55 protein-coding genes and 3 tRNA genes (1 of these 58 running past the window's edge) are annotated in these 56354 nt (G+C 69.2%); 14 read left to right on the forward strand and 44 right to left on the reverse strand.

Translation table 11 applies throughout. The annotated features are described in order from the left end of the window. A partial coding sequence (locus AB0305_RS05375) for an Asd/ArgC dimerization domain-containing protein (RefSeq protein WP_366172016.1) occupies positions 1-150 on the forward strand: 150 nt, incomplete at its 5' end. A 9-nt stretch (positions 151-159) separates the two neighbouring features. Here AB0305_RS05375 and AB0305_RS05380 read toward each other — a convergent pair. Beyond that, entirely contained in the window at positions 160-1272 is a 1113-nt protein-coding gene (locus AB0305_RS05380) for a winged helix DNA-binding domain-containing protein (RefSeq protein ID WP_364133444.1), read from the reverse strand. A 99-nt stretch (positions 1273-1371) separates the two neighbouring features. Here AB0305_RS05380 and AB0305_RS05385 point away from each other — a divergent pair, with 99 nt between their 5' ends. Next, positions 1372-1854 carry a hypothetical protein gene (locus AB0305_RS05385; RefSeq protein WP_364133447.1) on the forward strand — a complete coding sequence of 161 codons (483 nt, stop codon included), beginning with the start codon at positions 1372-1374 and terminating at the stop codon, positions 1852-1854. Positions 1855-1890: 36 nt separating this feature from the next. After that, positions 1891-2379, forward strand: a complete 489-nt coding sequence (locus tag AB0305_RS05390) for a hypothetical protein (RefSeq protein WP_364133450.1) — start codon at positions 1891-1893, stop codon at positions 2377-2379. On the opposite strand, the gene AB0305_RS05395 is transcribed toward AB0305_RS05390, so the two are convergent. The 9 genes from AB0305_RS05395 to AB0305_RS05435 all read right to left on the reverse strand — a co-directional run bounded on the left by AB0305_RS05395 (position 2376) and on the right by AB0305_RS05435 (position 10722). Then, a complete protein-coding gene (locus tag AB0305_RS05395; protein WP_364133453.1) occupies positions 2376-3443 on the reverse strand; it encodes a UDP-N-acetylmuramate dehydrogenase in 1068 nt (355 codons plus the stop codon). The genes AB0305_RS05390 and AB0305_RS05395 overlap by 4 nt on opposite strands. Before the next feature lie 113 nt (positions 3444-3556). Continuing rightward, positions 3557-4834, reverse strand: coding sequence for an MFS transporter (locus AB0305_RS05400; RefSeq protein ID WP_364133455.1), 1278 nt, complete (start codon positions 4832-4834; stop codon positions 3557-3559). 15 nt (positions 4835-4849) lie between these two features. Next, positions 4850-5287 (reverse strand): MaoC family dehydratase, encoded by a 438-nt coding sequence (locus AB0305_RS05405; RefSeq protein ID WP_364133458.1) that lies wholly within the window; start codon positions 5285-5287, stop codon positions 4850-4852. 2 nt (positions 5288-5289) lie between these two features. Continuing rightward, the gene (locus tag AB0305_RS05410; protein WP_364133461.1) at positions 5290-5769 is read right to left on the reverse strand and encodes a MaoC family dehydratase N-terminal domain-containing protein; all 480 of its coding nucleotides are present in this window, start codon (positions 5767-5769) and stop codon (positions 5290-5292) included. A gap of 19 nt (positions 5770-5788) precedes the next feature. Beyond that, on the reverse strand, positions 5789-6013 hold the full coding sequence (locus AB0305_RS05415; RefSeq protein WP_290255982.1) for a DUF3188 domain-containing protein: 225 nt from the start codon (positions 6011-6013) through the stop codon (positions 5789-5791). A gap of 69 nt (positions 6014-6082) precedes the next feature. Continuing rightward, positions 6083-6937: a DUF2797 domain-containing protein gene (locus AB0305_RS05420; protein WP_364134643.1), complete on the reverse strand. Its 855-nt coding sequence runs from the start codon at positions 6935-6937 to the stop codon at positions 6083-6085. A 92-nt stretch (positions 6938-7029) separates the two neighbouring features. Continuing rightward, positions 7030-7893 (reverse strand): CoA ester lyase, encoded by an 864-nt coding sequence (locus tag AB0305_RS05425; RefSeq protein WP_290255983.1) that lies wholly within the window; start codon positions 7891-7893, stop codon positions 7030-7032. A 145-nt stretch (positions 7894-8038) separates the two neighbouring features. Next, positions 8039-8986 carry an aldo/keto reductase gene (locus tag AB0305_RS05430; RefSeq protein ID WP_364134646.1) on the reverse strand — a complete coding sequence of 316 codons (948 nt, stop codon included), beginning with the start codon at positions 8984-8986 and terminating at the stop codon, positions 8039-8041. Between the two features lie 29 nt (positions 8987-9015). Continuing rightward, positions 9016-10722 (reverse strand): glycoside hydrolase family 13 protein, encoded by a 1707-nt coding sequence (locus tag AB0305_RS05435; protein ID WP_290255985.1) that lies wholly within the window; start codon positions 10720-10722, stop codon positions 9016-9018. Positions 10723-10805: 83 nt separating this feature from the next. Here AB0305_RS05435 and AB0305_RS05440 point away from each other — a divergent pair, with 83 nt between their 5' ends. Then, complete coding sequence (locus AB0305_RS05440; RefSeq protein ID WP_364133465.1) at positions 10806-12029, forward strand: ROK family protein; 1224 nt, start codon at positions 10806-10808, stop codon at positions 12027-12029. 9 nt (positions 12030-12038) lie between these two features. Here the strand turns inward: AB0305_RS05440 and AB0305_RS05445 are convergent, their stop codons facing one another. From AB0305_RS05445 to AB0305_RS05475, 7 genes are all read right to left on the reverse strand, one after another. Beyond that, positions 12039-13610, reverse strand: coding sequence for a Na+/H+ antiporter (locus tag AB0305_RS05445; protein ID WP_364133468.1), 1572 nt, complete (start codon positions 13608-13610; stop codon positions 12039-12041). 126 nt (positions 13611-13736) lie between these two features. Continuing rightward, the gene (locus AB0305_RS05450; protein ID WP_364133470.1) at positions 13737-14396 is read right to left on the reverse strand and encodes an NAD(P)H-binding protein; all 660 of its coding nucleotides are present in this window, start codon (positions 14394-14396) and stop codon (positions 13737-13739) included. A gap of 61 nt (positions 14397-14457) precedes the next feature. Continuing rightward, the gene (locus AB0305_RS05455) at positions 14458-16650 is read right to left on the reverse strand and encodes an acyltransferase family protein (RefSeq protein ID WP_364133473.1); all 2193 of its coding nucleotides are present in this window, start codon (positions 16648-16650) and stop codon (positions 14458-14460) included. A gap of 248 nt (positions 16651-16898) precedes the next feature. Continuing rightward, positions 16899-16975, reverse strand: a tRNA-Met gene (locus AB0305_RS05460). A 61-nt stretch (positions 16976-17036) separates the two neighbouring features. After that, a tRNA-Thr gene (locus AB0305_RS05465) sits at positions 17037-17108 on the reverse strand. A gap of 256 nt (positions 17109-17364) precedes the next feature. After that, positions 17365-19377 (reverse strand): DEAD/DEAH box helicase, encoded by a 2013-nt coding sequence (locus AB0305_RS05470; RefSeq protein WP_364133476.1) that lies wholly within the window; start codon positions 19375-19377, stop codon positions 17365-17367. Between the two features lie 438 nt (positions 19378-19815). Further along, on the reverse strand, positions 19816-20469 hold the full coding sequence (locus AB0305_RS05475) for an MOSC domain-containing protein (protein ID WP_364133479.1): 654 nt from the start codon (positions 20467-20469) through the stop codon (positions 19816-19818). Between the two features lie 179 nt (positions 20470-20648). Between AB0305_RS05475 and AB0305_RS05480 the strand changes: the two genes are divergently transcribed. The 4 genes from AB0305_RS05480 to AB0305_RS05495 are packed head-to-tail and all read left to right on the forward strand — an operon-like array spanning position 20649 to position 25245. Beyond that, on the forward strand, positions 20649-21311 hold the full coding sequence (locus tag AB0305_RS05480) for a Tat pathway signal protein (RefSeq protein ID WP_364133482.1): 663 nt from the start codon (positions 20649-20651) through the stop codon (positions 21309-21311). 2 nt (positions 21312-21313) lie between these two features. After that, positions 21314-22528 carry a glutathionylspermidine synthase family protein gene (locus AB0305_RS05485; protein ID WP_364133485.1) on the forward strand — a complete coding sequence of 405 codons (1215 nt, stop codon included), beginning with the start codon at positions 21314-21316 and terminating at the stop codon, positions 22526-22528. Next, the gene (locus AB0305_RS05490; protein ID WP_364133488.1) at positions 22525-24045 is read left to right on the forward strand and encodes an APC family permease; all 1521 of its coding nucleotides are present in this window, start codon (positions 22525-22527) and stop codon (positions 24043-24045) included. The genes AB0305_RS05485 and AB0305_RS05490 overlap by 4 nt, the downstream gene beginning before the upstream one ends. A 9-nt stretch (positions 24046-24054) precedes the next feature. Continuing rightward, a complete protein-coding gene (locus AB0305_RS05495; protein WP_364133490.1) occupies positions 24055-25245 on the forward strand; it encodes an acyl-CoA dehydrogenase family protein in 1191 nt (396 codons plus the stop codon). 26 nt (positions 25246-25271) lie between these two features. Here AB0305_RS05495 and AB0305_RS05500 read toward each other — a convergent pair whose 3' ends face one another. The 7 genes from AB0305_RS05500 to AB0305_RS05530 form a co-directional block, all read right to left on the reverse strand. Next, a complete protein-coding gene (locus tag AB0305_RS05500; protein WP_364133493.1) occupies positions 25272-26057 on the reverse strand; it encodes an SDR family oxidoreductase in 786 nt (261 codons plus the stop codon). Between the two features lie 5 nt (positions 26058-26062). Beyond that, on the reverse strand, positions 26063-27460 hold the full coding sequence (locus tag AB0305_RS05505; protein WP_364133496.1) for a glycosyltransferase 87 family protein: 1398 nt from the start codon (positions 27458-27460) through the stop codon (positions 26063-26065). Between the two features lie 92 nt (positions 27461-27552). Further along, on the reverse strand, positions 27553-28890 hold the full coding sequence (locus AB0305_RS05510; protein ID WP_364133499.1) for an MFS transporter: 1338 nt from the start codon (positions 28888-28890) through the stop codon (positions 27553-27555). Beyond that, positions 28887-29399: a helix-turn-helix domain-containing protein gene (locus tag AB0305_RS05515; RefSeq protein WP_364133501.1), complete on the reverse strand. Its 513-nt coding sequence runs from the start codon at positions 29397-29399 to the stop codon at positions 28887-28889. The genes AB0305_RS05510 and AB0305_RS05515 overlap by 4 nt, the downstream gene beginning before the upstream one ends. Positions 29400-29447: 48 nt before the next feature. Continuing rightward, positions 29448-30725: a glycosyltransferase 87 family protein gene (locus AB0305_RS05520; RefSeq protein ID WP_364133504.1), complete on the reverse strand. Its 1278-nt coding sequence runs from the start codon at positions 30723-30725 to the stop codon at positions 29448-29450. 5 nt (positions 30726-30730) lie between these two features. Then, a complete protein-coding gene (locus AB0305_RS05525) occupies positions 30731-31909 on the reverse strand; it encodes a cystathionine gamma-synthase (RefSeq protein ID WP_290256001.1) in 1179 nt (392 codons plus the stop codon). Between the two features lie 17 nt (positions 31910-31926). Further along, positions 31927-33312 (reverse strand): cystathionine beta-synthase, encoded by a 1386-nt coding sequence (locus tag AB0305_RS05530; RefSeq protein ID WP_364133507.1) that lies wholly within the window; start codon positions 33310-33312, stop codon positions 31927-31929. A 78-nt stretch (positions 33313-33390) separates the two neighbouring features. Between AB0305_RS05530 and AB0305_RS05535 the strand changes: the two genes are divergently transcribed. Then, on the forward strand, positions 33391-34578 hold the full coding sequence (locus tag AB0305_RS05535; RefSeq protein WP_364133510.1) for an SLC13 family permease: 1188 nt from the start codon (positions 33391-33393) through the stop codon (positions 34576-34578). A 25-nt stretch (positions 34579-34603) separates the two neighbouring features. On the opposite strand, the gene AB0305_RS05540 is transcribed toward AB0305_RS05535, so the two are convergent. After that, positions 34604-35005, reverse strand: a complete 402-nt coding sequence (locus AB0305_RS05540) for a VOC family protein (protein ID WP_364133513.1) — start codon at positions 35003-35005, stop codon at positions 34604-34606. Positions 35006-35139: 134 nt separating this feature from the next. On the opposite strand from AB0305_RS05540, the gene AB0305_RS05545 reads away from it, so the two are divergent. Beyond that, positions 35140-36120 carry a 3-methyladenine DNA glycosylase gene (locus tag AB0305_RS05545; RefSeq protein WP_364133516.1) on the forward strand — a complete coding sequence of 327 codons (981 nt, stop codon included), beginning with the start codon at positions 35140-35142 and terminating at the stop codon, positions 36118-36120. A 23-nt stretch (positions 36121-36143) separates the two neighbouring features. On the opposite strand, the gene AB0305_RS05550 is transcribed toward AB0305_RS05545, so the two are convergent. After that, positions 36144-37817, reverse strand: coding sequence for an AMP-binding protein (locus AB0305_RS05550; RefSeq protein WP_364133519.1), 1674 nt, complete (start codon positions 37815-37817; stop codon positions 36144-36146). Between the two features lie 112 nt (positions 37818-37929). On the opposite strand from AB0305_RS05550, the gene AB0305_RS05555 reads away from it, so the two are divergent. Further along, complete coding sequence (locus AB0305_RS05555; RefSeq protein ID WP_290256007.1) at positions 37930-38208, forward strand: antibiotic biosynthesis monooxygenase; 279 nt, start codon at positions 37930-37932, stop codon at positions 38206-38208. A gap of 120 nt (positions 38209-38328) precedes the next feature. On the opposite strand, the gene trxA is transcribed toward AB0305_RS05555, so the two are convergent. The 8 genes from trxA to AB0305_RS05595 all read right to left on the reverse strand — a co-directional run bounded on the left by trxA (position 38329) and on the right by AB0305_RS05595 (position 42684). Next, positions 38329-38733, reverse strand: coding sequence for a thioredoxin (trxA, locus tag AB0305_RS05560; RefSeq protein ID WP_290256008.1), 405 nt, complete (start codon positions 38731-38733; stop codon positions 38329-38331). A gap of 123 nt (positions 38734-38856) precedes the next feature. Next, entirely contained in the window at positions 38857-39402 is a 546-nt protein-coding gene (locus AB0305_RS05565) for an acyl-CoA thioesterase (protein ID WP_364133522.1), read from the reverse strand. A 96-nt stretch (positions 39403-39498) separates the two neighbouring features. Then, entirely contained in the window at positions 39499-40053 is a 555-nt protein-coding gene (locus AB0305_RS05570) for a GNAT family N-acetyltransferase (protein WP_364133525.1), read from the reverse strand. Between the two features lie 4 nt (positions 40054-40057). Then, a complete protein-coding gene (locus tag AB0305_RS05575) occupies positions 40058-41224 on the reverse strand; it encodes an EAL domain-containing protein (protein WP_364133528.1) in 1167 nt (388 codons plus the stop codon). Then, positions 41221-41397: a DUF1059 domain-containing protein gene (locus AB0305_RS05580; protein WP_290256012.1), complete on the reverse strand. Its 177-nt coding sequence runs from the start codon at positions 41395-41397 to the stop codon at positions 41221-41223. Before AB0305_RS05580 ends, AB0305_RS05575 begins: the two co-directional genes overlap by 4 nt. Positions 41398-41581: 184 nt before the next feature. Beyond that, entirely contained in the window at positions 41582-42004 is a 423-nt protein-coding gene (locus tag AB0305_RS05585) for an STAS/SEC14 domain-containing protein (protein WP_290256013.1), read from the reverse strand. Between the two features lie 135 nt (positions 42005-42139). After that, positions 42140-42221: transfer RNA gene (locus AB0305_RS05590), tRNA-Tyr, on the reverse strand. A gap of 208 nt (positions 42222-42429) precedes the next feature. Then, entirely contained in the window at positions 42430-42684 is a 255-nt protein-coding gene (locus AB0305_RS05595) for a hypothetical protein (RefSeq protein ID WP_364133533.1), read from the reverse strand. Positions 42685-42886: 202 nt separating this feature from the next. On the opposite strand from AB0305_RS05595, the gene AB0305_RS05600 reads away from it, so the two are divergent. Then, entirely contained in the window at positions 42887-43378 is a 492-nt protein-coding gene (locus AB0305_RS05600; RefSeq protein ID WP_290256015.1) for a YajQ family cyclic di-GMP-binding protein, read from the forward strand. Positions 43379-43464: 86 nt separating this feature from the next. Here the strand turns inward: AB0305_RS05600 and htpX are convergent, their stop codons facing one another. Further along, positions 43465-44334 (reverse strand): zinc metalloprotease HtpX, encoded by an 870-nt coding sequence (htpX, locus tag AB0305_RS05605; RefSeq protein ID WP_364133535.1) that lies wholly within the window; start codon positions 44332-44334, stop codon positions 43465-43467. 75 nt (positions 44335-44409) lie between these two features. Next, positions 44410-45681, reverse strand: coding sequence for an MFS transporter (locus AB0305_RS05610; RefSeq protein WP_364133538.1), 1272 nt, complete (start codon positions 45679-45681; stop codon positions 44410-44412). An 81-nt stretch (positions 45682-45762) separates the two neighbouring features. Here AB0305_RS05610 and AB0305_RS05615 point away from each other — a divergent pair, with 81 nt between their 5' ends. Together AB0305_RS05615 and AB0305_RS05620 are read left to right on the forward strand one after the other, a co-directional pair. Next, a complete protein-coding gene (locus AB0305_RS05615; protein ID WP_364133540.1) occupies positions 45763-46230 on the forward strand; it encodes a Fur family transcriptional regulator in 468 nt (155 codons plus the stop codon). 26 nt (positions 46231-46256) lie between these two features. After that, positions 46257-47753: a catalase gene (locus AB0305_RS05620; RefSeq protein WP_364133543.1), complete on the forward strand. Its 1497-nt coding sequence runs from the start codon at positions 46257-46259 to the stop codon at positions 47751-47753. Between the two features lie 122 nt (positions 47754-47875). On the opposite strand, the gene AB0305_RS05625 is transcribed toward AB0305_RS05620, so the two are convergent. From AB0305_RS05625 to AB0305_RS05660, 8 genes are all read right to left on the reverse strand, one after another. Then, positions 47876-48745: an ABC transporter ATP-binding protein gene (locus AB0305_RS05625; RefSeq protein WP_364133546.1), complete on the reverse strand. Its 870-nt coding sequence runs from the start codon at positions 48743-48745 to the stop codon at positions 47876-47878. After that, positions 48735-49508: an ABC transporter permease gene (locus tag AB0305_RS05630; protein WP_364133549.1), complete on the reverse strand. Its 774-nt coding sequence runs from the start codon at positions 49506-49508 to the stop codon at positions 48735-48737. Before AB0305_RS05630 ends, AB0305_RS05625 begins: the two co-directional genes overlap by 11 nt. Next, positions 49505-50350 carry an ABC transporter permease gene (locus tag AB0305_RS05635; RefSeq protein ID WP_364133552.1) on the reverse strand — a complete coding sequence of 282 codons (846 nt, stop codon included), beginning with the start codon at positions 50348-50350 and terminating at the stop codon, positions 49505-49507. Before AB0305_RS05635 ends, AB0305_RS05630 begins: the two co-directional genes overlap by 4 nt. Next, positions 50347-51330 carry an ABC transporter substrate-binding protein gene (locus tag AB0305_RS05640; protein ID WP_364133555.1) on the reverse strand — a complete coding sequence of 328 codons (984 nt, stop codon included), beginning with the start codon at positions 51328-51330 and terminating at the stop codon, positions 50347-50349. The genes AB0305_RS05635 and AB0305_RS05640 overlap by 4 nt, the downstream gene beginning before the upstream one ends. A 248-nt stretch (positions 51331-51578) precedes the next feature. Then, a complete protein-coding gene (locus AB0305_RS05645; protein ID WP_364133558.1) occupies positions 51579-53153 on the reverse strand; it encodes an amino acid permease in 1575 nt (524 codons plus the stop codon). 106 nt (positions 53154-53259) lie between these two features. Then, the gene (locus AB0305_RS05650; RefSeq protein ID WP_364133561.1) at positions 53260-53676 is read right to left on the reverse strand and encodes a DUF779 domain-containing protein; all 417 of its coding nucleotides are present in this window, start codon (positions 53674-53676) and stop codon (positions 53260-53262) included. Positions 53677-53766: 90 nt separating this feature from the next. Beyond that, positions 53767-55290 (reverse strand): aldehyde dehydrogenase family protein, encoded by a 1524-nt coding sequence (locus AB0305_RS05655; protein ID WP_290256025.1) that lies wholly within the window; start codon positions 55288-55290, stop codon positions 53767-53769. 167 nt (positions 55291-55457) lie between these two features. Further along, positions 55458-56354: the 3' portion of a GAF domain-containing protein gene (locus tag AB0305_RS05660; protein ID WP_364133563.1), read on the reverse strand. It continues 516 nt past the right edge of the window; the window shows 897 of its 1413 coding nt (coding positions 517-1413); its start codon lies beyond the right edge, outside the window; the stop codon is at positions 55458-55460.

The following is a 56354-nucleotide window of genomic DNA, read 5'->3' on the forward strand; positions in this document are numbered from 1 at the left end:
TCCGGCACGCTGAACATCCCGGTGGGACGGATCCGCAAGCTGGAGATGGGCCCCGAGTACATCAGCGCCTTTACCGTGGGTGACCAGCTTCTCTGGGGCGCGGCCGAACCGCTGCGCCGCATGCTCAAGATCGCCACCGGCACCCTCTGACGCCCGGGGCTAAGGCCCGAGGAACTGCCGGTACTCCGCGGCCCGCAGCTCGAACGATTGCCGGGCGGCGGGCCGCAGTCCGTCCCGGGTCTCGAAGGGTTCGGCGACGACGTCGACGCCTTGGTTCCGGCCGCGACTCGCCGTGGCGCTCCACGTCCCGACCACCTGCCCGCCGGCCACGATTGTCTTCTTGAAGACACCGTTGCCGCCCGGCACGATCTTGTCAGCATGGTCGGCCGGGAGGACGACGGACCGGTCCGTGTAGCCGAGGACGAACTCATCGAACCCCGGCAGGGCCAGCACGGAGCGGCCGCCGGGCACACCCTCGGCCAGCAGCGCCGCGGTTTCCGGGGCCAGCCAGTACCGGTTCCCCTCGAACTCCAGCTCCGCCAGTTGGTCCCTATTCTGCGCCAGCGCAACGCGGGCCTCGGTGAGCGGAATCCCGGACCACCAGGCGAAATCCCGTTCCGTGGCCGGGCCGTGGCTGCGCAGGTAGCGCAGCAGCCATTCGGCCGTCCCCTCCGCCCGGTCCAGGGTCCGCGACGCCGTGATCCAGTCATCGAAGGCGACCACCAGCTGCTGGTTGCCCGCCAGTGGCCCCAGGACCAGCAGGCGCAGCTGGCAGAGGGCCGCGAGCAGGTGGATGCCGCGCTGCCCGGCCGGGGATTGCCCCGCCTGATCAAACGCCTCGAACAGCTCAGCCCGGCTGATTGCGGCACCCCCGGCTACCCGTTGCAGCGCGGCGTCCGCGGCGGCGTCGATGTCCGCGCTGGTGATCTCCAGTTGCCGGTGCCGTGCGCCCAGGCTCCGGAGCAGCCGGCCGGAGGTGATCTGCAGGATCCAGCCCAGGTCCTCGGGAGCGAGCAGGTGAAGAGTGCCGCGCATCGGCCAGGACCGGACCACCTCGCCGCGGTCCAGGGCGCCGCGCACGTCGGCCAACGCAGCCCCGGGGACCCGTACGCCTACGGCCCAGAGCGCGGCCGGCAGGTCCTGGGCCTGCATCGCCGTCATGGTCCGCACCGCCTCCGGAACCGACGCGAAGCCCGCCCCGACCAGTCCCTGCGACACGAGCCTGAGCCGCCCCAGCAGAGGACGGGTCAGGCGCGGACCGGCGGGTTTCATGGCACCATCCTAGGGCCGCCCTCCGTCCGCCTGCGGGAACATGCGGAACCCCCGGAGCCCTCCCAGCGTCCGCCCAGCCGGAGTCCTTAAACTGGATCAATGACATTGGGAGACGTGTGGCCCCGGCTGCGGCCGCTGTGCCGGAGGCTGGCCCTGCTGGGCTGGGCCGCCAGCGCGGTGGGCATGGCCGCGGGACTCGCCGTCGCCATCGCCAGCGGCACCCGCCTCTCCCCCCTGATGACGACGTTCCAGACGGTCTCCGTGGCCGCCATGGCCGTCGCCGTCGTGAGCTTCGCGACCGCCGCCACCCTGCAGCCCCGGCGGACCCCCAGGGAGCAGGAGCGCCGGGACCTGGAGCTGGACCCGGGCGCCGCGTTCCCCGCCACGGTGCAGAGCCTGCTGCTGGGGTCCCTGGCCCTGCTGGCCGGAGCGGTGGCGTTCGCGTGCGCCGGGCTGATGCTGCGCAGCGGCCCGAGCGTGCAGTCCGTGGCCTTCTGCCAGGTGTTCCTCCTGGGTGCGGCCGCCTCCGGCTTCACGTTCATGCTCTTCACCAAGGTGGTCCCGCGGCGGGGACGCAACTAGCCCGCTGCTGACGCGGCCCCCCCGTAGGCTGGTCCGATGACTGTGGGGAGTTTATTCGGCGGGGTGGGACGCGCCGGCCTCTTGTGGCTGTCGCTGGCCACCCTTGCCGTCGCAGCAGGAACCGCCGCGACGGTGGGGGCCCTGGGCCAGGAGGCGGGCGGACGCGACCCGGAGCCCTATCTCATCTGGGGAATCTTGGGGTTGGCCGGCGGGTACGCCTCGCTCTCGGCCGGAGGCCGGGCGGTCGCTGCGGCGCCTGGGAAGATCAGGCTGCTGCGCGGCTGGCGTGAGCATCCCCGTTCGGTCCACGTGCTGGTGGTGCTGACCGCCCTGGGCACGGCGGCATCCATCGCTGCCATGGTGCTGGGCTTGAACCATGCTTTCGGCGGGATACGGGACAGCACACTTTCCGCGGCCGTCTATTACCCCACCATGGCGCTGGCGGGCTGGGCGCACGCGCTGGCGGCGTCGGCGCTGAAGACCCGCGCACGGCAGGAAGAACCCGCCCCGGATCCCGTGGGCTAGAGTTCGACGCCGATCAACAGCGGTTCGGGATGCAGCTCGATGCCGAACCGGTCGGCGACGCCACGGCGCACCTCGCGGGCGATGGCCAGCACATCATCGGTGCTGGCGCCGCCGCGGTTGGTGATGGCGAGGGTGTGCTTCGTGGACAGGGAGGCCCGGCCGCCGGACACGCTGTCCGGTTCAAGGCCAAAGCCCTTGCCGAAGCCGGCCCGGTCGATCAGCCAGGCCGCGGAAAGCTTGACCATGCCTTCGGCGCCCGCGGGGAACCGGGGCGCGTCGGCCGGCAGCCGGTCTGCGGTCTCGGCCGGCACGATCGGGTTGGTGAAGAATGACCCGGTGGAGTATGTATCGCGGTCCTCGGCGTCCCAGACCATGCCCTTGGAGGCCCGCAGCCGCAACACCTCGCGGCGGACATCGTTGGAGTAGGCCCGCTGGCCGACCTCGACTCCGAGGGCCCGGGCCAGCTCGGCGTAGCGAATGGGGGCGCTCATGCGTCCCAACGGAAGCTGGAATTCGACCGTGAGGACCACGTAGCGGGGCGAACCCTCGACGGTGGTCTGCTTCAGGATCGAGTCGCGGTAGCCGAACTTCAGTTCGGAATTGGTGAAGGTCTGCACGGCGTTCCGCTGCCGGTCCCAGGTGCGGACCGCGGCGATGGTCTGGGACACGTCAGCCCCGTAGGCGCCGACGTTCTGGACCGGGGTGCCGCCGGTGGCGCCGGGGATGCCGGAGAGCGCCTCAATGCCCGACCAGGCGTGCCTGACGGCGTGTTCCACCAGGGCGTCCCAGTTGTGACCGGCCTGGACCACGACGGCAACGCCGCCGCAGGAGTCCTCGGCGTTGACGGTGAACCCCTCCGAGGCGATCTTCACCACCGTGCCGGCGAACCCGCCGTCGGCTACCAGGAGGTTCGAGCCGCCGCCGAGGATCAGCACCTCCTCCCCCGCGGCGTCGGCGGTGCGGACGGCGTCGATGATCTCCGCCTCGGTCCGGGCCTCCACATAGCGGGCGGCGGGACCGCCGACGCCGGCGGTGGTCAGGGAGGAAAGCAGAGTCTGGGTCACCCCTCCAGCCTAGCCGCGTTCGGCGGCCCCTCCGAAAGCCGGGGTGCCCGCCCGGGGAGACAGGCCGGCACCCGCGTGTGAATGCGGCTGGCACCGGACCGGCGGGCCAGGAGTCAGGCGGCCTTCCGCGCCACCGGGGAGAGCAGGAAACTGACCACCAGCATCACCATCACGGCCAGCAGGGAGTGCAGGATTCCCACGTGCTCGGCCAGCAGTCCCAGCAGCGGCGGGCCGCAGAGGAACGCGCCGTAGCCGATGGTGGACACCACGGAAACCCGCGCCGCGGCGCGCACGGGATCGTCGGCCGCAGCGGACATCCCCACCGGGAAGCCCAGGGACGCGCCGAGTCCCCAGAACGCGAGGGCCACGTAGGCCAGCCACGGCACCGGGGCGAAGACGAACAGGGCGAGGCCGCCGACGGCCAGCGCGGCGCACCAGCGCATCACCGGGACCCGGCCGAAGCGGTCCAGCGCCACGGTTCCGGCGAACCGGCCCACGGTCATGAAGGTGACGAACAATCCGTACCCGGCGGCCCCGGCGGCCTGCGTCTGGCCGTGGCCGTCGGCCAGCGCCAGCGCCACCCAGTCCCCCGCAGCCCCCTCGGCGAGGGCCAGGCCGAGGACCAGCACACCCAGCAGCAGGGTCCTGCGGTCGCGCCAGGCCTGCGCGATCTGGCGTTTGTTGTCCAGAGGCGCGGCCGCGTCCTGGGTGGCCTGGCTGATCACGGGGATGGGCCCGGTGGACGGGTCCTCGAAGGGATCGGGGCCAGCGGGGGTGAAGGGTTCGTCGGCGGTCACAGGGGTGACGTCAGCGCGGAACCAGGTTGCGGCCGTAGCCACGGATCCGGCGACGAGGGCGCCGACGGCGGCCAGGTGCCAGGCGACCGGGATCCCGGCGCCGGCGGCCCACGCTCCGGCGCCGGCCCCCGCGACCGTTCCGAGGCTGAAGGCGCCGTGCAGGCGCGGCATGATGTGCCGGCGCACAGCCCGCTCGACGGCGGCCCCCTCGACGTTGGAGGCGGTGTTCCAGCTGGCGGTGCCCAGGCCCACCACCACCAGCCCGGCCGCGACCGCGAGCGGGCTGACCAGGATGGAGGTGCCGATGCCGGCGATCACCAGCCCGATGCCCACCATGATGCTGCCGATCCGGATGGTCTGCTTGGACCCGAAGTGCAGCACGATCAGCCCGGACGCGGACACGGAGACGAAGGACCCCAGCGTCATGCAGAGCAGCAGCAGGCCCACGGTGCCGGGAGTCAGGTCCAGCCCGTCACGGATGGCGGGGATGCGGGACACCCAGCTGGCGAAGGCGACGCCGCTGAAGGCGTACGCCGCGACCACCGCGTTGCGCCACCGGGTGATCTCGGTGGCCTGCGGGGTTCCGACCGTCACGGCAGCGCCATCGGGTCAGGCCACCTTGACGACGGCCTGGGCCTTCATCAGGACCTTCTGGCCGCCCGAGACGACGGTGAGGTCCACGCGTGCGGTGCCCGCCTCGGCGTCGAGCGCGCCGATGACGGCAGCGACCTCGATCACGGCGCCGGCGTCGGGCGTTCCGGTGGTGTCCGCGACGGGGACGGGCTTGCTGAAGCGGGTCTGGAAGTCCACGACGGCGGCGGGGTCGCCGGCCCAGTCGGTGACGAGCTGGACGGCCGCGCCCATGGTGAACATGCCGTGCGCGATCACGCCGGGCAGGCCGACACCGGTGGCGAAGGCCTCGTTCCAGTGGATGGGGTTAAAGTCTCCGGAGGCGCCGGCGTACTTGACCAGGTCCGTGCGGGTGACCTCGATGGTGCGGCTGCCCAGGTCCTGGCCGACCGTGAGTTCTGTGAAAGTGGGGGTCATGGTTACTGTCCCTCTCCGCGGACCAGGATGGACGAGGTGGTGGTGGCGACCGGGACGCGCTGCCCGGAATCCGCCCCGGCGTCGTCACCGGTGACGGCGAAGATTTCGGCGCGGGTGGTGATCATGGCCCCTCCGCCCATGGCGCGGACGCCGTCGACGTGCAGCTCGGCGACCAGCCGGTCCCCTGCCGTGATGGGGCGGTGGTGGACGAAGCGCTGGTCCGCGTGGACCACGCGGGAAAAGTCGATGCCGGAGGCAGGGTCCGCGATCAGCTGGGCGTCGGCGCGCTGGGCGACGATGATGGCGAAGGTGGGCGGTGCCACCAGGTCCGCGTGGCCCAGCGACCGGGCAGCCTCGACGTCGAAGTGGGCGGGGTGGGCGGCCTTAACGGCGCGCGCGAATTCGCGGATCTTTTCCCGGCCGACGTCGTACACCTCTGCGGCAGGGTAGCTGCGTCCCTGCAGGTCCGGATTAATAGTCATGAGTCCAGCCTAGCGGCCGCTACCGCTGGAGTTTTTTGCGGATCGCCTGGCCGCGGACCACCATGCCGGCGATGTGCAGGATGAGGCCGGCGCCGATCACGCCGAGGGCGGTGAAGGACAGCGCCTGGTTACCGGTGGAGTTGCCGATCAGGGTGAGGATGATGCCGGCGGCGATCAGTCCCATGGCTCCGAAGACGAGCACCTTGTAGCGGGTCGGCGCGGTGGCCCAGAATTCGTTCAGCACCCTGCCATTCTACGGGGCCGGACCGGGCGGCCCGCCCCGGTTTGGAGGCCCCGGTGTGGAGGCTCCGGCTCAGAAGAGCGACTCTTGGACCGCCGGCACGTCGGAGTGGTGCTCCCCGGTTTCCAGCAGGCGTCCCTTCAGGTCTCCGAGGTTGACGACGAACTCCGGCCCGTTGTCCATCAGGCCGGCGAGGGCGATCCCGCCGCTCAGGGACCGGATAGTGAAGCCGTGGGCGTCGGCGGCGAGGGGGTGCGGGTACGGGTGCCGGGGGCTGTGGCCGCAGGCCAGGTCCGCCAGCGCAGGCCGGGTCCAGGGTTCGTCCACCACTTCGTACCCGTCGCCGCCGGCCACACTCAGCAGCGCCCTGGCCCGTTGAGCTTCCTCGGCGTTGCGGGCATCGATCTCGGCCGCGGGGCGCGGGTCGGCCAGGCCGGCGGCTTTGGCGGCGGACCGGATCTGTTGGGGCAGGCCGGCGTCCCGGGTGACCAGGTCCTCGAGCAGCCGAACGATCCGGCCGTCGTCGGCCCGGGCAATGTACCGTGCCGCCACTGTGCCCTGTTCGGCGAGCCGGTGCCATTTCCGGAGCGCGGAGGCCGTGCCCACCTTGGTGGCGCCGTGGGCGAAGGAGGCGACGTAGAGCCAGTGCGGCTGCATCAGGTAGGCCCGCAGGCCGGGCGGGACGCGGCCGCCGCGGTGGAAGTCGTGGATCAGGCGGGAATCGTCCGCCGCGAAGCAGGGGCCGCACTGGTTTCCGCGCTCGGCGTGAGCGTTCCGTGGGCAGGGGATGTGGTCCCGCTCGGCCGGGCCGTGCACCCTGTGGTGGCCCAGGCAGTGTTTGCCGGGGACGGAGATCCGGAACCCGAGCCGGGTTCCGGCGTCGAGCTCCACGTCCCGGAAGCCGCCCGCGGCGTCCTGGACGCGCAGGGCGGCGCGGGGATTCTCCGGTTGATCCCAAAAGACCCCGTGAACCAGCTCGTTGGCATGGGTCACGGGGTCTCCTGACGGGTCGGGCGCGGCTACAGGGCCGGCTGCACCCCAAAGGCTACCGCGAGCTTCATGATCTTCTCGGCGCGGCCCAGGCGCGGCAGGTCGGAACCGTCGCGGATGACGCGGCCGTTGGCCTCGAAGTCGGCCATGAAGTCCGTGGCCCAGGCGACGTCCGACGGCGTCGGGCTGATGACCTCGTTGATGACATGGGTCTGGTCGATGGCCAGGCACAGCTTGCCGGTCATGCCCATCATCACGGTGATGCCGGTCTGCTCGCGCAGGATCGGGTGGTTGGTGCCCACCGTGGGGCCGTCGATGGGGCCGGGCAGGTTGCCGACGCGGCTGGCGACGACGAGCTTGGCGCGCGGGTAGGCCATGGCCTCCGGGGTGGCGGCCATGCCGGTGTCGCGGCGGAAGTCACCGGAGCCAAAAGCGAGGCGGAACGCGCCCTGGGCCTTGGCGATGTGGTTGGCTTCCTCGATGCCGACGGCGGACTCAACCAGCGGGATGACGGGGGTCTTGCCGTCCATGCGGTGGAAGCTCTCGGTGACCTGGTCCGCGGACTCGGTCTTGGCCAGCATCACGCCGAGCAGTCCGGGGGTGCCGCGGAGGCCGGCGAGGTCGTCGGCCCAGAACGGGCTGGTGGCGTCGTTGATCCGGACCCAGGCGTTGCCGCCCGCGGTCAGCCAGTCGACGACGTGCTGCCGGGCCTGGTCCTTCTGGGAGGGGTCCACCGCGTCTTCGATGTCCAGGATGATCGCGTCGGCGCGGGACTCCGAGGATTCGGTGAACAGCTCCGGCTTCATGGCGTTGACCAGCAGCCAGGAGCGGGCGATCTCGGCCGGGACATTGCGTTGGGGCCGGACAATCCCGGCGGTGGTCGTAGAGGTCATGCCTCTACGCTAGCCGCCCGGAACGTCCGGCCGCCAAGTACTACCCCGGTTCCGGGCGACCATTACGACCAAAATCACGTTCCCGCCGCCCACGGGCCGTCAGATGGGGCTTGTAAGAGCCTCGCCTGCCGGCCCGTGGGATGGGTTAGGGGATGTTGCTGCCGCGGGCGGTGATCCAGAGCCGGTACCACTCGGGCCGGGTCATGGCCGCGGCCACGTCCGCCGCACCGGCGCAGGCGCGGATCCGCTCCGGGTTGGCGCTGCCGATCACCGGAGAGATGCCGGCCGGATGCTTCATCAGCCAGCCGAGCACCACGGCTTCGCCGGTGGTGCCCTTCTCCGCCGCCATCGCGGCGACGAGTTCCGCCGTCGCGCTTGCGGCGGCATCCCCACCGCCGGCCGCCCCGGTATACCGGCCCTGGGCCAGCGCCCCGTAGGCCTGCAGCCCGATGCCACGGCGGACGCAGTGCTCCACGGTGCCGTGCGGAAAGCTGTAGTCCGTCCCGTCGGCGTGGTTCACCAGGACCGTGCTCTCCAGCCAGGCCCGGGCCCCGAGACTCATCTCCAACTGGTTGGCCACGACGGGTGCTTCCAGCCGGTCCTGCAGCAGCTCGATCTGCGCCGCGGACATGTTTGACACGCCGACCGAGCGGACCTTGCCCTCGGCCATGAGGCGGCCGACGGCGGAGGCCACCTCGGCCGGATCCAGCAGGGGATCCGGCCGGTGCAGCATCAGCACGTCCACGTAGTCCGTCTTGAGCCGGGCCAGGCTGCCGTTGACCCGTTCCCGGATCGCCTCGCCGCTTAGGTCGTAGTAGGCGTCGAGTCCGTTGTCACCCAGCCGGATCCCGCACTTGGTCTGCAGCCGGATCCGCTCGCGCAGGCCCGGCGTCCGTGCCAGCACCTCGCCGAACACCGCCTCGGCCTTGCCGCCGCGATAGATGTCGGCATGGTCGAACAGGGTGATGCCGGCCTCCAGGGCGGCATCAACCGCGGCCGCCGCCTGATCGACGTCGGCAGAGGTGTACGGCTCCGCCGACCAACTGCCGCCCAGACCCATGCAGCCATAAATCAGTTCCTGGACGGGGTTCAGTTCCTTGACGGGGGGCACTTCTTCGGCACTCACCGCAGCCAGACGGTGGTGTTGCCGGGCAGCCGGCCGCCGTCGAGGGGTCCGCTGCTGATCAGGACCTCACCGGCGGGCAGGTCGACGGCGTCGGAGCCGAAGTTCGTCACCGACTGCCAGCCGTCGTGCCGGCGGAAGTGCAGGACACCCGCGTCGCTGTTCTCCACCCATTCCAGTTCCTCGGAGGCCTGCAACTCACGGCGGAGCTTGAGGGCCTTGCGGTAGAACTCCAGGGTCGAGCCCTCTTGGCCGTCCTGGGCGGCGACGGCGTAGCGGCCGAACCATTCGGGCTGGGGCAGGTGGGCACGTCCGGCGCCGAAGCCGAAGGAGCTGCCCTCGGTTTCCCAGGGCAGCGGGACACGGCAGCCGTCGCGGCCGATCTCGACGCCCTTGTTGCGGAAGAACGTGGGGTCCTGACGCTCGGAGTCCGGGATTTCGCCGACTTCCTGGAGGCCCAGTTCCTCGCCCTGGTACAGGTAGGCAGAGCCGGGCAGCGCCAGCATCAGCAGAGTGGCGGCCCGGGCGCGGCGCAGGCCGAGTTCGATATCGAGTTCCTCGGCGGGGGCGCCGGCGAGGAGCCACCCCTTGCCGTCCTGGCCCTTGGCGTGCTTGCCGCCGCCCTGCGGGAGGCCGTAGCGGGTGGCGTGCCGGACGACGTCGTGGTTGGAGAACACCCACGTAGACGAGGCACCGGACTCGGTGGCCTCGGCGAGGTTACGGGTGATGATCTCGCGGAACTCGTCGGCGTCGAAGTCGGCCTGCAGCAGGTCGAAGTTGAACGCCTGGCCCAGGCCCTGCGGGCTAGCGTAACGGGCGCGGCGGCTCGCGTGGACCCAGGCTTCGGCGACGGCGGTGCGCGGCGGGTTGTATTCGTTGAAGACCTCGCGCCACTCGACGTAGATCTCGTGCACCTCGTCGCGGTCCCAGAACGGGTGCGAGCCGTCGATGAAGCCGTCGGTGCCGGTGTTGGCCTCGCTGAGTTCCAGCTTGGAGAGCAGCGGCTCGGTCAGGTCCTTGGTTAGGGCGTGGGCGACGTCGACGCGGAAGCCGTCCACGCCGCGGTCGGACCAGAAGCGCAGGGTCTTCAGGAAGTCATCCCGGATCTCGCGGTTGGACCAGTTCAGGTCCGGCTGTTCCTTGGCGAAGATGTGCATGTACCACTGGCCGGGCGTGCCGTCGGGCTCGGTGATGCGCTCCCAGGCGGGGCCGCCGAAGACGGATTCCCAGTCCGAGGGCGGGATCTCGCCGTTCTCGCCCTTGCCATCGCGGAAGATGTAACGCTCGCGGGCATCCGAGCCGCGCGGGGAGGCAAGGGCCTCCTTGAACCATTCGTGCCGGTTGGACGAGTGGTTCGGGACGATGTCGGCGATCAGCTTGATCCCGGCGGCGTGCAGCGCGGCGGACATCTCGTCGAAGTCGGCGAGGTTACCCAGCTTGGGATCGACGTCGCGGTAGTCGTCGACGTCGTAGCCGCCGTCGGCGAGGGCGGACGGGTAGAACGGGGAGAGCCAGACGGCGTCAATGCCGAGGGCCTTCAGGTACGGGACCTTGGCGGTGATGCCCTTGATGTCACCGATGCCGTCGCCATTGGAGTCGGAGAAGCTGCGCGGGTAGATCTGGTAGACGGACGCCTGGCGCCACCAGTTCGGGTCGGCGGCGGCGTCGGATCCGGACAGGGTGGCCAGCGTGGCGGTGTTCGACAAGTGAAGTCCTTTTGAGAGCCGGGTCTGATACTTTGGACAGCATAATTTAGATAGAAACTAAATCTATTACCGCTCAATTATGGGTGCCGCGTTACAGGGAGGTCAAGATTCCGCAGCCGCACGCCGCCGGTACGCCGCAGTCCCTCCGCCGGGTCAACGCCCAGGCGGTTCTCGCCGCCGTCCGGACCACGGAGGTGGCCACCGGCACCGGGCTGATGGCAGCCACCGGACTCACCCGTGCCACCGTGATCGCCGTGTGTGAGGACCTCGTCCGGAGCGGCTGGCTAAGGGAGCTGGACACCCCGGCCCGCGAAGGCGCCTCCCCCTCCGCCGCCGCCGGCAAACCGCGCAAGGGCCGGCCCGCGCGGCGCTTTGAACTGAATGCCCGCGCCGGCGTCGTCCTCGGCGTCGACATCGGCGCGGGGACCACGACGGCGGCCGTCGCGGACCTGCGCGGCACCGTCCTCGGCCGGGCCAGTGCGGCCTTCCGGGCCACGGACATCCCGGCGGCGGAGCGCGTCAGCGTGGTGGACCGGGCCTGCCTGGACGCACTCCGGGAGGCCGGCCAGACCCCGGAGAAGGTGCTGGCGGTGACGGCCGGCATCGCCGCCCCGGTCGACCGGGAGGGTGCCGTCCTCGCCGCCCAGCACTTCTGGACCCTGTTCGACGTCGGGCTCCGCTCCGCCCTCCACGAACGGCACGGCTGGCCGGTGCGGCTTGAGAACGACGCCAATCTCGCGGCCCTGGGCGAACGCTGGCGCGGAACCGGCGCCGGGGTGGCAGACCTGGTGGTGCTGCTGGCCAGTGAACGCCTCGGCGCGGGGGTGCTGGAATCGGGCCGGCTGCTGCATGGCCGGGCGGGCGGTGCCGGGGAGATGGGATTCCTGTCCCTCGTGGAGGGCGTGGGCTCCAGCGCGGGCATCGCGAGCCTGGCCAGGACGTGGCAGGCGGAGGCCGGGGGTCCCACCGGCGGCGGTCCGGCGGGGGCCCGGCGGGTCTTCGCCGACGCCGCGGCCGGGGACGCTGCCGCGCTGGAGATCCTCGACCGCCTCGCCGAGCGGATGGCCCGGGTGATCGCCGCGATCGCGAGCTTCATCAACCCCGAGCAGGTGGTGATCGGGGGCGCCGTCGCCGATTCCGCGGGCGCGCTGCTGCCCGGCATTAGTGCCGCCCTGCCGGCCCTGACCGCCACTCCCCCGCGAGTCACCGTGTCCACGCTGGGGGATACGATCGTGACCGTCGGAGCCGTCCGGCACGCCCTGGACTACGTCGAGGCGAACGCCCTGGACCTGCGGCTGGTGATGTAGCGGCTGCTGCTACTCCGGCATGGTCATGGTGCGCAGGTCCAGCTGCCTCAGCACCCGGTCCGCCACCTCGGGGTCCATATCCGGTTCGTTCCGGGCGGCCACGACTTCCTGGCGGGCTGCGTCCAGGGCGATGGTCTGAACCGCGATCGCCAGCTCCCGGCCACGCTTGCGCTTGTCCCCCAGGCTTTCGTTGCGCAGGCTGCCGTCGAGCAGCTCGGCGTGCAGGCGGGTCATCTTCTCCTTCACCAGCGCCACCTTCTCCGGCGGCAGCTCCTTCATCAGCTGATGGTCCTTCAGGGCGGCGACGGCGGCCTGCTGGGCCCGGGCGGCCAGAAGGCGGGCGGCATCCCGCTCCACGGACCCGTCCTCCGAGGCCTTCAGCACCCGCATCAGCCACGGCAGCGTCAGCCCGGGAAGCACCAGGGTGGCCAGCAGCACGGCGCAGGCAATGACCAGCAGCTCGCTGCGGGCCGGGAACGGTGTACCATCCTCCAGGGTAAGCGGCAGCGCGAGGGCCAGGGCCAGGGTGGCCAGCCCGCGCATGCCGCACCAGGTGAGGATCAGCACCTCCTTGGCGGAGGTCGGCCGCAGCGTGTTCTTGCCGCTGCGGGCCAGGCCAGACATCAGCGCCAGCCAGCCGAAGCGGACGGCGAAGACCAGGACGCAGATCACCGCTGCGGTGCCGGCCATGCCAAGGACCGCCGTGCCTTCGTCGTGGATGACCTGCCGGATCTCCAGGCCCACCAGCCCGAACGCCAGGCCCGTGACCAGCAGTTCCACGACGTCCCAGAAGGCGGTGCGGGTGATCCGCTCGGCGGCGTCCTGCGGCCGTGAGTGCCGCTGCACCTCGAGGGCGGTGACGACGACTGCGATGACGCCAGAGGCGTGGAGCTCCTCGGCGAGGATGTAGGCGGCGAACGGCACCACCAGGGTGACGGCGCTCCGGGCCACCATGGACTGCACCAGCCGGGTGACCAGGCCGGTGAGCCAGCCCATGGCAATCCCGACCCCCACGGCAAGGGCCGCGCCGAGCGCGAACTGGAGGACGACGTCGGGCCCCAGCTTGGTGCCCGAAACGGAGGCGGCGACGGCGGCCTGGAAGATGACGATGGCCGCCGCGTCGTTGAACAGGCCCTCGCTTTGCAGCACGGTGATCAGCCGGCGGGGCATGTGGACCCGGCCGGCGATGGAATCCACGGCGACGGGGTCCGGGGGTGCCACCATGGCCCCGAGGGCGATGGCGGCGGGGATGCCGATGCTCGGAATCATCAGCCAGGCGGCCCCCGCGACGACGGCGGTGGAGACCACCACCAGGGCGACGGCGAGCATGAGCAGGGTACGCCAGCGGACCCGGAAGACGGCCCAGGAGCTGCGCTGCGCGGTGGCGAAGAGCAGCGGCGGGAGGAAGACCGGCAGGATCAGCTCCGGGGTGATGTCCACCTCCGGGAAGCCGGGGATGAAGGTCAGTGCCACGGCCAGGATCAGCATCAGCACCGGGTAGGGCAGCCGGAGCCGGTCCCCCAGACCCACGGCCACGACGGTGGCCAGCAGTAGTCCAATAATGAGGGCCAAAAGATCCATGTGCTCACTTTCCCCGGGGTGATTGCTGCCGGCCCGTCGGCGCAATTGCCATTGCGGCGCGGCCGGGAGCCCCTACCACCCTACCGGGGGCGCGCCTGCGCCCCCGGGCCCGGGGATCGGTACGGCCTAGACCAGGGACTTGAGGGCGTCCGCCACGGGAGTCGAACCGTCACGGAATTCGATGGTGTGTCCCGCGGTCTTCGGCTCCGCCAGCACGGCGGCAGCGACCAGCGCGACGTTGGCGCGGGCGGTGCCGGTCCCGTCGGAGGTGTCGGCCGGGTTGGCTTCGATCAGGCCGTTGCCTTCGCCGTCGGTCAGCGAGCCCGGGCCCAGGATGGTCCAGTCCAGGCCGCTCTGGCGCAGGTGGGAGTCGGCAGCCGCCTTGGCCTCGGCGTAGGCGTGGAAGCTGTTGTCCTCGGGGACGCCATGGTCCGGCCCGGCGCCGAGGTAGGAGACCATGACGTAGCGGCGCACGCCGGCCTGGTCTGCGGCGTCCATGGAGCGGATGGCCGCGTCACGGTCGACGGCGTAGGTGCGTTCCGGGCTTCCGCCGCCGGCTCCGGCGGACCAGACGACGGCGTCGTGGCCGTCCAGCGCCGCGGCGATCTCCGCCGTCGTCGAGTTTTCCACGTCCAGCACCAGGGGGGTGGCGCCGGTGGCGGCGACGTCGTCCCGGTGTTCGGGGTTGCGGATGACCGAGGTCACCTGGGACCCGTCCTGGGTGAGGATGCCGGATAGTTTCAAGGCCACTTTGCCGTGGCCGCCGATGATCGCAATTTTCGTCATCGTTCCATTCTGTCCCACCCCGCCGACCATCGCACCCTTTGCGCTATCACGTCGGGGAGACCTAGCCGACCTGATCGGCAAATGCGGAAGCCAGTCCGGAGAGGACTTCTTTGTTGAGATGGTCCGGGTCGTAATAGATAGACACCCCTCCGATGGCCGAATAGCAGTTGCTGTCGTCGCAGAAGTAAGCGTTCAGATCTATGGGACGCACGTGGGGGCTCTGAATTCTGTCGACTGCTGCTCGGAGCGGGTCGGGTGGGAGCGCCCGATCCTTGGCCACTGCACAAGTCGCGGGGTCTGATGCGTGGATCGACACACAATCCGGGCTGCGCACTGCGCCATTCTGGGGAGGATCAAAGATTGGCAAAATTGTGGCCCCCGCGTCCAGCCATCGTTTCCAGTATTTGACTACCCCGTCTGCGTACTGAGCTGGCTGGCTCCTACCGGTGCCATCGTCAATCTGCTCTCCGGAAGCAAACATGCTGACGAAGACCTTGCTTGGCCGGTCCCGCTCCACCGCGGTGGCTACGGTCTGGCTCCATTTCTCGCAGCTGGCTTTCTTCGCCGGGTCGGCTGCTTGGCCTTGGTATCCGGCGTAAGGGGCGTCGACAAGTGGACAGCCACCGAAGTAGCTCCACTTCAGCTTCCAGTGACGTTTCTTAGCCAACTCGAAGACGGCTGTTTGCCATTGCTGCGCGTGGGAGTCTCCTACCAGCCAGACGGTCTCAGCCTTCGGGTCCCCGGCGGACAGATCGCAGGAGGCAGGGTGGCCCTGCAGTCCGTCTTTAAGGGTGTTGTCGTTTGTAGGGCACTCATCAGGGAATTGAGCGTAGGAATTCTGAGGACCCATGTTGGGCAACGTGACGGGAATCGTGAAGGGATTTCCGCAGTCCGCCTGTCGGTTCATCACCGAAGGGCCGTGACAGGGATTCGCGGCCAGCCTGTCCGCCAGCGCCTTGGCTTCGTTCGACTTCTCCACACTCAGAAGGCCCAGTCCAAAAGCTGCCAGAGCAACGGCGACCATTCCAGCCGTCAGGGACAAGAAGACGACTCGGACGCGCCCCCGGCTCGGCTGAGGTTCGATCCATCGGTCTTCCACCACGCGCTTGGTGGCCCAAGCCAGCACGAGCGCAATGAATAGCACACCGAGCTTCGCTCCAGTACCTGGTTCCGCGCCGAGGACAAAGGGCGCGACGACAATGAGCGGCCAATGCCACAAATACATTGAGTAAGAAATTGTCCCGAGAAACTGAACAGGAGAACTCGCCGTCACTCGTGCATGCCACATCCGTGCGCCGTCGGATCCAGCAAGAATCACTAATGCCGTTCCTAGTACGGGGAGGGCGACGGTCCATCCCGGGAACGGGGTGTTGCGGCCGAATGAAGCGGCACTGGCCAGAATGACGGCAAAACCCGCCAGTGCTGCGAGGTTGCGAACCCGCAGCGTAAGCGTCGGGATGGAACCAGCCAGAGCGACGGCCGCCCCGACTCCGAACTCCCACGCCCGGACATGAGTGACGAAGTACGCCTCGCTGGGTGCCACGGCCGTAACATAAACGCTGCAGATTAGCCCTCCCGCGGCAACGACGCCGACCGCCGCTTTCAGGACAGCTTCCGGGGACTTGGACGCCTTCCGGGCCGCCACATAGAGACCCATCAGACCGAGCGGCCACAGAAGGTAGAACTGTTCCTCCACAGAAAGCGACCAGAAGTGTTGCGCAACCGTGGCAGAGTCGTTCATTGCAGAGTAATTGACAGATTTGGCGGCCAAGAGCCAGTTCTCAACGTAGAACGTACTTCCCAGAACCTCCTGCACTGTTGCATTCCAGCGCGTGTAGGGAAGAAAAGCTCCCGCAAGCAGGACGGATGAAATCAACACAAGCAGGGCGGCCGGAATAAGGCGTCTGACCCGACGGGCGTAGAAGGCCGCGAGCCGGATCCTGCCACTTGCCCGCAGTTCTTTGGCCAGATGGGCCGTGATCAGGTAACCGGAAATAACGAAAAACACGTCGACGCCGACGTACCCACCCGGAACGCGCTGGGCCCAGTAGTGGTTGAGAACGACGAGGCCCACGGCCAGAGCGCGGAGCGCTTGGATGTCGGTCCTGAAACCCCGTCTCCGAGTGCTGACGACATCACGTCGAAGGAGCGGTGCGGGAGGGCCGCCTGGGCGGGAAACCGAAACTGACATAGTTCCTTTCGACGCAGCTTGAGGCCCACACCTCATCGCTCCGTGGTAGTAGCCGCGTCCCATGGGCGGACCCGACCATACAAACTGCTAGCTTGGGAAAAAATAATCTGGAGCGCGTGTAAGCGTCAGTCCGACAGCTCCAGTCACGCAACAACCGTCAACATTACGAGAAATTCAGTCGCACACCCACAAAGAGGGCACCGAGACCGCGAAGTTCCGGACTGTGTTGCCGGTGCGGGGGAGGCCCGTCACGAGGCTCGAGTCCCGACAAAAAAGGCCCCCAGAACTGTTGAGATTCCGGGGGCCTTATCTGGTAGCGGTGGGGAGGCTCGATCTCCCGACCTCACGATTATGAGTCGTGCGCTCTAACCAACTGAGCTACACCGCCACGAATGAGAAAAACCTGCGTCAAGCCGGTCAAAACCGCCTTGACGCAGGCCCTCATTCAGAGCCCCCCACCGGAATCGATCCGGTGACCTCGTTCTTACCAAGAACGCGCTCTACCACTGAGCTAGGGGGGCAACGAGTAAATACTCTACCGGAAGATTCCGCTCCCAACAAATCGGCGCAGCCGGCGGCCCGCTACCCCCAAAATCCGCGCCAGGAAGCGGATGCAGCGGCACCCGGGACCTCTGAAACAACGACGGCGGGACCCCTTCAGGCCCGGATGTGACGAAGGCTACGTTGCACCCGGACCGGGCCTCTGTGGGCGAACAAAAAAGGACGGACCGGCTCGCGATGAGCCGGCCCGTCCGGGTAGTGCTTAGCTACAGGTGGTTACCACTTGTTGCGGGGCTTGAAACCGCCCTCGGTCCGCGGCTTGCGGTCGCCGAAGCTGCGCTCGGAACGGTCGCTGTAGGAGCGGCCGCCGCGGTCCGCTGAGGACCGCTCGCCGCCGTCGTTCTTGCGGAACTCGCGCTTGAAGCCGCCGCTGCCCTTGAAGTTGCCGCTGCCGCCGGAGTAGCCGCCACGGCCGCCGTGGCCTGCGCCGCGGTCCCCGGAGGGCTTCCGGCCGTTGTCCAGCTCCAGGTGGATCAGCTCGCCGCCGATCCGGGTGCGGGACAGGGCCTTCAGCTGCTCGGGGCTGAGGTCCGCCGGGAGCTCCACGAGGGAGTGGTCCGAGCGGATGTCGATGCCGCCGATCTGGGCCGAGGAGATGCCGCCCTCGTTGGCGATGGCACCCACGATCGAGCCCGGCATGACGCGCTGGCGGCGTCCGACGGCGATCCGGTAGGTGGCGTTGCCCTCGGTGAGCGTGCGGGTCGGTCCGCGGGAGCCGAAGCCGTCCTTGGAGCGTTCGCGCTTCTGGTACTCGGGAGCCGCGGGCAGTTCCTTGACCAGCAGCGGCTGGCCGCCCTGGGCCATGACGGCCAGCGCCGCGGCGATCTCCGCGGCGGGTACGCCGTGCTCTTCCTCGTAGGAGGAGATCAGGTCACGGAACGCCGCGACGTCCTCGGACTCGAGGGTCTCGGTGATCTTGTCCGCGAACTTGCCCAGGCGCAGGGTGTTGACCGTCTCGGCGGTGGGCAGGTGCATCTGCTCCACCGGCTGGCGGGTAGCCTTCTCGATCGAGCGCAGCAGGTACTTCTCGCGCGGCGTCATAAACAGGATCGCCTCGCCGGAGCGGCCGGCGCGGCCGGTACGGCCAATCCGGTGCACGTAGGACTCGGTGTCGTGCGGGATGTCGTAGTTGATGACGTGGCTGATGCGCTCGACGTCGAGGCCGCGGGCGGCGACGTCAGTGGCGACCAGGATGTCGATCCGGCCTTCCTTGAGCGCGTCGACGGTGCGTTCGCGCTGCTGCTGCGGGATGTCGCCGTTGATGGCGGCAGCCTGGAAGCCGCGGGCGCGGAGCTTGTCGGCGAGGTCCTCGGTGGCCATCTTGGTGCGCACGAAGGCGATGACGCCGTCGAACTCTTCGACCTCGAGGATGCGGGTCATGGCATCGAGCTTGTGCGGGCCCATGACCTGCAGGTAGCGCTGGCGGGTGTTGGCGCCGGTGGTGGTCTTGGACTTGACCTGCACCTCGGCCGGGTTGTTCAGGTACTGCTTGGACATCCGGCGGATCTGGCCGGGCATCGTGGCGGAGAACAGGGCAACCTGGCGTCCCTCGGGGGTCTGCTGGAAGATCTGCTCCACGTCATCGGCGAAGCCCATGCGCAGCATCTCGTCGGCTTCGTCCAGCACCAGGTACTGGAGTTCGGACAGGTCCAGGGAACCCTTGGCGATGTGATCGATCACGCGGCCGGGGGTGCCGACAACAACCTGGGCGCCCCGCCGCAGGCCGGCCAGCTGCGGGCCGTAGGCGGAACCGCCGTAGACCGGCAGGACGGTGAAGTCGTCGATGTGCTTGGCGTAGGAGGTGAAGGCCTCGGCCACCTGGAGCGCGAGCTCACGGGTCGGGGCAAGCACCAGGGCCTGGGTCTTGCGGGACGGGCCGTTCAGGTCGTGCAGTTCGGCGAGCCGGGACAGGGCCGGCACCGCGAAGGCTGCGGTCTTGCCGGTACCGGTCTGGGCGAGGCCCACGACGTCACGGCCCTCGAGCAGCAGCGGGATGGTGGCCGCCTGGATCGGGGACGGCTTCTCGTAGCCGACGTCCTGCAGGGCGGCGAGGACGCGGCCATCGATGCCGAGGTCGACGAACTTGACGCCCTCTTCTTCCTGGCCGGCGTTCTCAGCGGGCTGCTCGGCCGGAGTCCCGGCGGCAGTGGCTTCGGTGGTCTCGACATCGTTCGTACCGGTCGCGGTGGCGGTTTCGGTGTCGACGGAGTGGTCCTGATTTTCGGGCATAGGTGATTCTTCCTCATCCATAGGGGCCAAGCGGCACAACCCGAGGTGAGCGGAGCCGCAGAACGCGTGACGCACTAACGCCGGGCATCCTTTGACCGGCCGGTCACAGAAGTCCGGCGCTTTCGCAATCCCTGGCAGGACTTCACGCTGCATCTCTTGGCTGCTATCCCAGCAGTCTGTACAGCGTTTTCTTTAGCCGGCTCTCCCTATGAAAATGCCCGCTCACAATGGCGGGCCCCAACACTTACCAGTCCTGCCTCAAAAATTGGGCAGGAATTAGGGATTTCCGGAGTGGGGGATGTTTCAAGTGTAGGCCATGGCCCCGCACGGGCGCCAACGGAGAACGACGACGACGGCGGTGAGCTTGCGCACACCGGCCGTCGGGGCCAGGGCCAAGGCGTATTTAGGCACGGCGCAGGCCTACGGCTACGGCCCGCTTCAGGCCATGCGGCCGGCTTGCAGCTTCTCGAACATCCGGTGGTACTCGGGCTGCAGCCGGATGGAGCCGTCCGCTTCGGCGTCCCGCAGGGCGTCCGCGTCCTCGGGGGTGGGGTCGGCAAACCACTTGCCGACTGTGACGCCGTGCGCCGGGACGTAGAGCCGGTGGATGTGGTCGCCGGCCTGGATGGTGCCGGGCTTGACCACGCGCAGGTAGGACCCCACCCGGCCGGCCTCGGTGAAGCGCTTGACCCAGTGGGGCTCCCCCACCCGGCGCTGGAACGTGCTGCACGGAACGCGGGGCGAGGTGACCTCCACCTCAAGGTCCAGCCCGATCCGCCAGCGTTCGCCGATCACCGCATCCGTAGCGGAGAGGCCCGCCACCCGAAGGTTCTCGCCGAAGTACCCCGGCGGGATGTCCCGGCCCAGTTCCTCCGCCCAGTAGTCGGCGTCGTCCTGCGAATAGGCGTAGAGCGCCTGGTCCTCGCCGCCGTGGTCCAGCCGGTCGGCCTGCACGTCGCCGCGCAGTCCCAGCCGGTGGACCTTGACCGGGCCCTGGACCGGGCGCTTGTCGATGGCGGTGACGCCCAGCCGTCCCTCATCGCCGAGCAACTGGTGCACCACGCAGACGGCAAGCACAGATGCGGTTTCCATGGCACCAGTGTAGGCCGGCGCGGGGACAGCGCGGCCGGGTTTTTGAGCGGTCGAATCCGCTGCGGACCGGCTGTTTGCCGGTTAGGCTGGCTTTCAGAATTCCGCGGTCCGCCGGAGTGCCGGGCCGTCCCGGCCGACGCAGGCCCGCCATTCGGAGAAGCAACCACGCAGGGGGAAGCATGGACACGCACGACGGCGGGCGCAGCGCCGCGGACCAGCCCGGGGAGCCGGCAGGCGACCGGGCCGCTGACAAGGCTGCCAATCAAGGCGACGCGACCACGCCCGGGAAGGGTCCCAAGCCGCCACCCTGGCAGGTCCCCCAGCCCGAACTCCGGTCCGAACTGCTGGATCAGGCCGGTACCAACCCCGCACCGGCTCAGGGGCAGGCGGAGGCCGGCCCCACCGCCGTGTTCGATCCGTTCGAGCGGGACCGCGAGCGCGCCGCAGCGGCGCGGAAGAAGCGCTCCCAGCGCCGCACCGTCGTCGTCGGCCTCGGTGTCACCGCGCTGCTGGCCGGCACCATCACCGCCATGGTCTCCAGCGGCGGCGACGACGCCGACTACGCCCAGGTCTGCTTCAACGACGAGACCGGCGAGCGCGTGGACGACTCCCAGTGCGGCAACAGCAGCACCGCCGGCCGCAGCTCGGGCATCTACGCCTGGTACTTCTACTCTCGCGGCGCCAGCGTCCCCGGCATCGGCCAGAACCGCTCCGCCTACCCCAGCTTCAGCAAAACCGTCCCCTCCGGCGCCAAGGCCTCCACCGGCTACAGCTCCAAGGGCGGAACGGTCAGCCGCGGCGGCTTCGGCGGCAGCGCCAAGGGCGGAAGCACGGGAGGCTAGGGATGAAACGGCTGCACTCCACACCCCGCCCGGACTGGAAGGCCCGGATCGAATCACAGGGCCTGGTGTTTTCCACCACCGAGCTTCCCGACGGGAAAACCCTCGAGTACTGGCACGAGGACGCCTACTACGAATTCACCATGGACGAGGTGGAGACGCTGGAGACCACTGCCGAGCAGATGCACCTCATGTGCCTGGAGGCGGCAAAGTTCCTGGCCACCGGGGCGATGGGCGGGATCGGCATCGGCCCGCAGGCACTCGAGCTGGCGGCCGCATCGCTGCAGGCCGGCGACGTGGACATCTACGGCCGCTTCGACTTCGTCTACGACGGGGGCGGCGGCCCGGCGAAGATGCTCGAGTACAACGCGGACACCCCCACCGGCCTGATCGAGGCCGCCGTCGCCCAATGGTTCTGGCTGCAGGACGTCCACCCAGAAAAGGACCAGTGGAACGGCATCCATGAGGCCCTGATCCGGCAGTGGCGCAAGCTCCAGTACCGGACCGGGATGAGCACCCTGCACGTGGCCCACGCTGAGGAGGAGGAATCCGGCGAGGACTGGATGACCGCCGCGTACATGCGCGACGTGGCCGAGCAGGCCGGCTGGAGCACCGTTGGGATCAACATGTCGGACATCGGCTGGGATCCCAACCTCAACCGGTTCGTGGACCTGGACAACTACCTGATCAGCACCATGTTCAAGCTTTACCCCTGGGAGCTGATGATCAAGGAACCGTTTGGCCAGCGGCTCTTCCAGCGGGCCTCCAATCCCCGCTGGGTGGAACCGGCGTGGAAGATGCTGCTCTCCAACAAGGCACTCCTTGCCGCGCTGTGGCACCTTTACCCCGGCCACCCCAACCTGCTGCCAGCCTATCTGGACGGCCCGGGCCCGCTGCGGGAATGGGTCGCCAAACCGCTGCACGGCCGGGAGGGGGACAACATCCGGATCCACGCCGACGGCCTCAGCCTGGAGCAGCCCGGGGACTACGGCCGGGAGGGCTGGTGCTACCAGCAGTTCCATGCCCTGCCGGACTTCGACGGCAACCGGCCGGTGCTGGGGCTGTGGGTGGTCGACGGCGAATCGGTCGGCTGCGGGATCCGCGAATCCGACGGCCCTGTCACCGACTACTTCTGCCGCTTCGTCCCCAACACCATTGACGCCCCGGCCCCCGCTCCCCCGGCCGGCCAGAACTCCACCAAGGCAGGTATCGCGCTATGACCATCCCCTCCACGGCGGCGCCCGGAGCCGCGGAAGCCGTCCCGGCCAAGGGCCTGCGCGCCGGCATCCTGGACTTGGGCGACTCCGTCATGCTGGGCCTGGCCTCAACGGCCCCGGTGTACTCCCTCGCCGCCACCCTGGGCCTGATCATGGCCGTCAACGGCAATGCGACGCCGCTGATCCTGCTCCTGGGCTTCATTCCGGTCCTCTTCATCGCGTACGCCTTCCGCGAGCTCAACAGCGCCATGCCGGACTGCGGCACCACCTTCACCTGGGCCCGCAGCGCCTTCGGCCCGTGGGCCGGGTGGCTGGGCGGCTGGGGCGTGGCGCTGGCAGGGATCGTGGTGTTGGCGAACCTCGCCCAGGTCGCCGGGCAGTACCTCTGGCTGCTGATCGGCGACGGGTCGCTCGCCGGCAACCCGCTGGTGGTAACGGCCACCGGCGTCGTCTTCATCGTCTTCATGACCCTGGTGAACTATCGCGGAATCAGGCTGGGCGAGCACGTCCAGCGCACCCTGACCTACGTCCAGTACGTGTCCCTCGGCATCTTCGCCGTGGCCCTGATCGTCCAGATCGCCGCCGGCAGCCCCGCAGCCTCGGGCCAGCCGTTCGACCCGGCCTGGTTCAACCCGGCGGCGCTCGTCACCGATCCGGGCGCTGCGGTGCACGGGGTGCTGCTGGCCCTGTTCATCTACTGGGGCTGGGACACCTGCCTGGCGGTCAACGAGGAGACCGAGCACCCGGCCACCACTCCCGGCCGCGGCGCGGTGCTCTCCGCCGTGGTCCTGGTGGCGATCTATGTCTCGGTGGCGTTGCTGGTGATGATGTATGCCTCGGTCGGCACGGACGGGATCGGGCTGGGCAACGAGGCCAACCGCAGCGACGTTTTCCTGGCGATGAAGGACACCGTACTCGGCCCCTGGGGCTGGCTGATCGTGGTCGCGGTCCTTGCCTCGGTGCTGTCCTCGACCCAGACCACTATCCTCCCGACGGCCCGCGGCACACTCTCGATGGGCGTGCACGGCGCGCTCCCCCGGCGCTTCGCCCACGTTCACCCGCGCAACCAGACCCCCGGGTTCTCCACCCAGGTGATGGGCGCCGCGGCGGTGGGCTACTACGTGCTGATGAGCATCCTGAGCCAGAACCTGCTGGCCGATTCGATCAGCTCGATCAGCCTCTTCATCGCCTTCTACTACGCCCTGACCGGGTTCGCCTGTGTCTGGTACTTCCGCGGGACCCTGCGCGCTTCGGCCCGGAGCCTGTGGTTCCGCGGGATCCTGCCCGCCGTCGGGGCCGTGGCGCTGACGGCAGCGTTCGTGGTCTCCGCGGTGCAGATGTGGGACCCGGGCTACGGCAACACCACCATCTTCGGCGTCGGCGGGGCCTTCGTCAGCGGGGTAGTGCTGCTGGCACTGGGTGTGGTCCTCGCCGCCGTCTGCCGCTTCGCCCCCGCCACGCGGGACTATTTCGTCCGGCCCACGCGGACGGAGCCCGCGGTCGACGGCGCCCGGCCGTAGGATGGCCGCATGAGCCGACCCGCCGAAGTGTCCGACGTCTCCGACGTCCTCGCCATCGATTCCCTGCTCAGCTCCGAGGAGCTGGCCGTCCGGGAGAAGGTCCGCGACTTCACCCGGCAGCGGATCCGGCCCGGGATTGCCGAGTGGTTCGACGAGGGCGTGTTCCCGCTGGACCTGGCCCCGGAGCTCGGCGAGCTGGGCGTGTTGGGCATGCAGCTGGAGGGCTACGGCTGCCCGGGCCGTTCCGCCGTCGAGTACGGCCTGGCCGCGATGGAGCTGGAGGCAGGGGACTCCGGCATCCGCACGTTCGTCTCGGTTCAGGGTTCGCTGGCCATGACCGCCATCCACCTGTGGGGCTCCGAGGACCAGAAGCAGCAGTGGCTGCCGCGCATGGCCGCGGGCGAGGCGATCGGCTGCTTCGCCCTGACCGAACCCACCGCCGGCTCAGATCCCGCCGCCATGCAAACCTTCGCCCGCCGGGACGGCAGCGGCGAGGACGCCGGCTGGATCCTGGACGGCGCCAAGCGCTGGATCGGTCTGGCTTCCGTGGCGGACATCATGGTGGTCTGGGCCATGACCGACGACGGCGTGCGCGGCTTCCTTGTTCCGGCCGGCACCGCCGGGGTCACGGCCGCGCCGATCCGGCAGAAGCTCTCGATGCGCGCCTCGATCCAGTGCGACATCACCTTCGACGGCGTCCGGCTGGGACCCGAGGCGCTGCTCCCATCCGCTCGCGGACTGCGCGGCCCGTTCAGCTGCCTGAACGAAGCCCGCTACGGGATCGCCTGGGGTGCCATGGGCGCGGCCCGGGATTCCTACGAGGCGGCGCTCCGCTACGCGCAGGAGCGCCTGCAGTTCGGCAAACCGCTGGCCGGCTACCAGCTGACGCAGGAGAAGCTGGTGAACATGCTGCTGGAAATCCAGAAGGGGACGCTGCTGGCCCTGCAGCTGGGCAGGCTCAAGGACGCCGGCCAGCTGCGGCCCGAGCAGATTTCCCTCGGCAAGCTCAACAACGTCCGGGAAGCCATTGCGATCGCCCGGGAGGCCAGGACCATCCTGGGCGGCAACGGCATCACCCTGGACTACTCACCGCTGCGGCACGCGGCCAACCTCGAATCGGTGCGCACCTACGAGGGCACCGACGAGGTGCACACCCTGGTGCTGGGCCAGCACATCACCGGTCTCCCGGCGTTCCGCTAGCGGTTCGGGGCCCGGGCTAAGGGGCGTCAGGCGGAGAAGCCGCCGTCGGCCTTGACCAGCTGGCCGGAGATCCAGCGGCCCTCGGGCGAGAGCAGGAACGCCACCGTCCCGGCAACGTCCGCGGGGGTGCCGAGCCGTCCGCCGGGCTGCCGCCCGGCCAGCTCCTGGCGCAGCTGCGCATCCATCCAGCCGGTGTCCACGGGGCCGGGGTTGAGCGCGTTGGCGCTGATTCCCTGCGGTCCCAGCTCCCGCGCCGCGGCTATCACGATCCGGTCCAGGGCGCCCTTGGACGCCCCGTAGGACAGGTTGAAGGCGGTGTGGTCGCTGGTGAGCGCCACGATTGCGCCGCCTTCGACCGGCGCCTGCCTGGCAAACGCCGCGATCAGCTGCCAGCTGGCGCGGGTGTTGACGGCGAAGTGCCGTTCAAAGCTCGCCAGGGACGTGTCCAGGATGCCTGAGTCCACGGATTCCGCGTGGCTGAGCACCAGTCCGTGCAGGGTGCCGCCCTCCTCCGCGACCGTGGCCATCAGCACGTCGACGGCCTGCGGATCCTCGAAGTCGGCGGGTACCGCCACCACCGCCGCCCCGGTGGCCTGCAGTTCGGCGGTGAGGCGTTCGACGTCGTCCGGCTGGACGCCCCAGGGCATCCGGGCGTCGTAGTCCTGCCAGTAGGTGAGCACCAGGTCCCAGCCGTCGGCGGCCAGCCGCCGCGCGATGCCGGCCCCGAGGCCCGCGAGCCGCCCGACGCCGGTCACCATTGCCGTCCTGCGCTGAACCGGGGCGGGGTCGGGGGCAGCGGGAGTCGAGGTCATGCGCCTCAGCCTAGCGCGGCCCGCGCGGCAGCCGGTGCGCGGACCGGCGTTGGCGCGGTGTGCACGTCGAAGGTGTGGGCCAGCGACCCGCGGCGCAAGGCCAGCCGCCAGCACAACAGCAGGGCGACGGCGCAGAAGACCCCGGCGCTTGAGGCCATGATCCAGAGCCCCGGCGTCTGGACGTCGAGGTTCTGCGCGCCGAACGCCGTGCCGATCGTCTTCGGCGAGAAGAAGAACACCAGGACGGAGACGCCCAGCACCGCACCCATCAGCCCGCGCGTCCCACGGTAGAGGTCGGGGGTTTCGCGCAGGGTCCAGGCGAAGGCCGGCAGGACGACGGCGACCCACACCCAGTGGTGGGACCAGGAGACGGGGCTGATCAAGAGCATGGTGAGGGCCGTCGTTGAGATGGCGACCACCCGGGCTCCCTGTTCGCTCGCGGACTTGATGATGCCGGCCGCCAGCGCCACCACGAGCAGGCTCAGTACCAGCCAGGGCACGGTCACGGCGTTCTCGGGAACTCCGAAGTGCAACAGCGCGCCCTTGAGCGAGAGGTTGTCCACGTAGCCCGCGCCGCCGATCCGCGAGGTGTCCGGCAGGATCCGGAACCAGAACTCCACGGACTCGGCCGGGCGCAGCAGCGCTCCGAGCAGCACGGTGGTGAGGAATCCCGCGCCCATGTTCAGCAGGCCGCGCCAGTCCTTGCGAACCAGGAAATAGAGCCCGAAGACGAGCGGCGTCAGCTTGATGCCCGCTGCGACCCCCACCAGGAACCCGCTGCCAGGGACAACGTGCGCCCGGCGGGGGTTCCGCGCCAGCAGGTCCGCCGCCATCATGCCCATCAGCAGGATGTTGATTTGTCCGAAGGCCAGTGTCTCGCGCCAGGGGCCGAGATTGATCACGGCCAGGACCAGCACGGCTGCGGCCCAGTGGTTGCTCAGGGACCGGAAAACGGCCCGCCAGTCGGCTTTTGCTGTCCAGTAGCGGACCGCCCGGACCGCGACCCAGAGGGCGGTGATCACGCCGGCGGTGTTGAACAGGTTCAGTGCGATCTTTTCGGGCAGCAGGGCCAGCAGGCTGAAGAGGAGGGCGGCGAAAGGCGGGTAGGTAAATGGCAGGCCCGGTCCTCCGGCCCAGTCGACATTGCCCCGATAGAGCTCCGACGCCGTCGGGCCCGCGTCGTTGAGGATCTTCCCGCCGTACCAGTAGACGCTGAAGTCCAGGCCCTGCTCACCCCAGCCGGACAGCCAATGCCACACCGCCAGGGCGACGGCGGCCAGACCCAGCGGAAGCAGGGCGCCAGCGATGGCAACGCCGAGGCGTCGGCGGCCCGGAACCCTCGTCGGGGCGTCCGCGAGTGCGGACGACGGGGCGTGCGGGTAGTCGGCGTCGAGCAGTGGCATGTGTGGATCCCCCAATAGATGCTGCAGCGGGACGACGGCGCAGCGCGCCGGCGGCGTCTGTGCCCGTCCCCGCCGTTCATCCTACCGAGTGCTCAGGCCGGCACCGCGACCTTGGCGTCGCGCCCGGCGTCCTTGCGGATCGTGGCGCTGATGACCGCCGCGATGGTGCACATTGCGGCCGCGGCAAACCAGGCGTAGGTGTACTGCCCGGTGGCGTCCCGGACGGCCCCGGCGGCCAGCGCGGCCGCTGCGGCGCCGAGCTGGTGGGCGGCGAACACCCAGCCGAAGACAACGCCCCCGTCGGCGCCGAACACCTGACGGCAGATCGCCGCGGTGGGCGGGACGGTGGCCACCCAGTCGAGGCCGTAGATGACAACGAAGACGATCATGCTGGGCTGGACCTCGGCACCGAGGAGGAGCGGGAGCACCAGCAGCCCGATGCCGCGGAACTGGTAGTACACGGCGAGCAGCACCCGCGGGTTGAAGCGGTCCGTGAACCAGCCGGACGCGATGGTGCCGACGATGTCGAAGATCCCGACGACGGCCAGCAGCCCCGCCGCGGTGGTCTCCGGCATGCCGTGGTCGTGCGCGGAGGGGATGAAGTGGGTGCCGATGAGCCCGTTAGTGGTGGCGCCGCAGATGGCGAAGCCGGCCACGAGGGCCCAGAAGGTGCGGATCCTGCTGGCCCGGCGAAGCACCCGGAGGGCCCGGACGGCGGCGTTGACGCGCGGGACGGGTGCCGGGCCGGCCTCGAACGCCTCCGGGGTCTCGGCCCCGTAGGGCAGGACGCCGGCGTCGGCCGGGGAATTCTTCAGGAACTTCAGCACCAGCGGGACCACGGCCAGGGCCCCGGCAGCGATCAGCAGGGAGGCCTGCCGCCAGCCGGGGTGCTGGGCCAGGGCCGCGATGAAGGGCAGGAAGACCAGCTGCCCGGCCGCGCTTCCGGCAGTGAGGATGCCGGTCACCAGGCCCCGCCTCGTGGCGAACCAGGTGTTGGCTATGGTGGCCGCGAAGACCAGCGCCATGGAGCCGGTGCCGAGCCCGATCAGCAGCCCCCACGTGAGGAGGATCTGCCAGGACTGGTTCACCAGGACGGTGAGGGCACTGCCGGCGCCGATCAGCGCCAGGGCGACGGCGGTGACGGCCCGGATGCCGAAGCGCTCCATCAGGGCCGCAGCGAAGGGTGCGGTGAGGCCGAACAGGACCAGGTTAATGCTGACCGCGGCGGAGAGGACCGTGGTGGACCAGCCGAATTCCTGCTGCAGCGGGACCATCAGCACGCCGGGAGCGGCCCTGAATCCTGCCGCGCCCACCAGGGCCAGGAACGCGACGGCCGCCACCGTCCACGCGGGGTGGATCCGGTGCCGGCGGCCCGACGGGGGCCGGGTCGACGCGGCGACGTCCGCAGAACCGGCGGGCCGGGCGCTCATGCCGCGGCTCCGTTCCGCGGAGCGGGGGCTGTGGCCAGCGGGACGGGCCGGTCTGTCCGGGTGAGGCTATGCCAGCTGGTGTTGCCGGCGCTCAGCCGCTCGCCGCAGCCGGTGCAGGTGTCGGCGGAGCTGGTCCGCTGCCCGCAGCCGGTGTGGACCACGAACATGTGGGCCTCCGGGGTGGGGGCGGGCAGGTGCTTTTCGGCCCAGATGACGACGGCGTTGAGCACCGGCAGCGCGTCCTGGCCCTTGGCGGTGAGCACGTATTCCTCTCGGCTCCGGCCGCCGTCGTCGTAGGGGCGGCGGGTGAGCAGTCCGGCCTCGACGAGCGCCGCGAGCCGCCGGGTCAGCACCGAGTCCGAGGCGCCCAGCCGGTCCTTGATCGCATCGAACCGGCCGTTGCCGAAGAAGATCTCGCGGAGGACGAGGATGCCCCAGGGGTCGCCGAGGATGTCCAGGCCACGGGCCATGCTGCAGGTGCGCTCGGACCAGTCGGATCTCAGTGCCATACCGGCAGGCTAGCTGACTTCTTTCAAGAAAGCCAGATTTTTCCGGGATCAGTCCCGGGAGCGGAGGGCGGTGCGGGACGGCCGGTACGCCAGGGCCCAGTAGGCCAGCATCGCGATCCCGCACAGCACGCCCAGGCTGGCGAGGGTCAGCTGCCACTGGGTGTGCGGTCCCTTGCCCCACTCGTGCGCCCCGGCCAGGACCGCCAGGTACTTGGGCGTCAGGTAGAACGCCGCGGCGGTGGCGACAAGGATGACCCACCCGGCGATCCTCATGCGGCCGTTCCGGGAGGGCACCCGGTGGATGGCGAAGCCCAGGCAGGGCAGCGCGACGGCCATCCAGACCCAGTGGTGGGACCAGGAGACGGGGCTGACCAGCAGCATCAGCACGGCGGTGGCGGAGACGGCCACGAAGTTCTCGTCGGCGGCCAGCGCCCAGTGGATGACCAGCGCGGCCACGGCGGCCAGCGCCAGCGACAGCACCAGCCAGAGCAGGGTGGTGGAGGTGGCATCCGGCAGGCCCAGGTGCAGCAGCAGGCCCTTGACCGAGAGGTTGTCCACGTAGCCCGGGCCGCCGATCCTGCCGGTGTCCGGGAGGATTTTGGTCCAGAAGGTGACCGAGGCGGCCGGCAGCAGCGCCCAGGCCAGGGCGATCGAGCCGAAGAAGCCGGCGGCCATCCAGGCCAGTGCCTTGAAGTCGCGGCGGACCAGGAAGTACAGCCCGAACGCCAGCGGGGTCAGCTTGATGCCGGCGGCGACGCCGATCAGCAGCCCCGCGGGCCAGCGCAGCTCCCCCGCGCGGGACTTTCCGTAGAGGGCGAAGTCGGCCAGGATCAGGCCCATCAGGATGATGTTGATCTGGCCGAAGTCGAAGGTGTCCCGCCAGGGTCCCAGCAGCAGCATCGCGGCGGTGCCGGCCAGGGTCACGGAGCGGAACCGCCAGTCGGCGGCCGCGTCCCGCCACCGGCCCAGTCCGAAGTAGTGCCGGGTAAGCCAGGCGGAGACCACGAGGGCGCCCAGCAGCGCCGTCGCCGTGAAGACCGTGCTGCCGCCGGCGGACCCCAGCAGGGCCATCGCGGCGAAGACCAAGGCCGCGAACGGCGGGTAGGTGAACGGCAGCCCTTCCCGGGGTGCGTAGAGTTCGTTCACCCCGGTCTCGCCGGTCTGCAGCACGCGGTTGCCGCCGTAGAAGTAGACCTCGAAGTCGTTCATGAGCGGCTCGTAGGCCGTGTAGAGGACCACCAGGGCAACGACGACGGCGGCCGCACCGGCCGCCGTCGCGAGCCAGCCGCGCAGCGGGGTGCGGGCCGGCGTGGAGAGAACGGACACCGGCGCTAGCTGCCCGGCTGGAGCCGGGAGAAGGCCTGCTCGAGGTCCGCGATCAGGTCCTCCACGTCCTCGATGCCGCAGGAGAGCCGGAGCAGGTTCTCCGGGACGGCCAGCTCGGTGCCCTTGACGGAGGCGTGCGTCATCTCCGAGGGGTAGTTCATCAGCGACTCGATGCCGCCGAGGGATTCGGCCAGCGTGAACACGGAGGTGGATTCCGCCACCGTGCGGGCAGCCTGCTCGCCGCCCTTGAACTGCACGGAGACCATGCCGCCGAACTTCTTCATCTGCTTCTTCGCCAGTTCGTGGCCGGGGTGCGAGGGAAGGCCCGGGTAGAGCACGGCTTCCACCTCGGGGCGCTGCAGCAGCCATTCGGCTACGGCCTGGGCGTTGTCGCTGTGCCGGTCCATCCGCACGCCGAGGGTCTTCAGCCCGCGGGTGGTCAGGAAGGCGTCCATCGGCCCGGACACGGCGCCGACGGCGAACTGCACGAAGCCGATCTTCTCGGCCAGCTCCGGGTCGTTGACCACGATCGCGCCGCCGACGACGTCGGAGTGGCCGCCGATGTACTTGGTGGTGGAGTGGACGACCACGTCGGCGCCCAGCGCCAGCGGGTTCTGCAGGTACGGGGACGCGAAGGTGTTGTCCACAACCAGGAGGGCCCCGGCGTCGTGCGCCACCGTGGCGAGCGCGGCGATGTCGGTGATCTTCATCATCGGGTTGGACGGGGTCTCCACCCAGACCAGCCGGGTCTGGTTGGCGGCGACCGCGGCGGCGACGGCGTCCAGGTCGGACATGTCCACCGGGGTGTTGCCGATCCCCCACTCGCCAAGGACGCGGCTGATCAGGCGGTAGGTTCCGCCGTAGGCGTCGTTGCCGAGGACGATGTGGTCCCCGGGCCGGGTCAGGGCGCGGATCATCGAGTCCTCGGCGGCCAGGCCGGAGCCGAAGGAGTAAGCGTGCGATCCGCCCTCAAGCGCGGCGAGCTGCTCCTGCAGCGCGTCGCGGGTGGGGTTGCCGCCGCGGCCGTACTCGTAGCCGGAGCGGAGTCCGCCGATGCCGTCCTGGGCATAGGTGGAGGAGAAGTGCAGCGGCGGGACCACGGCACCGGTGCGCGGCTCGAAGGCCTGGCCGGCGTGGACGGCGCGGGTGTTGAAGCCTGCGGGGGTGCTGTCAGACGAGGACATGGGACTCCTTGGAGGTGTCAGTTGCTGAGGTAGGCGAGGAGGTCGTGGCGGGTGAGGATGCCCACCGGCGCGCCGACGAAGGTCACCATCAGGGTGTCCGCGTCGGAGAGGAGTTCGCGGGCGGTCGAGATCGATTCGAGCGAACCGATCACGGGCAGGCGGGGCTCCATGTGTTCGGAGATCTTGTCCGTGAGGGCGGCCTCGCCGCGGAACAGCTTGGCGGTCAGCGTGCGTTCGTCGACGGAGCCGAGGACCTCGCCCATCACCACGGGCGGTTCCTGCGAGAGGACCGGGATGTGCGAGACGCCGTACTCGTTCATGATGTTGATGACGTCGCGGACGGACTCGTTCGGGTGGATGTGCACCAGGTCGGGCAGTTCCCCGGTTTTGGCCTTGAGCACCTCTTCCACGGAGGCCTCGTCGCCGCTGGCGAGGAAGCCGTAGGAGCGCATCCACTGGTCATTGAAGATCTTGGCCAGGTAGCCGCGGCCGGAGTCGGGCAGGATAACCACCACGACGGCGTCGGCCGGCAGGTCCTTGGCGGCCCGCAGCGCGGCGACCACGGCCATGCCGGAGGAACCGCCCACCAGGAGGCCCTCCTCGCGGGCCAGGCGGCGGGTCATGGCGAAGGAGTCGGCGTCGGTGACGGCGAGGACCTCGTCCGGGACGCCCTTGTCGTAGTTGCCGGGCCACATGTCCTCGCCGACGCCCTCGACGAAGTAGGGACGGCCGGTGCCGCCGGAGTAGACCGAGCCGGCGGGGTCGGCGCCGATGATCTTGACGACGCCGCCCTCGGACTCGGGCCGGTCCGCGGAGACTTCCTTGAGGTAGCGGCCGGTGCCGGTGATGGTTCCGCCGGTGCCCGCGCCGATCACGCAGTGGGTGACCCGGCCATCGGTGTCCCGCCAGATTTCCGGGCCGGTGGTCTCGTAGTGGCTGCCGGGGGCTGCGGGGTTGGAGAACTGGTCAGGCTTGTACGCGCCGGGGATTTCCCGGACCAGCCGGTCCGAGACGCCGTAGTAGCTGTGCGGGCTGTCCGGGGCGACGGCGGTGGGGGTGACAACCACCTCAGCGCCGTAGGCCTGCAGCACGGAGCGCTTGTCCTCGCCCACCTTGTCCGGGACCACGAAGATGCAGCGGTAGCCCTTCTGCTGGGCCACCAGGGCCAGGCCGACGCCGGTGTTGCCGGAGGTCGGTTCCACGATGGTGCCGCCGGGCTTGAGCTTGCCGCTGCGCTCGGCCTCGTCGATCATCTTCGCCGCGATCCGGTCCTTGATGGACCCGCCGGGGTTGAGGTATTCCACTTTCACCAGCACTGTCGCCGCGATGCCTTCGGTGACGTGGTTGAGCTTGACGAGGGGCGTGTTGCCGATGAGGTCCAGGACGGACGGCGCGTACTTCATGACTACCAAGTTACCGTCTTCGCGCCGCCGGGCCGCTCCCGTGCCGTGCGGGGCCCGCGCGGGTGCGAGGATTAGCCGGTGAAGCGAAATTCCTGGCTGCCTGCGCTGCGCAGCTACGCGGTTCCCGGCGGCATGCTGCTGGCCGGCATCCTGGCGCTGGCAGTGGGCCTGCTGCCGCTGCCGGCGTTCGGCGAACTGGCCGACCGCACGGTTCCCGTGCTGGCGTTCGTGGTGGCCATGTCCCTGGTGACCGAACTGGTGGACGACGCCGGCCTGTTCCGGGCTGTGACGGACCGGTTGGCGGCGTGGGGCCGGGGCCGGGTCCTGCTGCTGTGGCTGCTGGTGATCGGCTTGTCCACGGTCTCCACCATCTTCCTGTCACTGGATACGACGGCGGTGCTGGTCACGCCCGTCGTCGTCCTGCTGGCGGTGCACGCGCGCATCCCTCCCCTGCCGTTCGCCCTGACCACCATCTGGCTGGCCAATACGGCCTCGCTGTTGCTGCCGGTCTCGAACCTGACCAACCTGCTGGCCCAGTCGCGGCTGGGCCTGAGCCCCGCCGGCTTCGCGGGCCTGGTCTGGGCTCCCTCGCTGGTGGGCATCCTGCTGCCGCTGGTGCTGCTGTGGCTGGCGTTCCGCAAGGACCTGCGCGGCGGATACGGCCGCCAGGCCCCGCACGGGGTCCGGGACAAGGTACTGCTCTACGCGTCATCGGGCGTCATGATTCTCCTGCTGCCGGCCCTGGTCTCCGGCCTGCCGGTCTACATCCCGGCCGGCATCGCGGCCGCGGTGCTGCTGGTGCTGTTCCTCTGGCGCCGCCGGTCCTCGCTGCGCTGGTCCATGGTGCCGTGGCGCCCGCTGGTGCTCACGGTGGGACTCTTCATGGTGGTGGAGACCCTGCACTCCAACGGCCTGACCCGTGCCCTGGCGGGAATCGCCGGGTCCGGGGACAGCCTGCCCGCGCTGCTGCAGCTGGCGGGCCTCGGCGCGGGGGCGGCCAACGTCGTCAACAATCTCCCCGCCTACCTGGCCCTCGAGCCCGTGGGCGGATCGCCCGTGCGGCTGGCGGCCCTGCTGATCGGCGTGAACCTGGGTCCGCTGGTGACCCCGTGGGCCTCCCTGGCCACCCTGCTCTGGCACGAGCGGCTGCGGGCCTTGAATGTGGAGATCCGTTGGGGCGGCTTCGCCCTGGCCGGCCTCGCGGCCATCGTCCTCACGCTGCCGCTGGCGGTCGTGGCGCTGTGGCTGACCAGCGGGATGCACTGACCCTGTCCTGGCACTGAACGCTGCCCTAACCGCCGGCGGCATCCTCGGCGGGAACGGCGTTCTGCCACAGCCCCACCACGTTGCCCTCGGTGTCCGTGAAGTAGGCGTTCCAGCCGGAGCCCGGCACCTCCATCTTGCCGCGCAGGACGGCGCCGCCGCGGGCGGCGATGTCCCGAAGGGCGGCGTCGATGTCCTCGACGTCGATGGTGACCACGGGCGCGCGCAGCTCGCCGCGGCGGAAGATGCCACCATTGATGGACCCCGCCACCGCTGGCCGGCCGTGCTCATCCATCGGAGTGGTCAGCGCCAGGCTGTATTCCATTTCCGGCATCACCTGGAAGGTCCAGCCGAACACCGCCTTGTAGAAACCGCGTGCCCGGTCCTCGTCGTCCGCGGGAAGTTCAAAGTGCACCACGCCGCCGCCCATGATCCGCTCCTGTCCGTCCGGGGTCCGCGCCTTCGGCCCGGACCCGCTTCTCCTGGGGGGATTGTAGGACCGGAGTCGGGCCGCCGGTCAGGGCCGTTCGACTCGGCGTCGGAGCTCCGTGGGAACATGGAAGCATGACCACCGCAGAACTGTCCGCCGGCGCGTCCGCGTCCGCGGATGCCTCGCTGCGCTGGCGTCCGGGCGGCCCGTTCGACCTGTTGCAGACCATCAGCCCGCTGCGCCGCGGCCACGGCGACCCGGCCGTCAAGGTCGCCGCCGACGGCGTGTGGCTGGCCTTCACCACCGCGGCCGGTCCGGCCAGCCTGCGCCTGGTAGCCCAAGGACCGGCGTCGGATCCTTTAGTCGATGCCCGGGCCTGGGGTCCCGGCGCGGAGGAAGCCGTTGCGGCCGTTCCCCGGCTGCTGGGCGGCGACGACGACTGGACGGACTTTGACGAGCCGTCCTTCCACGCCACGCTCCCCCGCATGGTCCGGGACGCCCGCCACCGGAACCCTGCCGTCCGGCTGCCCGCCACCGGTCGCATGGTCGACGCCCTGGTCCCGACCATCATGGAACAAAAGGTCACCGTGATCGAGGCCCGCCGCGGCTACCGCTACCTGGTCTACCGCTTCGGGACGCCGGCACCGGGTGCGGGCACCGTGGCCCCGGATACCCTGATGGTCCAGCCCACGCCCCGGCAGTGGCTCGCCATTCCCTCGTGGGAGTGGCACAAGGCGGGCGTCGGACCGCAGCGCTCGGACACGGCCATGCGCGTCCTCCGCTCCGCCGCGGCGCTCGAACGGCTGGCCGGGCTGCCCTCGGCGGAGGCTGCCACCAAACTGCAGACCCTCCCGGGGGTCGGGATCTGGACAGCGGCCGAGGTAGTGCAGCGCACCCACGGCTGTCCCGATTCGATCGCGGTGGGCGACTACCACCTCGCCGCCTACGTGGGCGCGGCCCTGACCGGCCGGCGCACCGACGACGCCGGGATGATCCGGCTGCTGGCGCCCTGGGCCGGGCACCGCCAGCGGGTGGTCCGGATGATCGGGCTCAGCGGGTTCCGGAAACCCGTCTTCGGCGCACGGATGACCATCCAGGACCACCGCCACCACTAGGACCCGCCGGCCGGGGACCCGGGTCAGAGGCCCAGGCGCGCCACGGCCTCCAGCCGCATGTCGACCTTCCGGATCTTGCCGGACACGGTCATCGGGAAACTGTCGCGGACCTCCACGTACCGGGGAATCTTGTAGTGCGCCAGCTTGCCGCGGCAGAAGCCTGCCAGGGACTCGGCGTCCATCGGGCCGGCCTCCGGCTTGAGGATCACGCACGCCATCAGTTCCTCCCCATAGGTGGCATCGGGAACGCCGATCACTTGCACGTCCTGGATGTCCGGGTGGGTGTAGAGGAACTCCTCGATCTCGCGCGGGTAGATGTTCTCGCCGCCCCGGATCACCATGTCCTTGATCCGGCCCTCCACCACGATGTAGCCGTCCTTGTCCATCCGGGCGAGGTCGCCGGTGTGCATCCAGCCTTCGGGGTCGATCGCCTCGGCGGTCTTCTCCGGCTGGTCCCAGTACCCCTGCATCACCGAGTAGCCGCGCGTGCACAGTTCGCCGATCTCGCCGCGCTGCAGCACCTCGCCGCTGACGGGATCGATGATGCGGCTCTCCAGCTGCGGCATGGTCCGGCCTACGGTCTGGGTCCGCTGCTCCATGGTGTCCACGCTGCGGGTCATGGTGGACACCGGCGAGGTCTCCGTCATGCCATAGCAGATGGCCACATCGCGCATATTCATCTCCGCGATCACCCGATTCATCACCTCGATAGGGCACAGGGAACCGGCCATCACCCCGGTGCGCAGGGTGGAGAGGTCGTAGGACGCGAAGTCCGGCAGCGCCAGCTCCGCGATGAACATCGTGGGGACGCCGTAGAGCGAGGTGCCGCCGAAGTCCTGGACGGCTTCCAGCGCGGCGGCCGGCGAGAAGCCGCGGCCGGGGATGATGGTGGCCGCGCCGTGGCTGAGCGCCGCAAGGTTGCCGATCACCATGCCGAAGCAGTGGTAGAAGGGCACCGGCAGGACCACCCTGTCGTGTTCGGTGTAGTCCAGCAGCTCACCGATCGAGTAGCCGTTGTTGAGCAGGTTGTGGTGGGTCAGCGTCGCGCCCTTGGGGAAGCCCGTGGTGCCGGAGGTGTACTGCAGGTTGATGGCGTCGTGCGGATCCAGACCCGCCATCCGGTCCTTGAGCGCGGCATAGGGGACGTCGTCGGCGCGGCGGAGCAGCTCCGCGTAGCCCTGCTCGGCGTCGTTCTCCGGCTCCGCCCCGGTGAGTCCGGGCTGGCCCGCGGGCAGGAACACGAGTTCCTTCAGTTCCGGGCATTCCGCCAAGGCCTGCCGGGCCATGGCGGTGTAGTCGCTGTTCTTGTCCGACGGCGCCGTGACCAGCATCCTCATCCCGTTTTGCTTCACGACGAACTCGAGTTCGTGGCTGCGGTAGGCCGGGTTGACGTTGACCAGGATGGCGCCGATCTTGGCGGTGGCGTATTGCAGCAGGGTCCACTCGGCGCAGTTCGGGCTCCAGATTCCCACCCGCTCCCCCTTGGCGACGCCGACGGCGAGCAGCGCGCGGGCCAGCCGGTCGACGTCGTCGTTCATTTTGGCGTAGCTCCAGCGCCGGGCTTCACCGCCCGGGACGGCGGCGGCCTCGATAAGGGCGTCGTGGTACGGGAACCGGGCGGCGATCCGCTCAAAGTTCGCGCCAATGGTTTCCTCGATCAGCGGGACGTCAGTGTCCCCGGCGGTATACGCAAGCATGATGTGACGCTACCAACACGCCGTCGGCAAGAGAAGAGGAAAGCGTGGATGTCCTAGGAAATTTTTAAGTCACCCGCGTCGTAGCGTCGGGACGCCAGCTAGGCTGGAGGACATGAGCGAACCCATTGATCTGCGAGCCACTTTCATCCCCAACGACGGCGAATTCTTCCGCGTGAAGCTTGCCCTCGAGATTGCGATCGACGAGGTGGTCAATGAACCCGGCTGCCTGCGCTACGAACTGACCGAGGCCACGGAAGAGCGCCTGGTCCTGACCGAGCAGTGGGCCAGCCAGGAGGACCTGGACCGGCACGCGAAGGGCAGCGCCCTCCAGGACCTGAACGAGTCCCTGAGCGCCCTGCTGGCCGAGCCAGTGAAGGTGGAGCGGGTCTAGCCGTTCGCCGGGGTAGCCCACCGCCTATAACGACACAACGCGGGGCCGCTCCAGGCTCGCCGTCCTTGGAAGGATGGAGCTGGGGCGGCCCCGCGTTGGTTGTGACGCCGGCCGTGGGGTCTAGGCGTCGGGGATCTGCGTGCCGTCCTGCTTGGTGGCGGCTTCGGCCTGCGAGCGGGCGACGTGGGCGTGGACTTCCTCCATGTCGAGCGCCTTGACGGCGTCCACCACCTGTTCCAGCTGCTGGGCGTTCAGGGCGCCCGGCTGCGAGAAGACCAGAACCTTCTCGCGGAACGCCATCAGGGTGGGGATCGAGGTGATGCCGGCCTCGGCGGCCAGCTGCTGCTCGGCCTCGGTGTCCACCTTGGAGAACACCACGTCGGGGTGCTTCTCCGAAACGGCGGCGTAGGTGGGGCCGAACTGCTTGCACGGGCCGCACCATTCGGCCCAGAAATCTACCAGGACAATATCGTTGTCCTCGACGGTCGCTGCGAACTGTTCACCTGTAATGTCTACGGTTGCCATTTCTCAACGGTACGCGAGACGGGCCGGAAAGTCGCCGGTGTTTCGCTCGTGGCTCATCCGGCCGTCGCCCCGCACGCGTGCCCGGACGGGTCCCCCGGCGGGCGCGGAGGTGAGTACGTCCGGTCAGCCCCAGAGGTGCGGCGCCGGGCGGCGGGCACCCGGGAGGGCGTTGGTTTCGCGCCAGGAGTGCAGCCATTCGGGCAGTTCGAGGCCGGCGGGCGGCTCGCCGAATTCGCGCAGGATGTCCTCCTGGCTGACCGGCTTGCCCTTGCTGACCAATCGGGTGGCGATGTGCGCACGGGCGTAGATCTCGCCGTCTGCCACCATCCGCTGCTCGAAGTAGATGGCCTTCGAATCCAGGCCGATCACCTTGGTTTCGATCGTGTACTGCTGCCAGAGCTGCAGGGAGCGGCGGAACGCGATGGTTTCGCCAGCCACCACGGGGGTCCAGCCGCGCCGCCGCATGGCCTTCCAGGTCCCGCTGCGTGCCATCAGGTCGAACCGCCCAAGGTCCATGAGCGAGAAGTACATGCCGTTGTTGACATGCATCGCGATGTCGATGTCCGTGGGCAGGACCCGGAGCGGCAGGCTTGCGGCATCCCAGATGCCCAGTTTCGGGCGCCGGGACGCGTTCATCAGGAGGAAGAGGGTGCGGAGCAGCAGGTGCATGGCAGCCATGTTACCCGCGGGTAACTAAGGTGCCAATGATGACGCCGCGCGGCGGATCGGCGTTCGGAAGTCCGCCGCTGCCTTCCGCGCGGACGCTCAGTAGAGCAGCCGCTGGAACAGCAGGTGGTCCTGCCAGCGCCCGGCGATGTTCAGGTACTGCGGGGCGAGGCCGATCTCGTCGAAGCCGGTGCGCCGCAGCACCTTCTGCGAGGCGTCGTTGTGGAGCAGGTTGGCCGCCTGGATCCGGTGCAGTCCCAGGGTGGTGGATGAGGCTTCGAGGACGTGGGCAACGGCAGCCGAACAGATCCCGCGGCCGTTGAAGTCCTGGTCCACCCAGTAGCCCAGGTTGGCGCTGAGGAACGGGCCCCGCACGATGCCGCTCAGGGTCATGCCGCCGATCACCCGGCGTCCGGAGAGCAGGATCCAGGGCACGCCGGTTCCCGCCTCGAACATCCCCAGCTTCCCCCGGGTGTTGACGAGCTGGCCGGCTGGGGTCAGGAACTCTTCGCCGCGGACCGGCTCCCAGGGCGCGAGGTGCGCGCTGTTGCGGCGGTAGGCATCGGCGAGCTCACCGGCGTCTTCCTCCCGAACGATGCGCATGACGACGCCGTCCGGCAGGTCGGCGGCCAGCAAGGAATCGGGAGGGGGCATTTCCCTATCCTTCCACCGCATCTGCTCCGGGTGCGGCCAGGGCAAGGATCATGCGCTCCATCCGTGCGACCCCGGCGAAGCGGCCGGCGTTGTCCGTGACGAGGAGGGCCTCGTAGCGCTGCTCCCGGGGCCGGGTCATGGACCGGGCCAGGGCCTGGTCCAGCGGGGTGTCGAGATTGACTCGAATCCCCTGGCTGACCACGCCCATCGCTGCCGCCCCCGGACTCAGGAGTGCGACCGGCCGGAGGTGCTCCCCGAGCAGGACCACATCCTCCAGAGCCGGGTTGGCTCCGAAGGCCTCGGCCGCGGCGGCGATGGTTGGGACGGCGGGAGCCGCCTCCACGATGTCCCGGATGACGGTCTTGTCCGCCACCGTGCGGGAGCTGGCCAGCCGGTGCGCGACGTCAAGCTCGATTCCTGCCCAGGGCGGGCCGGGCCGGGCGAGGTAGTAGCCCTGGACCAGGGGGACGCCGAGTGCCACCAGGGCGTCGAGTTCCTCGGACCGCTCCACGCCTTCGGCCAGGATCCAGGCGTCCACGCGGCTCGCGAAGGCCCCCATCATCTCGATCAGGGCCCGCTTCGCCTCGTCCCGGTCGACGTCCTGGATCAGCTCCCTGTCGATCTTGATCATCGAGGGCCGCAGCGCGAGCAGGTGGCGCAGGCCCGCGTACCCGGCACCGGCGTCGTCGACGGCGATCAGCGCGCCGGCCGAGCGCAGCTGGTTCAGGTCCGGCTCGAGGCCGACATAGGAATCGATCGGAGTCTGCTCGGTGAGCTCCACAATCAGGCCGCCCAGCTGCCCCTCGTCCCGCCAGACGGAACGGACGCACTCGGAGGTCAGCAGCTCCGGGGAGATATTGACCGTCAGGAAACAGTTGGGAGGCAGGGCCGCCCTCGCCCGCAGGGCTGTGCGCAGTGCGGCGGCCTCCAGTTCGGCGGCCTTGCCGTGGGTCCGCGCCGCGGCAAACCAGACCTCAGGGTTTTTCTCTGTGTAGCCGGGGAAACGCGCGAGCGCCTCGTACCCGACGACGCTCCCGCGGGAGGTGTCCACGATCGGCTGATACGCCGTCGCAAGGCCCTCGCCGCGGCAGGCGGCGGCGAGCAGGGCGTCCCAGTCCGGCGGCGTTAAAGTGCCGGTTTCCGGGCCCGACCTGCCCGCCCCGTGACTCAACTGACCGGGCGGATGGACTTCTGCACCGACGAGACCAGCTCGTGCGGCAGTTCGGTCAGGCCATGGACGGACGCGGCGTGCGCACCGACCTGGACCAGGATTTCATCTTCAGTGCTGCAGACCCAGCGTGCTTCACAGCCCGGGACCACGTCACCACATGCAAACGACTTCACTTCAGCTCCTATGCTTCAACACGAATAACGGCACAACCCTACTTCCCGGTAGGGGTCCGCCAACCGATTGCACGGAAGATGACTTTTTCGGCGTGCCGCGGGGTGCCGTGGCACGCCGGATTGGGGGGATGTCCGGGAGCCGCCCCGGGGTGGATTCGTCGGAGGTTCGCGTCCGCGGCGGGAGTTAGGCCGGGGTGGGTTCGACGGCGTTTGCGACGGCAGGCTCGTGATCGAAGGCCGAGGGCCGCTCGAGCCCGTTTAGCCACGCCTCGGCGTCGTCGATGTCGGTGAAGTACCGCTGGGGGCAGTCATTGCCGCGGCGCATCCACGCCGCCACCACGCGGTCCACATTGGTGGCTCCCACGAGGGCGACGGCGCACACGAAGCGGCTCTCCAGATAGTGGTTCCTCGCGCCGGCGCTGACATCGACGTCGCTGATGTCGATCAGCAGGGGCAGCATCCGCCCGGCGCTGACCTTGCCGACCGCCAGCACGGATTCCATGGCGTCAACGGCTTCAACGGAGGAACCCTTTGCCCAGCTCAGACGCAGAATGCCGCTCCGGTCGAGGGTGAGCGTACCCTTTCCCGCCGCCAGGCTGATGTCCATGTCGAATCCTTTCCAGCGCCAGAATAACCCCGGTGCGCCGGATCGGTGCGGTGGCCCGCGGTCCGCGCGCGGATGTGACGCCGGGCAAAAGAAAAGCCTCCGGAACCGTGATGGTTCCGGAGGCTTTTCCGAGGGTGGCAGATGAGGGATTCGAACCCCCGTAGGCGTTGCCAGCTGATTTACAGTCAGCCCCCTTTGGCCGCTCGGGTAATCTGCCGAACTTCAAAAGAAGATCACTCGCGCCACCGTCCTGGTTCGTCCTGTTTCCAGTTCGTTCCGTGTCCGGCAACCGCGGGCAAGACAACTTTACAGAACTTCCGCCGAAGAATCGAATCGGCCCCGCAGCTCCCCGTGAAGGCCACTCAAGGGCCCGAACGACGGCGGCAGTACGCGGCGGATGCGGGCCGCGGCTAAGTGGGTTGCGGTCAGGATTCGCCGAGGATGCGTCCGGCCAGCCTGGCCTCGAAGCGGGCCGCCTGCTCGGACGTGACCTGGTTCAGTTGGACGGCCCGGGCGAGGTCGGCGTGGACGCCGTCGAGCCGGGCGATCGTCCCGGCGGCGGGGCTCAGGACCACCGAGGCGGCCAGGGCGGCCGCGGCCATGGAGGTGGCCGCCGTCGTCAGTGAACCGGCGGCCGCAGCGGTGGTGGCGGTGACGTATTGGATGGCTTTGCGGCTCATGGGCCCTGCCTTTCGTGAAACTCTGTCAACGCCTTCAACCCTGCCTGGCCAACCTTCGTTCCCACCCGCGTTTCGCTTTGAGCCGACTGTGAACGCACCCGCTCCGTCCGGGCCATCCGTATTAGGCTGGATGGCAGGAAGTACCGCCCTTTCCGAGGGCCGGCACAGCGAAACATCACCGACAAATAGCAGGAGGACAGTCATGGCAGGCGAATCCACATTCGACGTCGTCAGCAAGGTCGACAAGCAGGAAGTTGCCAACGCGCTGAACCAGGCCCAGAAGGAACTGGCCCAGCGGTACGACTTCAAGGGCGTCGGCGCCGAGGTCGACTTCAGCGGCGAGAAGATCCTGATGAAGGCCAACTCCGAGGAGCGCGTTCTGGCCGTCCTCGACGTCCTGCAGTCCAAGCTCATCCGCCGCGGCATCTCGTTGAAGTCCCTGGACACCGGCGAGCCCTACCCCTCCGGCAAGGAGTTCCGCCTGGAGGCGAGCATCAAGGAAGGCATCGCGCAGGATCTGGCGAAGAAGATCAACAAACTGATCCGCGACGAGGCGCCCAAGTCCGTGAAGTCCCAGATCCAGGGCGACGAGCTCCGCGTGACCTCGAAGTCCCGCGACGACCTGCAGGAGACAATGGCCCTGCTGAAGAACTTCGACGAGGCCGACCTGCAGTTCGTGAACTTCCGCAGCTAAGCTCCCTCAATTTCGACGCGCAAAAGACCTGTCGCTCCCGGTATTCCGGCAGCGGCAGGTCTTTTCCGTGTCGCGGGGCGGGGGCCCTAGCCCAGCCGCTGGCCCGCCATCCGCTCCAGCCGGTCGATCCGGTCGGCCATGGGCGGGTGGGTGGAGAACATCCGGGCCATGCCCCCGCCGCGGAACGGGTTGGCGATCATCAGGTGCGAGGCGTTGACCAGCCGCTGGTCCTGCGGCAACGGCGCCAGCTGCACCCCCTGTTCGATCTTGCGCAGCGCCGAGGCCAGCGCCAGCGGATCCCCGGTCAGCGCCGAGCCGTCCTCGTCGGCGTCGTACTCGCGGGTGCGGGAGATTGCCATCTGGATGAGGGACGCGGCGAAGGGCGCCAGGATGGACATGGCCAGCAGGGCTAGCGGGTTGGCGTTCCGGCGGTCCCCGCCGCCGAAGAAGAGCAGCAACTGCCCCACCGAGGTGATCACGCCCGCGACGGCGGCCGCGACCGAGGAGGTGAGGATGTCCCGGTTGTAGACGTGCATCAGCTCGTGCCCCAGGACGCCGCGGAGCTCCCGCAGGTCCAGCAGCTGCAGGATGCCCTGCGTGCAGCAGACGGCCGCGTGCTGCGGATCGCGGCCCGTGGCGAACGCGTTGGGCGCCATGGTCGGGGAAATGTAGATCCTTGGCATCGGCTGGTTGGCCCGGGCCGAGAGCTCCCGGACGATCTGGTACAGCTGGGGCGCCTCGGCCTCCGTGACCGGGAGGGCCTGCATGGCCCGGATGGCGAGCTTGTCGCTGTTCCAGTAGCCGTAGAAGGTGGTGCCGACGCCGATCAGGGCCATGATCCACAGCGGGGCCGAGCTGCGGGTCCCGGACGCGATCAGGGCACCCAGTGCCAGCAGCACCGCCCACAGGGCACCGAACAGGGCGGCCGTCTTCAGGCCGTTGTGATGGTTGTGCACAGATCCTCCCAAGCCGAACCGGAACCGTCCCCCGGCGCGGAAACGCCGGGCCAATCCCACTCTGAAAACGAACCGCTACGGCACCGGGTTCCGGGCATCATAGCGCAGGAAACCGGACTGCCACCGGGCCACCAGCCAGGCCGCGACGGCGCACAGGACGCCCCCGGCCAGCAGCACCCAGCCCTCGCTCAATACCTTGGTCGCGCCGCCGGCCAGCAGGTCCCCCACGCGAGGGCCGCCGGCGACGACCACAACGAATACGCCCTGCAGCCTGCCGCGGAGATGATCGGGCGCTGCGGACTGCAGGATGGTGGTGCGGAAGACGGCGCTGACCGAGTCGGCGATGCCGGCGAGCGCGCAGCAGAGCGCGGCGGGAATCAGCCAGGCCGTCACCCCGGCACCTCCGGAGCGGCCGGCCAGGACGACGACGAGCCCCAGCCCGGCGACCGAGGCGCCCCACCCCATCACGGACCAGACCACGGCGGTCCCCTGGGCGCGGACGCCGCCCAGCGGACCGGAGAATAGCCCGGCCAGGAAGGCGCCGACGGCGGTGGCGGCCAGCAGGATGCCGACCGTGGCCTCACCGCCGCCGATCATCAGGGCGCCGATGGCCGGCAGCAGGGCCCGCGGCTGGGCGAGGATCATGGCGATCAGGTCGATCACGAAGGTCATCCGCAGGTTGGGTCGGGTGCCGAGGAAGCGGAAGCCTTCCACCACAGAGCGCAGCCCGGCCCGGTGCGTCACCCGGTCCGGCGGCATGGCCGGCAGCTTGACCAGGGCCCAGACCACGAAGGCGAAGCTGGCCACGTCGATGGTGTAGGTCCAGGCGAAGCCGATGGTGGCCACCAGGACGCCGGCCAGCAGCGGCCCGGCGGTCATGGACAGGCCCATGCTCATCATGGACAGGGCGTTCGCGGCAGGCAGCAGTTCCTTGCGGACCAATACCGGGATGATGGCGCTGCGGGCCGGCTGGTTAATGGCCTGGGCGCCGCTTTGGACCGCCACCAGGGCGTAGAGCAGCCAGACGTTGCCCACCTGCAGCCAGGCCTGAAGCGCCAGGCAGCCGGTGGTCAGCCAGAGGACGGAGGAGGCCAGCAGGGCCACCCGGCGCCGGTCGTGGGCGTCGGCGATCGATCCGCCCAGCAGCCCGCCGAGAATCAGGGGGACCAGGGCGAAGATGCTCAGCAGGCCCACGTAGAAGCTGTCCTGGGTGAGGCGGTACACCTCCAGGCTCACGGCCACCAGGGTGAGCTGGCTGCCGACGGCGGAAGCCGCGGTTCCCAGCCACAGGCGGCGGAACGCCGGGCTCTCGCGTAGCGGCGTGATGTCAGCCAGGAATTTCCCCACCCGGCAACTCTAATGGGACGGCAAGGCTAACTAAGTCCAGCCTTATTGCGACTTGCTCAAAATAGATGCTTGAATGGGTCCATGAACGCTAACCCGGGCAGCAGCGACGCATGGGCCGACGCCCTGCGCGCCCACGGCCGCCGGGTGACCAAGCAGCGGCTGGCCGTGCTCGACGCCGTCGAACGCCACCCGCACTCGCCGGCCGAGCGCGTCCTGGCCGCCGCCCGGGAGGAACTCCCGGAGCTCACCGCGCAGTCGGTGTACGTGGTCCTTGGCGACCTCACCGAGCTGCAGATGCTGCGCCGCTTCGAACCCCCGCACTCCCCCGCCCTGTACGAGACCCGGGTGGGCGACAACCACCACCACGCCGTCTGTATCGGGTGCGGGCGCGTGGAGGACGTGGAGTGCGCCGTCGGCCACGCCCCCTGCCTGACCCCGCACTGGGGCTCCGGGACCGCACCGATGACCATCCAGATCGCCGACGTCCTGTACCAGGGCATCTGCGAAGAGTGCCAGCGCACCCAAAAACTGCCCGCCCACAGCAACTAGGTTCACAACAACAATTGAGGAGAACGATGACTCAGAACATTTCTGCGCCCGTGTCCACGACCCAGTCCGGCGCGCCGGTCACGTCGGACGCCCACTCGCAGTCCGTCGGTGCCGACGGCGCCATCATCCTGACCGATCACTACCTGATCGAAAAGCTCGCCCAGTTCAACCGCGAGCGGGTTCCGGAGCGCGTCGTGCACGCCAAGGGCGGCGGTGCCTTCGGTACGTTCAAGACCACCGAGGATGTCTCGAAGTACACCAAGGCAGCCCTCTTCCAGCCGGGCACCGAGACGGACATGCTGATCCGCTTCTCCTCCGTCGCGGGCGAGGCCGGCTCGGCCGACACCCTGCGCGACCCGCGCGGCTTCGCGATCAAGTTCTACACCTCCGAGGGCAACTACGACCTCGTGGGCAACAACACCCCGGTGTTCTTCATCCGCGACGGCATCAAGTTCCCGGACTTCATCCACTCCCAGAAGCGCCTACCGGGCTCGCACCTGCGCGACGCCGACATGCAGTGGGACTTTTGGACCCTCTCCCCCGAGTCCGCCCACCAGGTCACCTGGCTGATGGGTGACCGCGGCCTGCCCGCCACCTGGCGCGAAATGCAGGGCTACGGCTCGCACACCTACCAGTGGATCAACGCCGAGGGCGAGCGCTTCTGGGTCAAGTACCACTTCAAGTCCAACCAGGGCGTCAAGTCCTTGACCAACGACGAGGCGGCGGAACTGGCCGGCAACGACGCGGACTTCTACATCCGCGACCTGCGCGAAAACATCGACGCCGGGAACTTCCCCGCCTGGGACCTGCACGTCCAGGTCATGCCCTACGAGGACGCGAAGACCTACCGCTTCAACCCGTTCGACCTGACCAAGGTGTGGCCGCACGGCGACTACCCGCTGATCAAGGTCGGCACCATGGAGCTGACGAAGAACCCGGAGAACTACTTCGCGCAGATCGAGCAGGCCACCTTCGCGCCGTCGAACTTCGTGCCGGGCATCGCCGCCTCCCCGGACAAGATGCTGCAGGCCCGCATCTTCTCCTACGCGGACGCGCACCGCTACCGCGTGGGCACCAACCACGCCCAGCTGCCGGTCAACGCCCCGAAGAACGAGGTGCACAACTACAGCCAGGACGGCGCGGCCCGCTACCACTTCAACGCGCCCACCGTTCCGGTCTACGCACCGAACTCCCTGGGCGGCCCCGCCGCCGTCGAGTCGCAGAACCCGGCCGGCGGCTGGGAGAACGACGGCGCACTCACCCTCTCCGCGCACTCCCTGCACGCCGAGGATGACGACTTCGGCCAGGCCGGCACGATGTACCGCGAGGTCTACGACGACGGCGCCAAAGCCCGGTTCCTGGAGACCATCACCACCGCCGTGGGCGGTGTGAAGAACGCCGACATCAAGGAACGCGCCATCCAGTACTGGACCAACGTCGACGCCGAGCTCGGCGCCAAGCTGCGCTCCAACCTCGGTGCCGCCAACCCGTCCGACGCCGAGGCCGCCAACAAGATGGCCTAAACGTCCGTACGGACACACAGCACTACACGACAGCGCCCCGCCGCGGATCTTCCGCGGCGGGGCGCTGTCGTTTGTCGGGGGTGCCGGACGTGTCAGGCGGGGCAGGCTTAGGCGGGCAAGGGTCAGGCGGGTTTGGCCGCACTGCCGGCCTGGGCGGGCTCCGCCGCGGCCGGGCGGTGGCCCTTCTTGGCCAGCTGGATCTGCTCATACACGTGGTGCCGGAGCTCGGTGAACCGGGGCAGGGACCGGGTCTCCAGCTGGTCCCGCTCCACCGGCAGGTCGATCCGGATGTCCTCCTGGACCACCGTGGGCGAGCTGGAGAGGATGATGACCCGTTCGCCCAGGTAGACCGACTCATCGATGTCGTGGGTGACGAAGAGGACGGTAACGCCGAACTTCTTCCAGATCGTCCGGATCAGGTCTTCCAGGTCGGCGCGGGTCTGGGCGTCCACCGCGGCGAACGGCTCATCCATCAGCAGCACCTCGGGCTGGTAGGCGATGGCGCGGGCGATCGCCACGCGCTGCTGCATGCCGCCGGAGAGCTGCCAGGGGTAGGACCGCGGCACGTGGGACAGGCCCACGGCCTCCAGCGCCTCGTCCACCAGCCGGTCACGTTCGGCCTTCGGCACGCCCTGGTTTTTCAGCGGCAGCGCCACGTTGTCCCGGACCCGCATCCAGGGGAAGAGGGAGCGGCCGTACTCCTGGAAGACCACCGCCATCTTCTTCGGCGGCCCGGAGACCCGCTTGCCGTCGAGCAGGACCTCGCCCTCGGTGGGCGCCATCAGGCCCGAGATGCACTTGAGCAGGGTAGTCTTGCCCGAGCCCGAAGGACCCACCAGGCAGGCCAGTTCCCCGGCGCGCAGGTCGAAGGTGAGGTTGCGGACGGCCTCGATGTCGCCGCCGTCGGTCTGGTAGACCTTCTTCAGTCCGCGGACCGAGAGCATGGCCTCCGGCCGGATGGTCCCGACCTCGGGGGTGGTGTCAGGCTGCATTTTCTACCTCTTTCTGGCCGTGGTACCAGCGCAGGATGTTCCGCTCGGCCCACTGGAAGATGAACGACATCGTCACGCCCAGCAGCCCCAGCACCACGATGCCGGACCACATTTCCGGGATGGCGAAGGAACGCTGGAACTGCACGATGGTGAAGCCAAGCCCGGAGGACGAGGCGAACATTTCGGAGATGACCATCAGGATCAGCCCGAGCGAGAGGGACTGGCGGACACCCGCCAGGATCTGCGGGCTGGCCGAGGGCAGCACCAGGTACCGGACCCGGGCCCAGCCGGAGATTCCGTAGGTGTGGGCCGAGTCGGAGAGGACACCGTCGACGGCGCGGACACCCTCGATGGTGTTCAGCAGCACCGGCCAGACGCAGCCGGAGATGATCACCGCGATTTTCATGGAGTCGGTGATGCCCATCAGCAGCATCAGCACCGGGACCAGCACCGGCGGCGGGATGGCCCGGAAGAACTCCAGGGTGGGTCCCAGCAGGGTGCGGAGCCACCGGACGGAGCCGATCACCACGCCGCCAACGACGCCGATCACGATCGCCGCGACGACGCCCACCAGGAGCCTGCCGATGCTCGGCAGCACGTCGGAGAAGAACCGCGGGCCGAACCAGGTCTGGGCGAACTTCTGCACCAGCGCCGCCGGCGTCGGCACGAAGAAGTTCACCGCGCCCAGGGTGGAGGCCCACCAGAGCAGGACGAGGAGCACCGGCAGCGCCAGCACGTAGCCCAGGGTCTTCAGGGCTTTCATACGATCACCTCGGAGCGGACGGAGGAGTGCCAGGACAGCGTTTTCTTCTCGATCAGCCGCATCAGGGCGTTGATCACGACGCCGATCAGGCCGGTGGCCAGCACCAGCGCGTACATCCCGGAAATGGCGCCGCCGGACTGCGCCAGCGCGATTTCCCGGCCCAGGCCCGGGGAACCGATCACGAGCTCGGCCGTGATGGCCAGGACCAGCGCGACCGTGGCCGCCAGCCGCACGCCGGTCATCAGGTAGGGCAGCGCCGTCGGGAAGACGACGTAGCGGATCCGGGCCAGCGGCCCGAGCCCGTAGGTCTTGGCCGTGTTGTTGGCGACCATGTCGACGTCGGCCACGCCGTAGAGCACCTGGATCAGGACCTGCCAGAAGGCGGCGTAGGTGATCAGCATCAGCGAGGATTCCAGCTTCACGCCGAACAGCAGCACGGCCAGCGGAATCAGCGCCACCGACGGGATGGGCCGCAGGAACTCCACCGTGGAGTTGGTGGCCCGGCGGAGGAAGGTGCTGGACCCGATCACGAAGCCCAGCACGACGGCGAGGATGATCGCGAGGACCAGCCCCAGGAACCAGGCCTTCATGGTCTCCCCCACCGAGACCCAGAACGCGGTAAGGCCCAGGTCGCGGACCAGTGCCATCACCACCTCACTGGCCGGCGGCAAGTATTTGGCATCGACCAGGCCGAGCCGCGGGATCAGCTCCCAGGTGGCCAGGAAGCCAAGGATCCCGGCCAGACCCAGCAGCCGCTGGCCGGGGAAGGCGCGTTTGCCCGTACGGCGGCCGCGTCCCGCACGGGTCGCGCGGCCGCCGGTGGCGAGGGCGTCGGCACTCACGGCAGCAGGTCGCCCGCGTTCGGGGCCTTGGAAAGGGTGCCGTACTTGGCGGCCGCGTCGCCCAGGGTCTTGAAGGCGTCCTTGTCGAAGTTGACCGTCCAGTGCGTGAGGGTCATCTTGGAGCGGGCGGCCTCGTCGATCTTGGTGTAGGTGCCCACGATGTCCCGGACTTCCTGCGGGTGGGCCTGGGCGTACTCGAGGGACTTGTTCATGGCCCGGGTGAACTTCTGGGTCAGCTCCGGCTTGTTCTTGATGGTGTCGGCCTTGGTGAAGTACCCGGCGATGTCCAGCTTGGGGCTGACGTCCACGAAGTTCCACGAAACCACGGAGCCACCGTCGGCCAGGGCCTTGGACATGAAGGGTTCGAGGATCCAGGCCGCGTCCACCTGCTTGTTGGCGATGGCCGCCGGCGCGTCCGGGAAGGCCACCTCGACGAACTTCACGGAGGAGGGATCGCCGCCGTCCTTCTCGATCGCGGACTTGATGCTGGTGTCGCCGATGTTGGAGAGGTTGTTCACGGAGACGGTCTTGCCGGCCAGGTCCTTGGCGGACTTGATCGGGGAGCCGGCCGGGACGACGACGCCGCCGACGTCCTTGCCCTTCTCACCGGTGGTGGACGCGCCGTTGGCGACGAACTTCAGGTCGAGGCCCTTGTCCCTGGCGACCATCACGGAGATCAGGTTGGAGAAGGCGAAGTCGAAGCTGCCGCTGACGACGCCGGGAACGATCGCGGCGCCGCCGGTGGCGGTCTGGATGTCCAGCTGGAGTCCCTCGTCCTTGAAGAAGCCCATCTTGTTGCCCAGATAGACCGGCGCGCAGTCGACGATCGGAATAACGCCGACGCTGACCTTGGTCAGGTCTCCCCCGCCGGCGGCCCCGCCCTGGACGGTGCCGCCCGTCGAGCTGGGTGATCCGCTGCCGCAGGCCGTGAGGGCCAGGACGGACGCGGCCGCCAGCAGGGAGAAGGTACGACGTAACATGTTCACTCCTTTGTGCACTGCGGCCCGGGAGTGACTCGCCCCCACCACCGCCAATGTTCGCTTTTCGAACAAACGTTCAAATATCAAGTCTGGTCTAAGGCTACTGTGAGGTCAACCACATCCGGGGCATTGTTACGGCTCTGAGACAGGTCGCCGGGCACAGCAAAGCGGGGCCACTCCGGGCCGGTCCGGGCGGTGCCGGACGGGACGGAGTGACCCCGCTCTGCGGTGCTGCGGGAGGTGGCCCGCTAGTGGCGGGAGACTTCCTCGGAGGCCACGTTGCTGGGTTCGTCGGTGCCGGGTTCGCCGGTGCCCGCGGCGGCCGGGCCGCTGACGGACGCCCGCGCCTCGGCGAACTTCTCGTTCAGCCGGGAGTGCCGGCGGCCGTAGGAGAAGTAGATGATGATGCCCACCACGAGCCAGAGGGCGAAGAAGATCCAGGTCTCCACGGCGAGGTTGGTCATCAGGTAGAGGCAGAGCACGGCGGAGACCACCGGAACCACCTTGCCGAACGGCACGCGGAAGGACGGCTTGAGGTCCGGCCGCTTCCTGCGCAGGACCAGGATGCCCAGGCTGACCATCACGAAGGCGGACAGCGTGCCGATGTTGATCATTTCCTCCAGCAGGTCCACCTTGGTCAGGCCGGCCACCAGGGCCACGGCGGCACCGCAGATGATCTGCAGCCGGGCCGGGGTGGCGCGGATGGTGCTGGTCTTGGACAGGGAGCGCGGCAGCAGGCCGTCGCGGCTCATCGCGAGGACCACGCGGGAGAGGCCCATCAGCAGCACCATGATCACCGTGGTCAGGCCCACCAGCGAGCCGAAGGCGATCACCTTGGCGGCGTCGTTGTTGCCCACGGCCTCGAAGGCGGTGGTGAGCGTGGGGCTCTCCGCCTCCGCGAGCTTGCTGTAGGGGACCATGCCGGTGAGCGCGAGCGAGACCAGGATGTAGAGCACGGTGACGATCGCGAGGCCGCCGAAGATGCCGCGCGGCAGGGTCTTCTGCGGGTTCTTGACTTCCTCGGCGGAGGTGGCGACGACGTCGAAGCCGATGAAGGCGAAGAAGACCAGCGCGGCGCCGGCGAAGATGCCGAGGGTGCCGTACTGCGCGGGGGCCGCGCCGGTGAGGAAGCCGAAGAAGGACTGCTTGAGCACGTCGGTAGTGCCGGTGCCCCCGGTGGGCTGGGAGGCCGGGACAAACGGGCTGTAGTTTTCAAACTTCACGTAGGTGAAGCCGACGACGATGACGAAGAGGACGACGGCGATCTTGATCAGGGTGAAGACGTTGCCGACGCGGGCGGACAGCTTTGTCCCCAGCACCAGCAGCACGGTGAAGATGGCCACGATCAGGAAGGCGCCCCAGTAGAGGTCGATCCCGCCGAGGGAGATGGACGGCGGGACGTCGAGCCCCATCAGCGCGAAGACCTTGCTGAGGTAGATGCCCCAGTACTTGGCGATCACGGCGCCGGCGGTGAACAGTTCCAGGATCAGGTTCCAGCCGATGATCCAGGCCAGCACCTCGCCCATGGTGGCGTAGGTGAAGACGTAGGCGGAGCCGGCCACGGGGATGGCGGTGGCGAACTCGGCGTAGCACATGATGGCGAGGGCGCAGGTGACGGCCGCGATGGCGAAGGAGATGGTGACGGCAGGGCCGGCGAAGTTGGCGGCGGCCTTGGCGCCGACCGAGAAGATCCCGGCGCCGACGGCGACGGCGACGCCCATGATCATCAGGTCCCAGGTGCTGAGCGAGCGCTTGAGCTTGCGGCCCGGCTCATCGGCGTCGGCCATCGACTGCTCGACGGACTTGGTCCGGAAAAGGTTCATAGGAAGGTCCACGGTCTCTATAGCTGGGGAAAACGGACCTATTAATAGTAGTGTCCATCCACTGGACGGCCGCTTTAATCCCACATGGTGAGACGGTGAGGGTGCCTTAAACCGGCCAGTCCATCAGCGTGGAGCGGATCAGGAAGCGCTTCCCCTCGGGTGCCTCGACCGAGAAGCCGCTCCCCCGGCCGTGGACGACGTCCACCGTCAGGTGCGTGTGGCTCCAGTAGTTGAACTGCTCGCGGGACATCCAGAACTCAACCGGCTGGGCTGCTCCCGGGCCGGTGTCCGCGGCGATGTCGAAGCGTCCCAGCAGTACGTCGGACCCACCGGTGATGAACTCCCCCGCCGGGTAGCACATGGGCGAGGAACCGTCGCAGCAGCCCCCGGACTGATGGAACATCAGCGGCCCGTGCTGGTCCCACAGCTTGCGCAGCAGCTCCACGGCTTCGGGGGTGAGGGCCACCCTGGAGAAGTCCTCGCCGGGGAGGGTGGACGCCGCGTCGAGCACGGGCTGGGTCATGGCGAACTCCTGGAGGCGGGAAGGGCTGGGGGGCGAATGGGGGGGTGCGGGGGCCGGTCCCGGGTGGGGCCGGCCCGCCGCTGCCGCGGCTTAGAAGAAGCCGAGCTTGTTCTCGTTGTAGCTGACCAGCAGGTTCTTGGTCTGCTGGTAGTGGTCGAGCATCATGGCGTGGTTCTCGCGGCCGATGCCGGAGGACTTGTAGCCGCCGAACGCCGCCCCTGCCGGGTAGGCGTGGTAGTTGTTCACCCAGACGCGGCCGGCCTGGATCTCGCGGCCGGCACGGTAGGCGACGTTGCCGTTGCGGGACCAGACGCCGGCGCCGAGGCCGTAGAGGGTGTCGTTGGCGATCCCCATGGCGTCGTTGTAGTCGCTGAACCGGGTCACCGAGACCACCGGGCCGAAGATCTCCTCCTGGAAGATGCGCATCTTGTTGTGGCCCTCGAAGATGGTGGGCTGGACGTAGTAGCCGCCGGCCAGGTCGCCGTCGAGCTCCGCGCGGGCGCCGCCGGTGAGGGCCTTGGCGCCCTCCTGCTTTCCGATGTCGATGTAGGAGAGGATCTTCTCCAGCTGGTCGTTGGAGGCCTGGGCGCCCAGCTGGGTGTCGGTGTCCAGCGGGTTGCCCTGGATGATCTTCTGGGTCCGGGCCAGGGCGTCGGCCATGAACGAGTCGTAGATGCCTTCCTGCACCAGGGCGCGGGAGGGGCAGGTGCAGACCTCGCCCTGGTTGAACGCGAAGAGCGTGAAGCCCTCCAGGGCCTTATCGTAGAACGCGTCGTTGCTGTCGGCGACGTCGTTGAAGAAGATGTTCGGGCTCTTGCCGCCGAGCTCCAGGGTGACCGGGATGAGGTTCGCGGAGGCGTACTGGCTGATCAGGCGGCCCGTGGTGGTCTCGCCGGTGAAGGCGATCTTGCGGATCCGCGGGCTGGAGGCGAGCGGCTTGCCGGCCTCGACGCCGAAGCCGTTGACCACGTTGACCACGCCGGCCGGGAGCAGGTCGCTGATCAGTTCCATCAGGACCAGGATCGAGGAGGGGGTCTGCTCGGCGGGCTTGAGGACGACGGCGTTGCCGGCGGCGAGGGCGGGGGCCAGCTTCCAGACGGCCATCAGGATCGGGAAGTTCCAGGGGATGATCTGGCCGACGACGCCGAGCGGCTCGTGGAAGTGGTAGGCGGTGGTGTCGTCGTCGAGCTGGGAGAGCCGGCCCTCCTGGGCGCGGACGGCGGAGGCGAAGTAGCGGAAGTGGTCGGCCGCGAGCGGGATGTCGGCGTTGAGGGTTTCCCGGATCGGTTTGCCGTTGTCCCAGGTTTCGGCGACGGCCAGCAGCTCGGTGTTCTCATCGATCCGGTCCGCGATCTTGTTCAGGATCGCGGCGCGTTCGGCGACGGAGGTCTTGCCCCAGGAGGGTGCCGCCTTGTGCGCGGCGTCCAGGGCAAGCTCGATGTCTTCGGCGGTGCCGCGGGCCACCTCGCAGAAGGCCTTGCCGGTCACCGGGGTGATGTTCTCGAAGTACTGGCCCTTCACCGGGGCCACCCACTCCCCGCCGATCCAGTTCTCGTAGCGGTCCTTGAACTGGACCTTCGAACCGTCGGTACCGGGTTGTGCGTAAACAGTCATTGCTAGCTCCTTTGCTGTGCAAGGTCGGTGGCGGACGCGGCCGGGACATCACGGGCCGCCGCTGCCCCCAGCGTAGGAGCGGGAAGGTTGCAGCCAGGTTGCATCGGGGTGATCCGGGTCACGTTGCGAGCTGCGGCCCCGGTGGCGGCTGCGGGGGTGCGGGGCGGTCAGGTGCTGAGTTCGGCTTCGAGCCGCTCGAGTTCGGTGACGACGGCGGCCCGGCGCGGCGAGCGGGCCGGGAGCAGGCGGAGGGCCGCGGCGCGGACCTCGACGTCGTCCCGGGCCTCGGGCAGGGCGGCGTACTTCAGCAGGGCGTCGGCGCTGCCGTCGGTGAGCACGGCCTCGCGCAGCAGCGTCGCGACCCGGCCGCGGAGTTCGACGACGCCGGGCGCTTCAGAGCCGGGCAGGACGGCGCCGCGGTAGAGTTCCAGCGCGATCCGGTGCGCTCCGCGCCGCAGGCAACTCAGCACCTGCCCCGTGTCCGGGACCAGGTCCACCGGCACGCGGTAGGGCCGGGATTCGGGCACGGCGGCGGGGTCCAGTTGCTGGAAGACCTTCCGCAGCCGCACCATCTCGGCCCGGAGCGTGGTGGGCGAGCCGCTGCCCGGATAGAGCAGGGCACTGAGCCGCTCCGCAGTGAGGCCCTCCGGGTGGGAGCTGAGCAGGGCCAGGATCTCGCTGTGCCGCGCCGAGAGGGTGACGGTCCGTCCATTGAGGGTGAGCACCGCCTGGTCCCGGCCCAGCAGCTGCAGCCCGTTGCGGTACAGAGTGCCGCCGGCGTTTCCTGTGCCCCGCCCGGCGGCGGTCGCGGCGGATCCGCCGGCCGCCGGGCTGGTCCGGCGGCGGCCTGCGGGGGTGGTGAGCCGGGCCGCCTCCCGCTGCAGGCGTTCCACCCGCAGGTGCGCCTGGGCGGCGGCGACGGTCGCCTCGACGAGGGACAGGGTGTGCGGGGCGACGGCGTTCTCCGTGCCGGTGATGTCGACGACGCCGAGCAGGGCGCCGGAGTCCGGATCGTGGAACGGCACGGCCGTGCAGCTCCACGGGTGGACGGAGCGCTTGTAGTG

It is taken from the genome of Arthrobacter sp. NPDC080086, assembly GCF_040702285.1.

Bases quoted from the DNA above. Each gene is read 5' to 3' on its own strand.
- AB0305_RS05380 (WP_364133444.1), bottom strand. From the start codon at position 1,272: ATGAAACCCGCCGGTCCGCGCCTGACCCGTCCTCTGCTGGGGCGGCTC.
- AB0305_RS05385 (WP_364133447.1), top strand. From the start codon at position 1,372: ATGACATTGGGAGACGTGTGGCCCCGGCTGCGGCCGCTGTGCCGGAGG.
- AB0305_RS05390 (WP_364133450.1), top strand. From the start codon at position 1,891: ATGACTGTGGGGAGTTTATTCGGCGGGGTGGGACGCGCCGGCCTCTTG.
- AB0305_RS05405 (WP_364133458.1), bottom strand. From the start codon at position 5,287: ATGACCCCCACTTTCACAGAACTCACGGTCGGCCAGGACCTGGGCAGC.
- AB0305_RS05410 (WP_364133461.1), bottom strand. From the start codon at position 5,769: ATGACTATTAATCCGGACCTGCAGGGACGCAGCTACCCTGCCGCAGAG.
- AB0305_RS05425 (WP_290255983.1), bottom strand. From the start codon at position 7,893: ATGACCTCTACGACCACCGCCGGGATTGTCCGGCCCCAACGCAATGTC.
- AB0305_RS05445 (WP_364133468.1), bottom strand. From the start codon at position 13,610: ATGGATCTTTTGGCCCTCATTATTGGACTACTGCTGGCCACCGTCGTG.
- AB0305_RS05450 (WP_364133470.1), bottom strand. From the start codon at position 14,396: ATGACGAAAATTGCGATCATCGGCGGCCACGGCAAAGTGGCCTTGAAA.
- AB0305_RS05455 (WP_364133473.1), bottom strand. From the start codon at position 16,650: ATGGGACGCGGCTACTACCACGGAGCGATGAGGTGTGGGCCTCAAGCT.
- AB0305_RS05470 (WP_364133476.1), bottom strand. From the start codon at position 19,377: ATGCCCGAAAATCAGGACCACTCCGTCGACACCGAAACCGCCACCGCG.
- AB0305_RS05475 (WP_364133479.1), bottom strand. From the start codon at position 20,469: ATGGAAACCGCATCTGTGCTTGCCGTCTGCGTGGTGCACCAGTTGCTC.
- AB0305_RS05480 (WP_364133482.1), top strand. From the start codon at position 20,649: ATGGACACGCACGACGGCGGGCGCAGCGCCGCGGACCAGCCCGGGGAG.
- AB0305_RS05485 (WP_364133485.1), top strand. From the start codon at position 21,314: ATGAAACGGCTGCACTCCACACCCCGCCCGGACTGGAAGGCCCGGATC.
- AB0305_RS05490 (WP_364133488.1), top strand. From the start codon at position 22,525: ATGACCATCCCCTCCACGGCGGCGCCCGGAGCCGCGGAAGCCGTCCCG.
- AB0305_RS05495 (WP_364133490.1), top strand. From the start codon at position 24,055: ATGAGCCGACCCGCCGAAGTGTCCGACGTCTCCGACGTCCTCGCCATC.
- AB0305_RS05500 (WP_364133493.1), bottom strand. From the start codon at position 26,057: ATGACCTCGACTCCCGCTGCCCCCGACCCCGCCCCGGTTCAGCGCAGG.
- AB0305_RS05505 (WP_364133496.1), bottom strand. From the start codon at position 27,460: ATGCCACTGCTCGACGCCGACTACCCGCACGCCCCGTCGTCCGCACTC.
- AB0305_RS05510 (WP_364133499.1), bottom strand. From the start codon at position 28,890: ATGAGCGCCCGGCCCGCCGGTTCTGCGGACGTCGCCGCGTCGACCCGG.
- AB0305_RS05515 (WP_364133501.1), bottom strand. From the start codon at position 29,399: ATGGCACTGAGATCCGACTGGTCCGAGCGCACCTGCAGCATGGCCCGT.
- AB0305_RS05525 (WP_290256001.1), bottom strand. From the start codon at position 31,909: ATGTCCTCGTCTGACAGCACCCCCGCAGGCTTCAACACCCGCGCCGTC.
- AB0305_RS05530 (WP_364133507.1), bottom strand. From the start codon at position 33,312: ATGAAGTACGCGCCGTCCGTCCTGGACCTCATCGGCAACACGCCCCTC.
- AB0305_RS05540 (WP_364133513.1), bottom strand. From the start codon at position 35,005: ATGGGCGGCGGCGTGGTGCACTTTGAACTTCCCGCGGACGACGAGGAC.
- AB0305_RS05545 (WP_364133516.1), top strand. From the start codon at position 35,140: ATGACCACCGCAGAACTGTCCGCCGGCGCGTCCGCGTCCGCGGATGCC.
- AB0305_RS05550 (WP_364133519.1), bottom strand. From the start codon at position 37,817: ATGCTTGCGTATACCGCCGGGGACACTGACGTCCCGCTGATCGAGGAA.
- AB0305_RS05555 (WP_290256007.1), top strand. From the start codon at position 37,930: ATGAGCGAACCCATTGATCTGCGAGCCACTTTCATCCCCAACGACGGC.
- trxA (WP_290256008.1), bottom strand. From the start codon at position 38,733: ATGGCAACCGTAGACATTACAGGTGAACAGTTCGCAGCGACCGTCGAG.
- AB0305_RS05565 (WP_364133522.1), bottom strand. From the start codon at position 39,402: ATGCACCTGCTGCTCCGCACCCTCTTCCTCCTGATGAACGCGTCCCGG.
- AB0305_RS05570 (WP_364133525.1), bottom strand. From the start codon at position 40,053: ATGCCCCCTCCCGATTCCTTGCTGGCCGCCGACCTGCCGGACGGCGTC.
- AB0305_RS05585 (WP_290256013.1), bottom strand. From the start codon at position 42,004: ATGGACATCAGCCTGGCGGCGGGAAAGGGTACGCTCACCCTCGACCGG.
- AB0305_RS05595 (WP_364133533.1), bottom strand. From the start codon at position 42,684: ATGAGCCGCAAAGCCATCCAATACGTCACCGCCACCACCGCTGCGGCC.
- AB0305_RS05600 (WP_290256015.1), top strand. From the start codon at position 42,887: ATGGCAGGCGAATCCACATTCGACGTCGTCAGCAAGGTCGACAAGCAG.
- AB0305_RS05615 (WP_364133540.1), top strand. From the start codon at position 45,763: ATGAACGCTAACCCGGGCAGCAGCGACGCATGGGCCGACGCCCTGCGC.
- AB0305_RS05620 (WP_364133543.1), top strand. From the start codon at position 46,257: ATGACTCAGAACATTTCTGCGCCCGTGTCCACGACCCAGTCCGGCGCG.
- AB0305_RS05625 (WP_364133546.1), bottom strand. From the start codon at position 48,745: ATGCAGCCTGACACCACCCCCGAGGTCGGGACCATCCGGCCGGAGGCC.
- AB0305_RS05630 (WP_364133549.1), bottom strand. From the start codon at position 49,508: ATGAAAGCCCTGAAGACCCTGGGCTACGTGCTGGCGCTGCCGGTGCTC.
- AB0305_RS05640 (WP_364133555.1), bottom strand. From the start codon at position 51,330: ATGTTACGTCGTACCTTCTCCCTGCTGGCGGCCGCGTCCGTCCTGGCC.
- AB0305_RS05645 (WP_364133558.1), bottom strand. From the start codon at position 53,153: ATGAACCTTTTCCGGACCAAGTCCGTCGAGCAGTCGATGGCCGACGCC.
- AB0305_RS05650 (WP_364133561.1), bottom strand. From the start codon at position 53,676: ATGACCCAGCCCGTGCTCGACGCGGCGTCCACCCTCCCCGGCGAGGAC.
- AB0305_RS05655 (WP_290256025.1), bottom strand. From the start codon at position 55,290: ATGACTGTTTACGCACAACCCGGTACCGACGGTTCGAAGGTCCAGTTC.